Source organism: Mucilaginibacter flavidus (assembly GCF_024055575.1).
Classification (GTDB): Bacteria; Bacteroidota; Bacteroidia; order Sphingobacteriales; family Sphingobacteriaceae; genus Mucilaginibacter; species Mucilaginibacter flavidus.
In genome coordinates this window covers 1-57671 of record NZ_JAMXOE010000018.1, presented here as the reverse complement: position 1 = coordinate 57671, position 57671 = coordinate 1, and the positions used below count along the sequence as shown (strand labels likewise).

General features: G+C 43.4%; 43 protein-coding genes (1 of these 43 running past the window's edge). 11 read left to right on the top strand and 32 right to left on the bottom strand.

Going from position 1 to position 57671, the window contains the following annotated elements; genetic code table 11:
* From NAF19_RS22050 to NAF19_RS21955, 20 genes are all read right to left on the bottom strand, one after another.
* A protein-coding gene (locus NAF19_RS22050) for a phytoene desaturase family protein (RefSeq protein WP_370362910.1) crosses the window boundary here: on the bottom strand, window positions 1-681 show its beginning. Its footprint begins 747 nt before the window's first position; 681 of the gene's 1428 nt are visible here — the first part of the coding sequence; the start codon lies at window positions 679-681; the stop codon falls past the left edge of the window.
* Entirely contained in the window at window positions 681-1469 is a 789-nt protein-coding gene (locus NAF19_RS22045; protein WP_252792508.1) for an NIPSNAP family protein, read from the bottom strand. The genes NAF19_RS22050 and NAF19_RS22045 overlap by 1 nt, the downstream gene beginning before the upstream one ends.
* A 281-nt stretch (window positions 1470-1750) precedes the next feature.
* The gene (locus NAF19_RS22040) at window positions 1751-4207 is read right to left on the bottom strand and encodes a glutaminase family protein (protein WP_252792507.1); all 2457 of its coding nucleotides are present in this window, start codon (window positions 4205-4207) and stop codon (window positions 1751-1753) included.
* A 120-nt stretch (window positions 4208-4327) separates the two neighbouring features.
* Complete coding sequence (locus NAF19_RS22035) at window positions 4328-5092, bottom strand: 3-keto-disaccharide hydrolase (RefSeq protein ID WP_252792506.1); 765 nt, start codon at window positions 5090-5092, stop codon at window positions 4328-4330.
* A gap of 141 nt (window positions 5093-5233) precedes the next feature.
* Window positions 5234-6109 (bottom strand): sugar phosphate isomerase/epimerase family protein, encoded by an 876-nt coding sequence (locus tag NAF19_RS22030; RefSeq protein WP_252792505.1) that lies wholly within the window; start codon window positions 6107-6109, stop codon window positions 5234-5236.
* Between the two features lie 67 nt (window positions 6110-6176).
* Window positions 6177-7067 (bottom strand): hydroxypyruvate isomerase family protein, encoded by an 891-nt coding sequence (locus tag NAF19_RS22025; RefSeq protein WP_252792504.1) that lies wholly within the window; start codon window positions 7065-7067, stop codon window positions 6177-6179.
* Window positions 7068-7080: 13 nt separating this feature from the next.
* Window positions 7081-8331, bottom strand: coding sequence for a nucleoside permease (locus tag NAF19_RS22020; protein WP_252792503.1), 1251 nt, complete (start codon window positions 8329-8331; stop codon window positions 7081-7083).
* Window positions 8332-8367: 36 nt separating this feature from the next.
* The gene (locus NAF19_RS22015; protein ID WP_252792502.1) at window positions 8368-8802 is read right to left on the bottom strand and encodes a c-type cytochrome; all 435 of its coding nucleotides are present in this window, start codon (window positions 8800-8802) and stop codon (window positions 8368-8370) included.
* Between the two features lie 65 nt (window positions 8803-8867).
* On the bottom strand, window positions 8868-10100 hold the full coding sequence (locus NAF19_RS22010; protein ID WP_252792501.1) for an MFS transporter: 1233 nt from the start codon (window positions 10098-10100) through the stop codon (window positions 8868-8870).
* A 52-nt stretch (window positions 10101-10152) separates the two neighbouring features.
* Window positions 10153-11205 carry a sugar phosphate isomerase/epimerase family protein gene (locus tag NAF19_RS22005; RefSeq protein WP_252792500.1) on the bottom strand — a complete coding sequence of 351 codons (1053 nt, stop codon included), beginning with the start codon at window positions 11203-11205 and terminating at the stop codon, window positions 10153-10155.
* Window positions 11206-11380: 175 nt separating this feature from the next.
* Window positions 11381-12550 carry a Gfo/Idh/MocA family protein gene (locus NAF19_RS22000; RefSeq protein WP_252792499.1) on the bottom strand — a complete coding sequence of 390 codons (1170 nt, stop codon included), beginning with the start codon at window positions 12548-12550 and terminating at the stop codon, window positions 11381-11383.
* 175 nt (window positions 12551-12725) lie between these two features.
* Entirely contained in the window at window positions 12726-13346 is a 621-nt protein-coding gene (locus tag NAF19_RS21995; protein WP_252792498.1) for a gluconate 2-dehydrogenase subunit 3 family protein, read from the bottom strand.
* A 102-nt stretch (window positions 13347-13448) separates the two neighbouring features.
* Window positions 13449-14876, bottom strand: coding sequence for a Gfo/Idh/MocA family protein (locus NAF19_RS21990; protein ID WP_252792497.1), 1428 nt, complete (start codon window positions 14874-14876; stop codon window positions 13449-13451).
* Between the two features lie 32 nt (window positions 14877-14908).
* Window positions 14909-16588 (bottom strand): GMC oxidoreductase, encoded by a 1680-nt coding sequence (locus tag NAF19_RS21985; protein ID WP_252792496.1) that lies wholly within the window; start codon window positions 16586-16588, stop codon window positions 14909-14911.
* A 194-nt stretch (window positions 16589-16782) separates the two neighbouring features.
* On the bottom strand, window positions 16783-18498 hold the full coding sequence (locus NAF19_RS21980) for a GMC oxidoreductase (protein ID WP_252792495.1): 1716 nt from the start codon (window positions 18496-18498) through the stop codon (window positions 16783-16785).
* Window position 18499: 1 nt separating this feature from the next.
* Window positions 18500-19072, bottom strand: a complete 573-nt coding sequence (locus NAF19_RS21975) for a gluconate 2-dehydrogenase subunit 3 family protein (protein WP_252792494.1) — start codon at window positions 19070-19072, stop codon at window positions 18500-18502.
* Window positions 19073-19319: 247 nt separating this feature from the next.
* A complete protein-coding gene (locus NAF19_RS21970) occupies window positions 19320-20243 on the bottom strand; it encodes a sugar phosphate isomerase/epimerase family protein (protein ID WP_252792493.1) in 924 nt (307 codons plus the stop codon).
* A gap of 9 nt (window positions 20244-20252) precedes the next feature.
* The gene (locus NAF19_RS21965; protein WP_252792492.1) at window positions 20253-21788 is read right to left on the bottom strand and encodes a TolB family protein; all 1536 of its coding nucleotides are present in this window, start codon (window positions 21786-21788) and stop codon (window positions 20253-20255) included.
* 375 nt (window positions 21789-22163) lie between these two features.
* A complete protein-coding gene (locus NAF19_RS21960; RefSeq protein ID WP_252792491.1) occupies window positions 22164-23234 on the bottom strand; it encodes a fatty acid desaturase in 1071 nt (356 codons plus the stop codon).
* Window positions 23235-23474: 240 nt separating this feature from the next.
* Window positions 23475-25391, bottom strand: coding sequence for a tetratricopeptide repeat-containing sensor histidine kinase (locus NAF19_RS21955; RefSeq protein ID WP_252792490.1), 1917 nt, complete (start codon window positions 25389-25391; stop codon window positions 23475-23477).
* A gap of 266 nt (window positions 25392-25657) precedes the next feature.
* Between NAF19_RS21955 and NAF19_RS21950 the strand changes: the two genes are divergently transcribed.
* From NAF19_RS21950 to NAF19_RS21925, 6 genes are all read left to right on the top strand, one after another.
* Window positions 25658-28483 carry a TonB-dependent receptor gene (locus NAF19_RS21950; protein ID WP_252792489.1) on the top strand — a complete coding sequence of 942 codons (2826 nt, stop codon included), beginning with the start codon at window positions 25658-25660 and terminating at the stop codon, window positions 28481-28483.
* Window positions 28484-28554: 71 nt separating this feature from the next.
* Entirely contained in the window at window positions 28555-29247 is a 693-nt protein-coding gene (locus NAF19_RS21945) for a toxin-antitoxin system YwqK family antitoxin (RefSeq protein WP_252792488.1), read from the top strand.
* 248 nt (window positions 29248-29495) lie between these two features.
* The gene (locus tag NAF19_RS21940) at window positions 29496-30236 is read left to right on the top strand and encodes a toxin-antitoxin system YwqK family antitoxin (RefSeq protein ID WP_252792487.1); all 741 of its coding nucleotides are present in this window, start codon (window positions 29496-29498) and stop codon (window positions 30234-30236) included.
* Window positions 30237-30348: 112 nt separating this feature from the next.
* Window positions 30349-31869, top strand: a complete 1521-nt coding sequence (locus NAF19_RS21935) for a sensor histidine kinase (RefSeq protein WP_252792486.1) — start codon at window positions 30349-30351, stop codon at window positions 31867-31869.
* Between the two features lie 4 nt (window positions 31870-31873).
* Window positions 31874-33373, top strand: a complete 1500-nt coding sequence (locus NAF19_RS21930) for a TlpA family protein disulfide reductase (RefSeq protein WP_252792485.1) — start codon at window positions 31874-31876, stop codon at window positions 33371-33373.
* Window positions 33373-34053, top strand: a complete 681-nt coding sequence (locus NAF19_RS21925; RefSeq protein ID WP_252792484.1) for a LytR/AlgR family response regulator transcription factor — start codon at window positions 33373-33375, stop codon at window positions 34051-34053. The genes NAF19_RS21930 and NAF19_RS21925 overlap by 1 nt, the downstream gene beginning before the upstream one ends.
* A 112-nt stretch (window positions 34054-34165) precedes the next feature.
* On the opposite strand, the gene uxuA is transcribed toward NAF19_RS21925, so the two are convergent.
* Entirely contained in the window at window positions 34166-35353 is a 1188-nt protein-coding gene (gene uxuA, locus NAF19_RS21920; RefSeq protein ID WP_252792483.1) for a mannonate dehydratase, read from the bottom strand.
* A gap of 114 nt (window positions 35354-35467) precedes the next feature.
* Between uxuA and NAF19_RS21915 the strand changes: the two genes are divergently transcribed.
* Complete coding sequence (locus NAF19_RS21915; protein ID WP_252792482.1) at window positions 35468-36052, top strand: Crp/Fnr family transcriptional regulator; 585 nt, start codon at window positions 35468-35470, stop codon at window positions 36050-36052.
* Window positions 36053-36118: 66 nt separating this feature from the next.
* The gene (locus tag NAF19_RS21910; protein ID WP_252792481.1) at window positions 36119-36763 is read left to right on the top strand and encodes a hypothetical protein; all 645 of its coding nucleotides are present in this window, start codon (window positions 36119-36121) and stop codon (window positions 36761-36763) included.
* 75 nt (window positions 36764-36838) lie between these two features.
* On the opposite strand, the gene NAF19_RS21905 is transcribed toward NAF19_RS21910, so the two are convergent.
* From NAF19_RS21905 to NAF19_RS21890, 4 genes are all read right to left on the bottom strand, one after another.
* Window positions 36839-38551 carry a sodium:solute symporter family transporter gene (locus NAF19_RS21905; RefSeq protein ID WP_252792480.1) on the bottom strand — a complete coding sequence of 571 codons (1713 nt, stop codon included), beginning with the start codon at window positions 38549-38551 and terminating at the stop codon, window positions 36839-36841.
* A gap of 301 nt (window positions 38552-38852) precedes the next feature.
* On the bottom strand, window positions 38853-40538 hold the full coding sequence (locus tag NAF19_RS21900; RefSeq protein ID WP_370362911.1) for a sodium:solute symporter family transporter: 1686 nt from the start codon (window positions 40536-40538) through the stop codon (window positions 38853-38855).
* Between the two features lie 50 nt (window positions 40539-40588).
* Entirely contained in the window at window positions 40589-41917 is a 1329-nt protein-coding gene (xylA, locus tag NAF19_RS21895; RefSeq protein ID WP_252792478.1) for a xylose isomerase, read from the bottom strand.
* Between the two features lie 60 nt (window positions 41918-41977).
* Window positions 41978-43456 carry a xylulokinase gene (locus tag NAF19_RS21890; RefSeq protein WP_252792477.1) on the bottom strand — a complete coding sequence of 493 codons (1479 nt, stop codon included), beginning with the start codon at window positions 43454-43456 and terminating at the stop codon, window positions 41978-41980.
* A gap of 119 nt (window positions 43457-43575) precedes the next feature.
* Between NAF19_RS21890 and NAF19_RS21885 the strand changes: the two genes are divergently transcribed.
* On the top strand, window positions 43576-44607 hold the full coding sequence (locus NAF19_RS21885) for a LacI family DNA-binding transcriptional regulator (RefSeq protein ID WP_252792476.1): 1032 nt from the start codon (window positions 43576-43578) through the stop codon (window positions 44605-44607).
* A gap of 59 nt (window positions 44608-44666) precedes the next feature.
* Here NAF19_RS21885 and NAF19_RS21880 read toward each other — a convergent pair whose 3' ends face one another.
* The 3 genes from NAF19_RS21880 to NAF19_RS21870 all read right to left on the bottom strand — a co-directional run bounded on the left by NAF19_RS21880 (window position 44667) and on the right by NAF19_RS21870 (window position 47637).
* The gene (locus NAF19_RS21880; RefSeq protein ID WP_252792475.1) at window positions 44667-45164 is read right to left on the bottom strand and encodes an FKBP-type peptidyl-prolyl cis-trans isomerase; all 498 of its coding nucleotides are present in this window, start codon (window positions 45162-45164) and stop codon (window positions 44667-44669) included.
* Window positions 45165-45287: 123 nt separating this feature from the next.
* The gene (locus NAF19_RS21875; RefSeq protein WP_252792474.1) at window positions 45288-47294 is read right to left on the bottom strand and encodes a thioredoxin domain-containing protein; all 2007 of its coding nucleotides are present in this window, start codon (window positions 47292-47294) and stop codon (window positions 45288-45290) included.
* A gap of 178 nt (window positions 47295-47472) precedes the next feature.
* A complete protein-coding gene (locus tag NAF19_RS21870; RefSeq protein ID WP_252792473.1) occupies window positions 47473-47637 on the bottom strand; it encodes a DUF2683 family protein in 165 nt (54 codons plus the stop codon).
* A gap of 208 nt (window positions 47638-47845) precedes the next feature.
* On the opposite strand from NAF19_RS21870, the gene NAF19_RS21865 reads away from it, so the two are divergent.
* Window positions 47846-49813 carry a M1 family metallopeptidase gene (locus tag NAF19_RS21865; protein WP_252792472.1) on the top strand — a complete coding sequence of 656 codons (1968 nt, stop codon included), beginning with the start codon at window positions 47846-47848 and terminating at the stop codon, window positions 49811-49813.
* Window positions 49814-50729: 916 nt separating this feature from the next.
* Here NAF19_RS21865 and NAF19_RS21860 read toward each other — a convergent pair.
* From NAF19_RS21860 to NAF19_RS21850, 3 genes are all read right to left on the bottom strand, one after another.
* A complete protein-coding gene (locus tag NAF19_RS21860; protein WP_252792471.1) occupies window positions 50730-51407 on the bottom strand; it encodes a hypothetical protein in 678 nt (225 codons plus the stop codon).
* 558 nt (window positions 51408-51965) lie between these two features.
* Window positions 51966-52712 carry an RloB family protein gene (locus NAF19_RS21855; protein ID WP_252792470.1) on the bottom strand — a complete coding sequence of 249 codons (747 nt, stop codon included), beginning with the start codon at window positions 52710-52712 and terminating at the stop codon, window positions 51966-51968.
* On the bottom strand, window positions 52705-54045 hold the full coding sequence (locus NAF19_RS21850; RefSeq protein WP_252792469.1) for an AAA family ATPase: 1341 nt from the start codon (window positions 54043-54045) through the stop codon (window positions 52705-52707). Before NAF19_RS21850 ends, NAF19_RS21855 begins: the two co-directional genes overlap by 8 nt.
* A 474-nt stretch (window positions 54046-54519) precedes the next feature.
* On the opposite strand from NAF19_RS21850, the gene NAF19_RS21845 reads away from it, so the two are divergent.
* Window positions 54520-56115, top strand: coding sequence for a P-loop NTPase fold protein (locus tag NAF19_RS21845; protein ID WP_252792468.1), 1596 nt, complete (start codon window positions 54520-54522; stop codon window positions 56113-56115).
* A gap of 199 nt (window positions 56116-56314) precedes the next feature.
* Here NAF19_RS21845 and NAF19_RS21840 read toward each other — a convergent pair whose 3' ends face one another.
* Window positions 56315-57337, bottom strand: coding sequence for an LLM class flavin-dependent oxidoreductase (locus tag NAF19_RS21840; RefSeq protein WP_252792467.1), 1023 nt, complete (start codon window positions 57335-57337; stop codon window positions 56315-56317).
* Between the last annotated feature and the right edge of the window lie 334 nt (window positions 57338-57671).

Genomic DNA, 57671 nt, shown 5'->3' with positions numbered 1-57671 from the left:
CTCCAACGCATTGGCGATCTGGTTGGAGCCGCCTTTAGGAATTGGCCAGCCTTTTAAATGCCCGTTAGCCATCAGCACCAGTGCAACGGCCGAAGTAGCTAAATTGGATAAAGGCTGTATAGAATGCGCCGCCATACCGGCAAATAGCGCCCTTGCCTGCGTTGTTTTAAAACGGTTAACCAAATGCGATGCCGAAGTTAAAGCCGGCAGGCCAAATCTTGCCATCAACAAAGGGTGCTTCGGAAAATGCAACGGTCCTAATACGTCAGGCGCAATTAAGGGCCAATCCGTGACTACAGGTTTTATTAATTTGAGATATGCTTCCTCGTCTGCACCGAGCCCTGCAGCAGTTTCCTCAGTAGTGCCTTTTAATATCGCCGCTGTACCATCATCTAAGGGATGCGCACAATCTATTTCCGGATAAATATATTCGAGCCCGTGCAAGCTCAAAGGCAATGTTCCGAAAAAAGGTGATGCAGCAGCCAGCGGGTGCACTGCCGAACAGATGTCGTGTTTAAAGCCAGGCAGCGTAAGTTCGGCAGTACGAAGGCCGCCACCGATTGTTGGCTTACCTTCAAGCAATAGGACCGATAGGCCTTTTTGCTGCATAAAAATAGCAGCAGCAAGGCCGTTGGGCCCCGAACCAACTACGACCACATCGTAATCGCGTTTTTCCAGCATCAAAAATCCGAATAGTCTGTTGGGTGCAAAAATATAGCATCAATGTGAGATACATTGTTTTGATATTCCGGCTTTGCTGAAAGTGTTTTCCAGTACGGGTCATTACCGAAAGCCTTCCAAAGCCTGTCGTGGTCGGCCATGCTGTTAAAGGTAATCATGTACATCAAGTTCGGCATGTGGGCGCCGGCCAGAACTTCGGAATAAAACACAGCGTTAAAGCCGAGCCTTTTAAACAACGCCACTTCGTCGCCATCATTAAACATCTTTACTTTGTTGATGTTCTGCTTTTCAGTAGCACTTTCATAGCTGCGCAATTCATAAATCCTGTCGGCTTTTTTTGCGGTTAGCTGGGGCACATCAGCATATAACATTTTCGGAAAAGCACCCAATAGAATTGTTTCCAGGCGCGTGAAAGGTGCATCGTTGTAAACTGCATCGATAAAATCTTTCCCGTCGGCCAGATATTGCTGATCGGCGGCTAAAGCCAAATCAACTTTCTTTATTTGGTCGAACGTTTTGTAGGGAATAAAAATATAAATGCGTTTGCCAAGCGTATCGCCGGCAACAGGCTTAAATACACCTACGTTTTTAATACCAGCACGGTGCATGGCCGGCAAATAGGCGTTTTGCAGGTAATTATCCGTGCGGGTTTGCTGTGCATCCGTTTTAAAGTGATAAATTTTTAGTTGGTAATAGTAGCCTTCGGCGGCTTTTACCAGGTTGCCCGCGCAAATCAATATCAAAAAAAGAAAGGTGAAACGGGCAAGGAAAATGTAATTGGGACGCATAAAATTCAGTTTTTAAAATAAAGGTGAATTTACCGCTTTAAGGCAGATTAAATGAAGTGTATCGAAAAAATCTTTAGTTATGTTTCCAGGGAATAAACTTTCGGTTGTTATACGGCACGCAGGTACATTCCAATTACTCCCCGTACATCCAAATCGCTTAGTACAATGCAAACAAAAGGGATAACAAACTATTAATTTGTTATCCCTTTTAAAAAAATGCGCGGCGAAGTTATTGCATTATCACTTTCGGGGCCGCAAAACATAGCGCCCCTGTGATGAAATTATTTCACCCATTTTGTTTCCAAAAGCTTCATAAAATAGCCGCCCACAACACTACGCGCCTGGAAGCCCACCATTTTGCCGTTGGTGGTTTCGTGCCAATCGCTCAAAGGGACGCGAGTTGGTGTTTCAGTTGCGTATTTGTAAACAGGGTCAATTAATGCCTTAAAGTCCTTTTGGTTGTCGGCTAAAGCCGCAGTCCATAGTATCCAGTCGGATTTTGTATAGGTTTTACGGCTATCAAGCGGCAGGCCAAATTCGTTTTGTTTGGTTAAGTAATAGTCAATTTCATTTTTGTAAACTGCAGGCGGGAATAAGTTCAAGCCCAGCACTTTATCCCATACCAGGTTATATTTCTGGCTCCAGGTATCTTTCTTTTCAAACACCAGCGAGTAATGGTCGCCGGCATCCGCAAGTTTTTGCCAGCGGTTAGCCATATCAACAGCAATCGCTTTATATTTTTGTGCGATTGCTTTTTGTCCGAGTTTATCAGCTAAATCAGCATAGGCTCCAAGCGCAACTATCGCCTTAACAGATAAGTTTGCGTTGCGGGCCAGGTGGCCGGCAAAATCGTCGGTGCAAAGCTGGTTGCCCGGATCGAAGCCATTTTCGCTTAAATAATTGGCCCAGGTACTTAAGGTTTTCCAGTGCTTTTTCGCATACGAAGGATTACCATCAGCCTTTGCAATAGCGGCCGTCAGGATTATCATATTACCCGATTCTTCAACCGGCATATTTTCGCCATAAGTCTGGCCATTTGCAAGTGGGTAGGTGCCTAAATCGTGCGCTGCAAAATCGTGCCCCCAGGCTTTGCTTTCGCAATAAAAAAAGATGCCATTTAACATACCTTCCAGCAACCGCGGATTGTAAATTAAATATAAAGGCGCTGAGGGGTAAGTAACATCAACCGTGTTGATAGAACCATTGCTAAAGTTTTCTTTTGATAAGAACAATATGGTCCCCTGCGGACTTTTAAGCAATTGATGTGCGGCAATACTTTGACGGTAGCCCATCACGCATAAATCTGCATAGTTTTTACCGCCCGATTTCATTGCCGCACTGTACATGCTATGGTTAAAGGCGTCGCATTTTTGCATAACTGAAGTATACTCAGTAGCAGCTGTGTTTAACTCCGTTTCAATAGTTGCCCCGGTGGTTTTCCACCATGGCTTTAAGTTTTGTTTGAAGTATTGAACAGAGTAAAGGTCATCATAACCTAACTCGATAAACTTATCTTTTGCGGTTGCACCAATGCTGCCAAAATCAAGTACAGTGTTTAAGGATAATTGACGGCCTTTTGTAACGACAGCATTTGTCCCCTTAGCCAAAAACGAATTTACTGCTTCGCTTTGCTGGGTTATGTACTGAACCGCGCCGGTTGGGTTTGGAACAGCCACGTACATGTAACCCCAATCAATGCGAAGGTCATCCCCCTTTTTCTGCAAAACGGGCTGGGCAACAGTCCCGGCTTTTAAAATGGACAAAGTTTTTGTAAGATACTTTTGCGCGGTTACCTCCTGCGAAGGGGTATTAACCGCCACAGCTGTTGAAGCGCCGAAAAACACTTTTACGCTATGGTTTTTACCGTCGTTTGATTTTACCTTATAACTTACGTACGATACCGGCCTCGAGAAAATCGCCAAATCGTTCATTAACAGTGGGGAAGTGAAGGTAACCTTAATATCTACACCCACGCACTCAAAATCATAGATAGTTTGTGTGGCATTCATGGTTACTGCCTTTTGTTTCGCCAGCAAAACTCCGGTTGGCTTGGTTTTCACTTCGTTTAACAGGCCGGCATCAAGCCATGCACCACCTGCAGTATTGGTGCAATGCATAGCTAATACATTTTGCCCTTTAACAAGTTTATCCTTAAATTTTTCTTTCAGCGGGATCAACTTAAAATCACTTGTCCACCCAACTACGCTGTATATTTTTTCACCGTTCAAATAAACATCTACATTGTCATCATGGTACAGTTTCAAAATCAACCTGTCAATATTCAGGTCGTTTACAACAAAAGTGCGCCTAACCCAAATATCTTTACTTGTCCAAACAGTTTTAGCTTGTTTTTTATCATCAGTAAAAGGCGCCCCGCCAGTTTGCCATTTACTGTCGTCAAATTTCGTGTCCGACCAGTTTTTTCCGGGGGCAATCAGGGTGTATTGGCAATTGTAGCCGTGTTCGTCTGAGGCAGGCAACACCGTTGTATAGGCAGGTACATCTTTGCCTAAAAAACGATAAACAGTATTGTCAACCTTAATCATCCCCATCAACGACTGGTCTTTACCCGTCCAATGTCTTGTGGGATGCGCGTTCAGGCTGTCCGTCATCGACCATATACTGAAATAGGTATTGTGTGTAATTAAAGGATAAGCCGGGGCTTTTGTAACCTGGGCATTAACTAAATTACAGGCAAAAGCCAGCATCAATAATGCTATCAAATATTTTTTATTCATAATGCGTAGAAAATAGATTCAAGAAACAAGAGCCAAGAATCAAGACAGAAACGAAGATAGCAAATTCCCGCTAACCTCCTTTCTTGACTCCTGGCTCTTGACTCCCGGTTCTCTAAAAAATTATAGTTCTCTTACCCAAATATTGCGGAAGCTAAGGGGTTCGCTTTTGTCGCCGTGGGCTTGCAGCTTTATAGGGGCCGCGCCATGTTTTTTGTACTCGGGTTTGCCAATGTATAAGGTCGGGCCCCATAGTTCAAAATTATTTTCAACCAATACGCCGTTGTATATAACAGTAACGTGCGCTTTGGTTTTTACAGTGCCATCCTCATTAAATGTGGGCGCGTTCCAGATTACATCATAAGTTTGCCATTCCCCATTTTTACGTGCCGGGTTTGCCAGCGGAACAGCCTGCTTGTAGATACTGCCCGCCATACCGTTCGTGTAGGTTTTGTTATTGTATGAGTCTAAAACCTGTAGTTCATATCCTGCATCGCCGTCGCCAATCGAGGCTAAAAATACACCGCTGTTACCGCGTGCCTGCCCGGTACCTTCAAGGGTTGTAGGTTCGCGCCATTCTATATGCAGCTGGTAGTTAGTAAATGCTTTTTTAGTTTCGATATTGCCGTAGTGTTTGTTCACCGTTAATATGCCATCCTTCACGTCCCATTTGGCAGGTGATTTATCATTGTTCTGTACCCACTGGTCCAGGTTTTTACCATCGAACAAAACAATGGCGTCTGATGGGGCGTCGCCTAACATTTTGCCGGGGGTTACTACCGGTGGCACCGGAGTGTAAATTTCGGTATCTTCAGGTTTTGCCTGCTGTGCGTTTGCGATAAAAAAGCTGCCGGTTAATGCAGCTGTAAGTATTATTGAGTATTTCATATTTTAGGAATTTAACGATTTAAAAATGATTACACCGATTGGTAATTTATTAAGTTGATTGAGTCAGCAGAAGTAAATTGGGGAGTTATGTACATAAAAACTTAATCAACAAAATCTAACCTAAACAACTCCATCAACTATTTACACGTGCAATACATTCTTAACATAAGCTGCACTTTCGGCAATACTAACGTAAGGGTCTATATTAGTAAAGTTTTCCTGTTCAACAATAAAGTGTTTCAAGCCCGCTTCTTTCGCATGCATCATTATTGTTTTAAAGTCGATGCTGCCTTTGCCAATTTCGGTGTTCAGGTCGGTTTGTTTTTTGTCCCGGTCCTTAATATGGCATAATGCGAACCTTCCCGGATGTTGTTTAAATAGTTTCACCGGGTCCTGTCCCGCGCGTACCACCCAGAAAATATCCATTTCCATATGTACCAGCTTTGCATCAGTCTCTTTTAAAATGGTGTCGTAAAAAGTTGTACCGTCTACCGGTTTCCATTCAAAATTGTGGTTGTGATAGCCCAGTTTCAAACCCGCTTTGCCGCAAATTTCGGCTGCCTTGTTCATCTTTTCGGCTATCTTTTTAAATGAATCGGCACTTTTCAATGCTTCGCCATTAACTGATGGGATCACTATGTAACTCATGCCGGTAGCATTAGCAGCAGCGATATTATTTTCAAGCTCAGTGGTTTTACCTTGCAGTAAAAATTCGTCCATACCGAAGTGACCACTTGGCGTTTTGAGGCCATTGGCTTTCAATACGTCGCTGAATGCTTTAGCATCCAAACCCCAAAAGCCGCCCTGTTTTGAATATCCAAACGTTTCTACTTCCCGATATCCTGCAGCTGCGATCTTCGCAATCACACCTTTGGGGTCCTTCGGTAATTGGTCGCGCAAGCTGTACATCTGCAAGCCAACTATACGGTCTTTATTTGCCAATAATAAATTCGGCGCTATCATTAGCCCAGCTGACAACATGCCTGCCTGAGTTAAAAATTTTCTTCTTGTAGTCATAGGTTCTTTTGTTGTATAGAGTGCATTAGTTGTATTTAGTTTAATTGGCTAATTCACAGTTTCTCCACTAAACGTCGCAAATCTGAATGGCTTTCCTTAACGATGCTATTTTATCCGGGTTCTTTGGCACAAACTCCTGTCCTACATATCCTTTAAAGCCTGTGGCAACAATGGCGCGCATTACTGCCGGGTAATAAAGCTCCTGGGTGTCGTCAATTTCGTGGCGACCGGGTATACCTCCTGTGTGGAAGTGAGCTATGTATTTGTGATGATCCGTTATGTTGCGGATGATATCACCCTCGTCAATCTGCATGTGGTAAATATCATACAGCAGCTTGAAATTATCAGAGCCTATTCTTTTGCAAAGTTCGGCACCCCACGATGATTTGTTGCACTGGTAGTCTTTATGATCTATTTTACCGTTCAGCAACTCCATACATAGCACCACTTTGTGTTTTTCAGCAAGCGGAAGTAATTTTTTTAGCCCGGCTTCGCAATTTTTCCATCCTGTTTCATCATCCTTACCACGACGGCTACCGCTGAAGCATATCAAGTTGGTGTAACCATTTTTGGCGACAAGCGGAATCATATCGGTGTATTGTTTTATCAATCTTTCATGAAACTCGGTATCACCGAAACCATCAGTCAGGTTAATTTCAGCACCGTTGCACATAGGCGAATACATGCCGTGCTTTTGCAGCGTAGGCCAGTCTTTGGGGCCGCAAAGGTCAATACCGGTTATTCCAATTTCTTTGGAAGTAACGCAAAGTTGATCGAGCGTTAGCTCGCTATAACACCAAGGCGACACTGAATGGTTGATGTTACCCTTCAGCTTAAATGCTGCCTGTTGCTCTTTTTCTTCTGTTGTGAATGATGATAGCATACCTGTTGCGGTGATAGCTGCGGTACCGGCAACGATATTTTTTATTGCCGACCTTCTGTTTTGATTAAATGCCATAAATTGGTTTGGTTTATATTTCTGTTTGTGCAGAAGGCTCTTCAATATCGAGGCCCGGTTTTAATTGAATTTGATTCTTATCTTTAAAAAATAAAAGGAAAATCACCATTACAGCGGCCGCAATGCCACCCGGAATTAACCAGATTGTTTGCCAGTTATGCGATGTTGCTGATGTTTTCCAATGGTCAACAATAGGGCCCGACAGGTAGAAACCTATCAGCATACCCACTCCATAAGTGGCTAGTGTAATAAAGCCCTGTGCGGCGCTTTTAAAGCGATCTCCTGCAAGATTGTCGGTATAAATCTGACCCGTTACAAAGAAAAAATCGTAACAAACACCGTGTATTACTATACCTGCTACCAGCATCCAATAACCATTACCCGCATCGCCGTAAGCGAAAAGCACATATCGAAGTGCCCAGGCAAGCATGCCCATCGCCAGCATTTTCTTAACACCAAGGCGAACGAAGAAGAAAGGCATTGCCACCATAAAGGCAAATTCGGAAACCTGTCCAAGCGATTGTACACCTGCTGCCCGCTTCATCCCTACCTCGTTGAGGAAAGGATTGGTAAAATTGTAATAAAAAGCAAGCGGAATACAGATAGCAACTGATGCGAGGAAAAACACCAGGTATGAACGATTTTTAAGCATTCCAATCGAGTCGAGACCAATAATATCTCCGAATGTAGTTTTCTGGCCTTTTTTTGCGGGTGGCGTTTCGGGCAGGGTAAAACTTAAAAAGCCGAGTATTACCGATGCAATAGCGGCCATTTTAAAGGTTAATACCAGTGTACCGCTCTGCTCCCAGCCTAACCATCCTATAATTACGCCCGCAACTATCCAACCAAGTGTGCCGAATACACGGATCCACGGAAACTCTTTGCTGGGGTTAAGCATTTGCTTAAACGAAACTGAATTTACCAACGCCAGCGTAGGCATGTAAATCACCATATAGGCTAAAATTCCAGGATAGAACGCATCGAACTTTTGTACGGTGGTTACATAAAACAATAGTGCCGCGCCCAGGAGATGTAGTACTCCCAATATTTTTTGTGCTGAAAAATATCTGTCGGCAATAAGGCCTATTATAAATGGCGCTATAATTGCGCCAAGTGCTTGCGTTGCATAAGCTCCCGCATTTTGCGTTCCCGTTGCATTTAAGTTTTTTATTAAATAAGTTCCCATCGTTACAAACCATGCTCCCCAAATAAAAAATTCGAGGAACATCATTGCCGATAGCTTAACCCTGACGGTTGCGGTCATGTTTGGTAGTTTAGTTGGCGTTAAAATTAACGGCGCTTATTTTTTAAGCGATAAAATGTATTTCACCATTTCTTTCGCGTCATCAACCTTTAAAGTTGGGTGCGCCGCCATAGGGATATTGCCCCAATGACCGCTGCCGCCTCTGATTACTTTGTTTGCCAATGTATCGATATTAGCTGCGGTTGGTGGATATTTGGCAGCTATATCTTTTAGCGCCGGGCCAACAACCTTCACGTCGGCTTTGTGACAGGTGTTGCAATCTAAGCCGGCCATTAGTTTAGCGCCGGGAGCTAATTCGCCCGAAGTACCGCTGCTGCCTGTTTTATTGGCGCTGGTATCGGCATTTGGTTCCTGGGTTTTAGCTGTTTGATCGGCCGCTTTAGCTGTGTCGGCACTGCCTCCTGATTTTGAACTGCCGCCACACGCTGATATTACTGCGCAAATAAATAGTACTGCAAAAACTTTTTTCATTGTTGATGTATTTGTTAATTGATTTTTGGGATTTATTGAATTACAATTATAATATTTTATTGTTTCTAAACCGCAGCTGTTTTTAACGGAGCGGTTTTATTTTTTGAGCGCATATAAATTACAAGGCCGCCAAAGGCTACTATCAACACGAGCGGAATAATAAGTGTTGTATGCAATATCTGCTGACCGGCAGTAGCATTACTGCCGCCCGCTTGCTTTACGATCTCGTCATAATGTCTGCCCATAAATATAGTGTATACAGATACTGCGAACATACCTGCACCGCCCATTAAGTTAAGGCCGACCGCACCAGTATTCGGAAGATTGGTATTTACAAAGCCAAGCATAGTAGGCCAGAAAAAACATACCCCCATCCCGAAGACTATGGCGGCAAAAAATAGCATATTACCGCTTACCGTACCTAACATGTATATACCAATAGCAGCAAGTATTGTAGAAATTAACAACAATACCTGTGGTGAAACCATTTTTAAAACCGGCTTTGCAAAACCACGGCCAAGCACCATAACCCCCGTTTCAAGCGTTAACAGCAATATGCCATTGTCTGTTACGTTTTTGAGAAGCACATCTATCCATTGACCGGTAAACAATTCGGTAATTGCTGTGCCGAACATACAGATGAACATAAATAAGAAGAGTGGATTTAACAGTGCCCTGTACATTCCACCGGTACTAACGCCTGATGAAACGCGCTCTGTAACAGGAAAATCCAGTTTAGAAAAAAGGAATCCATAGATCAGTGTAGGTATCAGCATAACACCTACTTCTATTTGCCATACCAATTGTCCAGCCAAATGACCGCTCAAAATTTTGTCGAACAGCGACACGATAAGTGTACCTATTACAATTCCACCGGGAAACCATAAATGGAAATGGTTAAGTTTAGTTGTTTTGTTGTCAGTATAAAGGGACGTTACTAAAGGATTACATGCCGCTTCGACCGTACCGTTTGCTAAACCGATAAGGAAAGTTGAGATATACAACGTCCAAAATCCCTGTGCAAAAATTGTTAATAAGATACCGACCAGGTGAAAAAGAAAGGCAATAGACAACAAACGTTTCATGCCTATTATATCAACAACTATACCGCCTACTACAACTGCTATCGGGAAGCCATAAAACGCTGTAGCGGTAATTGATGCTAAAGCAGCTTTATCCAGGTGAAATTCTGTTCCAAATTTGTTTAACAGGCCTGCCCTGATACCAAATGAAAGTGATGTAACCAACAGCGACAAGCAGCTTGCCCTGAATAGTTGAGTACGGTTAATGGATTGCATTTTAATAATTTTAGGTTTATTTGTTAGTTTAAATTAATTGGTTCTTCTCTTGTTAAATGCCCAGCGTTTTGCGGTTAAATGCGTCATCAGAGCCTGATGCTGCAAAATCGTCGAACGCCTTTTCGGTAACGCGTATAATGTGATTTTTTATAAACTCAGCGCCTTCGCGTGCACCATCTTCAGGATGCTTAAGGGCGCATTCCCATTCCAATACCGCCCAGCCGCTGTAGTCATATTGTGTAAGTTTACTAAAAATTCCTTTAAAATCAACCTGTCCGTCGCCTAAAGAGCGGAAACGGCCTGCGCGGTCAACCCAATTCTGGTAACCGCCATAAACGCCCTGTCTTCCGGTTGGGTTAAATTCAGCGTCCTTAACATGGAACATTTTTATCCTTTCGTGGTAGAGATCAATGTATTCCAAATAATCAAGACACTGCAAAACGAAGTGCGATGGATCGTAAAGCAGGCAGGCACGTTTGTGATTGTCTACTTTATCCAAGAACATTTCGTAGGTAATACCGTCATGTAAATCCTCTCCCGGGTGAATTTCATAGCATAAGTCGATGCCACAATCTTCATAAACATCCAGTATCGGTTTCCAGCGTTTTGCCAGTTCTTCAAATGCGGTTTCAACAATCCCGGCAGGTCTTTGAGGCCACGGATAAACCATCGGCCAAAGCAGTGCACCGCTGAAAGTAACCGAGGCATTTAAACCTAAGTTTTGCGAAGCCTTTGCTGCGTATTTTAACTGCTGTACAGCCCACTCTTGCCTTGCTTTTGGGTTATTGCGTAAATTCTCCGGTGCAAAACCGTCAAAAAGCTGGTCATAAACCGGGTTAACAGCAACCAACTGGCCTTGGAGGTGAGTTGACAGTTCAGTAATCTCCAGTCCGTACGATTTAATCTCGCCTTTTAAATCCTCCGCATAAGTTTTGCTTTCGGCAGCTTTTTGCAGGTCGATAAAACGCGGATCGAGCGTGGGTAATTGCAGTCCTTTGTAGCCAAGGTCGGCTGCCCATTTGCAGATTCCATCAAGACTATTAAATGGCGCCGTGTCGCCTATAAACTGGGCTATAAATATTGCAGGTCCTTTAATTGTTTTCATTTAGTAGTGTGGTTCATTAGTTCACTGGTTCATTAGTTCATCAGGAGGAAGTGTTCACTGGTTCATTAGTTCATTGGGGCGGAGTGGCGAGATTTCTGGCGACATTCCCATATTCAAATCTTCAAATCAACCCATCTTCAAATCATCCGCATATCCTCACATCAAGTCTCCCACATTAAATCACATAGTCCGTCCACTTCTCATTGCTATTGTTCGACGCCACTACGTTTTCAATAAACGCCATGCCGCGGATACCATCTTCAATACCTGGAAAGTCGAGCCATTCGGCTTTTGGTTCTTCGTTGTTTATTTTTGCTGCTAACGACAGTGCGAAGTTGCGGTACAGGTTACCAAAGGCTTCCAAATACCCTTCGGGGTGACCACCTGGTGTGCGGGTGTTGTGCACTGCAAAACTCGATTCCCTGTCGCCGTAGTTACCGCCTGCACGTACAGTTTGCGCAGGTTTATCGCCCCATTTTACAATAAGGGTGTTTGGTTCCTGCTGGGCCCATTCAAGGCTCCCATGTTCGCCATAAACGCGAATTTTCAGCGCATTTTCCTCACCAACAGCAATTTGCGATGCAGTGAGCACGCCGGTAGCGTTATCTTCAAAACGTAATAACACAGCGCCATCATCGTCAAGCATGCGGCCTTCAACCACCACGTTTAATGAGGCATTCAGTTGCGTTATTTTTAAACCGGAAATATATTCGGCCAGGTGAGCAGCATGTGTACCAATGTCACCCATACAGCCGCTTTTACCCGATTTTTTAGGATCGGTGCGCCAGGCGGCCTGTGCGTTACCTTCACGCTCAGAAAGTTTGCTTAACCAGCCCTGTATGTATTCTACATAAATTTTTCTCACTTTACCCAACGAGCCGCCTTTAATTACTTGCTTAGCCTCTTTAACCATTGGGTAGCCAGAATAGGTATGGGTTAATAGCAACATCAGCCCTGTTTCTTCAAGCTTTTCCCTTAGTTGTTTTGCTTCATCAAGCGTGAAAGTTATGGGCTTTTCAATAACCACGTTGAAACCGTGGTCGAGCGCCATCATGGCGGGCCCAAAGTGGGCAAAGTTCGGCGTAACTATCGTTACAAAATCCATTCTTTTATCTTCTGGCATTTTGCTTTCTGCCAAAATCATTTCTTCGTAGTTGGTATAAATGCGGTCTTCGGGTAAAAACAGCATGTGCCCGCTTTCAATAGCGGTTTCTTTGTGGATGCTGAGCGCGCCGCATACCAGTTCAATTAAGCCATCCATATTAGCGGCAATCCGGTGAATAGCGCCTATAAATGCGTCTTTACCCCCGCCTATCATCCCCATGCGGAGTTTTCTGTGAGCCATGTTTTGTAATTAGTGATTGAGTGAATTAGTGATTTATTTTAATTAGCGAATTAGTGATTGAGTGAATTAGTGATTTATTTTAAATGTCAAATTAGTGATTGATTCGATAAATAAAATATTCATTTAATTATTAAATCAATCACTAATTCGCTAATTCACCCATTCACTAATTATCCTAGGTCGCCCACGCTTTATCGCCTTTTTTGTAAGGTACGTTACCATCGTAATGGCCCGGTATTGCAATATAGCGTAGCGCTTTTGTTGCACCAATTTCTGATGTAAAGTAGCCCAGTAAAGTAAGCTGCTTCATCATGGTGAAATAGTGGTTTGGTACTTCAGGCGCTTTGTAGTCTTTTTCGCCTTTATGCTTGGCAGCGTCTGCCTCGGCGTCTTTATTCTTTTTGGTTCCGTATTCTTTTTGCTCTTTGTCCAGGTCGATAAGCAAATCGGTACGCTGCTGTGCAGTCAGCGACATAAACTTGTTACTGAATTTCTTATTTGCAGCATCGTCAAGCTTGCCAATGCCTTCCATAAATACCTTCTGGTCTTCTGGTGTATAGCAATCCTGTACCATTACAGCCATAAAATGGCCTACATTGGCGGCTTTGGCTCCCGGCGAGCTAGTTGTTGGTAAAATGGTATCCGCTACCTCGTTTAAAAAAGCAACAGTATCTGCAACAAACAAGTCCTCTACCTTAGCGGTACCCGATTTACAGCCCGAAATAAAGAATTCGGCACCTATAACGGCACCGCCCATCAGCAGGGCAACTCTTCCTATGGCGTCTCTTCTATTCATATTAATTGGTGAATTTAATTAGTGATTGAATGAATGTTTAATTGAGAGTTAGCAAATTAGTGATTTTTTCAATTCAATCACTAATTCACTAATTCAAACTTATTATAAAGTCCATCCCTCGCGGTACTGGCGTTTTACATATTGGTTAGCCAAATCAAAATTAGTAACCCTTTGGTTCTGGTTGTCCCACAGGTATTTTATCGCTCCGCCTCTTAGCGAATGACCGCGAACAGCAAGATTTGCCATCAACAGCGCTTCGGTAAGCGGGCCGGCTTTGTCAAACGACGAGCTTAGCTCGGTTTTTCCGTATCCTGCGATACAACCTTCCACCCACTGTGCATAATGGCCTTCAGCGCCGCCTGGAACACGTGCCCATTTTTGTGGAGCTTTTGCATCCTTGGTCAACGACTTTGGCAATAATGTAGCCGCATCTGAATAGGTGCTGCAGAACATTTTCCCTTTGGTACCCACGAATAAACAGCCGTTACCTTGTTCGCCGCCCCAATCTTCGTTCGGCGCCAGCTCATCCGGTCTTTCCGGCTGTATACCTCCATCCATCCAGTGCAGTGTAACGTTGCCCAGAGTTTTAGCTGTTTTAGGGAAAGTTAGTGTGATGTGGCTCGACGGAGGGCAGCTTTCTGGGAATCTTCCCGCTTTAAACTGATCAACATAAACGCCGCCTACGCTGGCCTGTACATCAGTGGCATAGCGAATATCCAATACCCTGAAGGGGGCCTCAACAAGGTGACAGCCCATATCGCCCAGGGCGCCTGTTCCGTAATCCCACCAGCCGCGCCAGTTAAATGGTACCAGTTTATCAACGTAATCTTTTTTAGGCGCAGTACCTAACCATAAATCCCAATCCAATTCCTTAGGTATTTCAGGCTGAGGTGCAGGCCATGCAATACCCTGCGGCCAAACGGGGCGGTTTGTCCAGCAATAAACGGTGTGCACATCGCCAAGCAGGCCGGCGTCATACCATTCCGACATTAAACGTGTTCCATCATTGGATGAGCCCTGGTTACCCATCTGTGTAACTACCTTATATTTTGCTGCGGCTTCGGTAAGTAAACGGGCCTCATACAAATCATGGGTCATGGGCTTTTGCACATATACACCTTTGCCCAGTTGCATACCATGATAAGCTATTATAGCGTGGTTGTGGTCGGGAGTTGATACCGACATCGCATCGAAGTGCTTGTGTTCTTTATCAAGCATCTCGCGCCAATCCTTATAGTATTTTGCTTTAGGGAAGTTTGCCCGTGTTTTAGCCGACCTTCTATCATCCACGTCACACAAAAACGCTATTTCGGCTTTACCGCTTTTAGCGAAATTGGCGATATCGCTCTCACCTTTCCCACCGGCACCTACGCCGGCTACCAGCAGTTTGTCGCTCGGTGCTAAAAAGCCTTTGCCGCCAAGCACATGCCGCGGCACTATCATAAAGCTTGCAGCAGCTATTGTACCGGTTTTCAGGAATTCTCTCCTTGACTTGTTGTTCGCCTGATCGGTCTGTTTTTCTTCAGCCATTTTGTTTAGTTGTTATGTTTTAAATTAGGTTGTTATACGTTGCCTTTCTTTAGTTCTTCCACAGCATGAGCCGCAGCGCGGGCGGTTAACGCCATGTAAGTAAGCGAAGGGTTCTGGCAGGCACTTGAAGCCATTGCAGCACCATCAGTTACAAACACGTTTTTAGCATCCCATACCTGGTTCCACTCGTTCAGTACAGATGATTTAGGATCGCGACCCATGCGGGCGGTACCCATTTCGTGTATGCCACGGCCCAAAACACCGTCGGTGCTGAAACTGTGAACATTTTTTACGCCCGCAGCTTCAAGCATTTCTTTTGCATCATTAGCCATATCAATGCGCATCTTCTTTTCGTTGTCCTTAACCTCAACATCGAAAGATAAGATGTTTAGCCCCCACTTGTCCTTACGGGTTTTATCAAGGGTGATTTTATTTTCGTGGTACGGCAGTGTTTCTCCAAATCCACCCATGCCCATGCTCCATACTCCCGGTTCGGTTAATGCATCCTTAAATGCACCCCCGATATTTAGTTCGGCAATATCGCGGCTCCAATTCTCACGGCCTGCTGACCCCTGGTATCCAAAGCCACGGATATAGTCGCGTTTTTCGCCGTTCAGGTTACGGTAGCGTGGTATATAAATACCATTTGCCCTGCGGCCAAAGTAATATTTATCTTCATAGCCTTCAACGGTACCGCCTGCACCTACACCTAAGTGGTGGTCCATTACGTTGTGGCCCAGTTCGCCGCTGCTGCTGCCTAAACCACCTGGCCAGATGTCAGTGGCCGAGTTCATCAATATCCATGCGCTGTTTAAGGCTGATGCATTCAGGAAGATGATTTTTGCATAGTATTCGTAAGTCTTGTTTGTTTCAGCATCTAAAACCTCAACTCCCTTGGCTTTTTTGGTATCCTTATCATACAAAATTTTGGTAACGATAGACCACGGCCTAACGGTTAGGTTCTTGGTAGCCATTGCCGCCGGCAGTGTTGACGATTGTGTGCTGAAGTAAGCGCCGAACGGGCAGCCCAACCAGCATTTGTTACGATATTGGCAATTGGTACGCGCCTGCAATGGCTGGGTAATATTTGCCGTACGGCCGATGATCATTGCGCGCTGGTTTTTATAGTACTCCATCAGGCGCTTTGATAAATCTTTCTCTACAACGTTCATTTCCATCGGTGGCATAAAGTCACCATCGGGAAGAATGGCTAAATGATCTTTATTGCCAGATATACCCGCAAATTTTTCAACATAGCTATACCATGGCGCCAAATCTTTGTAACGGATTGGCCAATCGGTGCCGATGCCGTCTTTTAAGTTTGCTTCAAAATCAATGTCGGCCCAGCGGTATGACTGCCTGCCCCACATCAGTGAGCGGCCGCCTACGTGGTATCCTCTAAACCAATCGAAACGCTTTACTTCGGTATAAGGGCTGTCTTTATCACTTGCCCAGTAATCAAGGTTGGTTTCGTTTAATGGGTAGTCGCGCTTAAGCACCGGATAGTCCTTTATCATTTCTTGTGTACGCCCGCCACGGTGAGGGAATTCCCATGGGTCCTTTGTAGCGTTCACGTAATCTTTAATGTGCTCAATGTTACGGCCACGCTCAAGCATAATGGTTTTCAGGCCTTTTTCGGTAAGTTCCTTTGCAGCCCATCCGCCCGAGATTCCTGAACCGATGACAATGGCGTCATAAGTATTTTCAGACATGTTATATTGAATAAAAGGTTAAATAAATTTCTGTTAAATTGGTTAATCGCTAAATGTATGAACAATAAATTATCGAACAAATATTCCATTGTGTTTTTTTAACACAATAATAGGCCAATCGTATCAAAAAAGCCAATTTTGGGTTAATTTGTATAAATATTTTCGACGCTGAAATATGTAAAAACTGCATTTGCTTAGCTTAAATTGCCTTTCTTCAATTCATCAACTGCATGGTTGGCCGCGCGGGCGGTTATGGCCATGTACGTGAGCGATGGGTTTTGGCATGAAGTTGAGGTCATGCAGGCGCCATCAGTAACAAAAACATTTTTACAGGCGTGCACTTGGTTCCACTCATTAAGTATGGATGTTTTTGGGTCTTTACCCATGCGCGCCCCACCCATTTCGTGAATATCCAGTCCTGGTGCCCGATGGTCGGTTGAAGGGTGGATATTTTTAAAGCCTGCCGAGGTAAACATCTCTGTTAGCTGTTCAATAAAATCCTTTTTCATCTTCTCATCGTTATCATCATAATCAACCGAAACATTTAATAACGGAACACCCCAGTCATCTTTCAATTTAGCGTCGAGGCTAACATGGTTAGTGTCCTTCGGTATGGTTTCACCCATAAATTGTGCGCCAACATACCAGGGACCAAGATCGCCTTTCACCAAGCCCTCTTTCAGGCTTGCACCAACGCCTTCATATTTATGCTGCTGGTACCTGTAGCCGCCAAATGTGCAGGCGTAGCCACGAAGAAAATCGGTTTCCTGCTTATAAACATTCCGAAAACGCGGTATATACCCGCTGGTTGGTGAGCGGCCATCAACTGTCCATTCTTTTAGTCCGTCGTACTCGGCACCGATGTTAGCAGAATAATTGTGAAATGCCACAAATTTACCCAGCACACCACTATCGTTACCAAGCCCGTTTGGAAAACGGCTTGAGGTAGAGTTTAACAGCACAAGGTTGGTATTTAAGGCCGCAGCATTTACAAATATTATTTTTGCGTGATACTCTATAGCTTCTTTTGTATTGGAATCGATGACGCGCACGCCGGTCGCTTTGCCCTTTTGCTCGTCGTAGATGATGGATTGCACAACCGAATGGGGCCTTAACATCATATTGCCCGATTTTTCGGCCCATGGAATGGTAGACGCATTGCTGCTGAAATAACCGCCGAAGGGGCAGCCGCGCTGGCAAAGGTCGCGGTTTTGGCATTGCGTGCGCCCTTGGTCAACGTGTATTTGGTTGGGCTTTGACAAGTGCGCACAGCGGGCGCTTATCACGTGCCTGTTTTTATAATGAGTTTTAAGGTGGTCGCTAAAATACTGCTCCACATCGTTTAAAGGGAAACCGGGCAAAAATTCGCCATCAGGTAGTTCGGCTAAGCCATCTTTGTTGCCCGCGATGCCTGCAAATTTCTCTACGTGGCTATACCACGGCGCAATATCTTTGTAACGGATGGGCCAATCGACAGCATAGCCATCACGGGCGGGCCCCTCAAAATCGAAATCGCTCCATCGTTGGGTTTGCCTCGCCCATAATAATGATTTCCCCCCAACCTGGTAGCCGCGTATCCAGTCGAATGGTTTTTGCTGCACGTAGGGGTGTTCCTTATCTTTTACAAAAAAGTGCTGCGAATCTTCACCGAAAGCATAACAACGGCCAACTATAGGATTTGCTTCCATAACGGCCGATGGTAGCTGCCCGCGGTGCTCAAACTCCCAGGGCATTTTATTGGTGGTTGGATAATCTTTTATATGTTTTACATCACGGCCCCGTTCAAGCACCAGCGTTTTAAGGCCGTTACCGGTTAATTCCTTGGCTGCCCATCCCCCGCTTATACCCGAACCAATGACAATGGCATCAAAAGTGCGCTCTTTAACGCTGTCGATATTTAAATTAGCCATTTTATGCTGTCTTCAGTTTTAGTTTGCTAATCGGGTAATGGACTACATACCGACCGGGAACCAACTCATACACAATTTCTTTAGTCATAAAATATTGGGAGTTTGTATAGCCAAACACTGTTTGCCCTTTAACGCCCCAATAAAAATTGGTGATTGGGTCGGGCGGTGTATTTTTTTGAGGTTTGTTTTTTGTTACCGGTGGCTTTTCAATGGCCATCAAAATAGTTTCGCGGGTTTTCGTGTCTAAATCGCCAAATTCCTTTCCGTGCTCTTTCTTAATTTTTGCAGTGAACGCTTTCATTCCGGCGACAAATACCTCCTGGCCTTTTTTGTCGTAGCAGTCGTCAATCATTAATAAAACAAACGCAGGCAGGTTTAAATCTTTTGCGCCGGGTGTGGTTGTTTTTGGAATAATGGTTTCGGCCACATCGGCTATCAGCCGCTGTCCATCCTCATCAATATTTACGTGTTTCAGCTGAACATACGACGAACCATCTTTACCAACGCACGATGGCAAAAGCACCGCGCCGCTAATTACAAGGGCAAGATTTTTTATTACAGTACGCCTGTTCATTTAAGCTAAATTTGGGTGGGGCAAAAAATCATGTATAATTAACATTTAATAATATAAAATGCAAAATAACTTTGGTTTTTATTTAACCGGTTTTTAAGTATTGGTTAAATAAGAACGTTGCATTTATTATAATCTTATAGCTAAGATATAGATATGCAGCATTTTGCGTCTACATAGCACCAGACAGTAAAACATTTATTACTTAGATACGCCCGGGGCTCCGGGGCGTATCTCAATTTCAAAATGGCTAATAACCCCATTTAGTCATTACATGTACATCTGTTATTATACATTCAACCGGGTCTTTGCCCTGGTACGACTCCTGCTCGATGATAAATTGCGAAGTACCGCCTTTTTTGCGGGCCGTTTTTAGTATCTCTTTCATAGGCATTATTCCCTCCCCTATTATGGTGCTTTCATAACCATGGCCCATTTCGCCTTTCTCAGCAACCTTAATTTCGTCCTTCACGTGCATCAGCTCAAAACGGCCCGGGTATTTATCTAAAAGTGCCAGCGGTTCACCACCGGGAACGCCTGCCATATTGCCTGTGTCCAATTGCTGCGCAACCAGCTCGGGGTCGGTGTTTTTTAGTATAAAGTCGAACAAGTTACTGTCGCCCACCTTGGTGCTGAACTCAAAGTCGTGGTTGTGGTAGCCAAATTTCATTCCATGCGCCTTACATAGTTCGCCGCATTTGTTAAACTGCTCCATAAATTTTTTCAACCCATCCATGTCTGTCCGCAGGCTTTCATCAAGCCATGGGCTTATCACATAACGCTGTCCAACTTCTGCAGCATCTTCAATGGTATATTTCCATTTATCAGTAAAGTCGTTTTTGCTGCTGTCCCAATCCTTGGCAGTCATCACTGTGTGTCCGCTCGGCATCTGCATGGAAAGGTCAGTCAATATCTTCTTAAATTCTTTAGCGGTATAGCCGTAAAATTTACGACTGATGTAGTTGGCATGCTCTACGTGCTTTATATCACCTGCTGCAAGTTTTTTAAGGGTGCCCATCGGGTCTTTACCCATGGCATCGCGTACGCTATAAAGCTGTATGCCTAACCTGGTTAATTTTTTCTCCCCGGCCAGTAAGGAATTGGGCAGTAAGGCGGCACCGGCAACAACCAGCGCGCTGTTTTTTATAAATGTTCTGCGTGATGAATCCATCATTATTAGAGTTTAGTTAGTTGCGGTTGGAAATACTGGAAACAATAAATTGGTGTTACTTACAAAAGCCAGGTGTTTGCTGTCAGGCGACCAGGATGGGGTGTTGATGGTACCCTGCCCGCCATAAAGATAGGCAATAACTTTTGACGGGCCACCTTCAACGGGCATCACCCTTAAGTAAACGTGTTTATAAAAAGGATGGTCGCCTGGCGCTACTTCGCTTTTCAGGAAGGTGATATACTCAATCCATTTGCCGTCCGGCGAAATATGCGGAAACCAGTTATTGTAGTCGTCATTGGTTAACTGGGTTTGTTCGCTGCCATCAGCTTTCATACGCCAAACCTGCATAAGCCCGCTTCGAACAGAGTTGAAATAGATGTACTTGCCATCGGGCGAGTATTCAGGACCATCGTCAAGACCGGGAGTATTGGTTAGCTTTTCTTCGGGCCCGCCGGCAACAGGAATGCGGTAAACGTCATATTCTTTATTACGCGCCCCGCAAAATACCAGGTATTTACCATCCGGCGACCAGCCATGCATGTACGACGGGCCGATTTCAGTCATTCTTTTCGGTTCACCACCGGTGGTTGGCACAATCCAGCCAATTGAATTGCCGGTTTGGTCGGCACTGCTAATGGTTAGCCACTTGCCATCGAACGATAGCACGTGGTCGTTATTGTTATTTTTTGCAGAGCCTGTATTAAATACTGTGGGGGTATTTGTTTTTAAATCAAACTTGTACAGTAATCCGTCGCTGTTGTAAAGCAGGTTTTTACCATCAAGCATCCAGTTTGGAGCTTGTAACGATTTTGGCGACTGGTAAACGATCGTGCTATTTTGTGTAGCCAGATCGAGTATTTCAATGTTGCTGCCTAAATATTGCTTGTAAGGCACCAGGGTGGCCGGTGCAGGTATAACAATCCTTGTATTATTAAACACAGCCTTTTCGGTAACATTAGCATTGTGCGAGCATATAAATATACCCACATACACATCATCGCCCAAATCAACATCGCTTACCTCATCTTCCGTAAACAAATCGCCTTTGCGGGCAACCGACATAATGTATTTATTACCATGCCTTTCTAACTGGATAACATCCGCGTGGGTAACTGTTGATTTTTTCTCCTCTGTAATGCCGCCATCTGTTTTGCGGAACTGCAGCGAGGTGAGCCCGTCGCCATGCACAACTGCATTTATTTGCTTCGAGGTTGAATCGAGCGAGGTGCGTACCATAAAGCCAATTTTGCGATGATCCTCAACGCCTTTACCAATAAAGGCAGCATTGGTGCGCAGGATAAAATCGCCTTTCATTTTTTTCCATACAAAATGGAAGCCGTCAGCTTTGGCCCAAATATTGGTGCCGGAGCCCGAAAGATTATATTCCTGTGTTTTGGGATTAAAGCTACCAGTACCTTTATGTTTTACCACCCCAACATCGCCCTGCTCATCAAAAATACCGATGAATCCGCTTTGGGCACGGGCAAACGGTTCGATAGCAACCAGCAAAGCCAGCACCAGGAGTAAAGAAAATATCTTTTGCTTCATTTTAATTTAGGGTTTAACGATGAGAAAATTGGTTTACTAAGTTAAAAAACCATTTGCAAATGGTATAATACTTTTTTAACAATAGTGTATTTTTTACAAGATCAAATAATATTGTTACAGTTAACTGTATTACGCAACACAAGCCTGCGAACTGTGCTGGTGAATTGCGCGCCTTCTGGGGCTTTGGAGATTGTTCTTCAATTTAAGAAACTATGTTTTTTAAAGCACTGGAACACTAACCTGGCAAATAAGTAAACAAAACACCCAGCCCCAAAGGGGCGGCCACCGTCAGCGCAGGTCGCAGGCCTCCGTTAAACAACAAAACCCCGATATCCGGGGCTTTACTGTTTTATTTAGATATATTTTGCTTACCTGTTACTCGGTCACCAATTCAGGCTTTTTAATTTTAACAAGGTCTTTATCAACTGCTGCGGGTGCTTTGCAGTATTCAAGGTAAAAATCTTTTTTCGAGTCACGGTACCAGCTAACAGCACCTATCATACTCATAAATTTAATATAACACCATGCCAAATCAAGCTGGTAAGGTTTAAAGCCAGAACGTGCGCTTTTAGGGTACAGATGATGATTGTTATGCCACTCACCTGCAACATAACCTGGCCATAACTGGTTGATCGACATATCCTCGCGGTTATAGTCAACCCCATCGCGGCGTTTGTCCTGCCCTTTACCGTGTCCTTCGTAATTAAAAGTACGTACGCCTACTGCCCAAAAGCCTGCTGCGCCGAAAACGGCACATGCCAAACCCATACCGCCAATCAGGTAAAAGGCGGCAAACCAAAAACTCCAGTTTAATATTATACCAATAATAGTACGAACCGGCGGCGCCAATGTACCCCATTTTTTATACTGCGTGTAAGAATTACAGGTTACGCCAGTATGTTTCATTAAATTAACACATTTTGCGTAGTCTTTTTCGCTCATACTTCGATTTATGGGCTGATGGTTTACATCGGCCAGGAAGCAGTAAAGGAAACCGCCTTGGGCGTTATAAGGATCGCCTGGCTGATCAGATAATGCGTGGTGCACATGGTGCGACACTGCATAAATTTCTTCCGGGATTATCTTCAGTGTGAGGTTCTGGGTAAAAAACCGCCAGAAATTATTTTTAAATTCATAAGCGCCATGGGTACAATACCGGTGGTGCCAAATGGTGCCATGGGTCCCCATAATTATCATGCTGTAAACAAAAGCAACTATAAGGCCTGTTATTGAAAAATATTTAAATAAAAACAGGAAAAGAAAAGGTGCAAGAATCACAATAAGCATCCAGCTTAAAAATGAAAGCCAGTTTTTTTTGTTTTTAAAAACATTAAGCCTCGAGAAAAATTCTTTGATAATTTGGCTCTGGGTTGGTTTTGCTAAGTCGCCAAGACTGTCCTTCCACCCATACGCGGGCGGTTCAAGCACGGTGTTTAAAAATGCCATTATTTAATGGAGAGAGGGTTTATTCAAGTTTATTTATACAGTAATAACACCGTAAAGTAGGTATTATTTCATTACCACAGCCAATTAAAACACAACCGTGCTGAGTAAAGGCGCGCAAAAGCTGTATCTTTTGTAATAATAATGTCTATAAATGTGGCTTTGGGGGCAGCAGGGGCAGATTTAAGAAATTCTCGCGACAAGAAAATAATTGTCAGAATGACTGAAATTATTTATCCACAATTATGCATATGCTCCTACCAGCGGCAGGCTGAAGTAAAAACAGCTTCCTTTACCAACTGTTGATGTTACCAATAACTTACCCCCGTTTAACTCGACCAATTCCTTACATAACAGTAAGCCAATACCCGTTCCACTCTCGCCGGACGTACCGGAATGCGAGAAATGGGTGTTTATAGAAAACAGCTTTTCTATCTCATCCCTGTTCATGCCTTTACCTGTATCCGATACACTAACTATTAACGAATTGTAGTCGACCTTTGTGGCAAGGGTAACGCTGCCATTGCTGTCGGTAAACTTAATTGCGTTGCTAACCAGGTTGCGTAAAACTACTTTTATATGATTTTCGTCGGCCTGAACGGATTGCCCTGCAAAAGCACCATTAATAAACCCGATGCCTTTTTGCTGCAGGTGATGCACAAAGGTTTGTTCCATTTCAACGCCGAGTAAAAATATATCTACATTAGTTGAATTAACTGTTTTACCCTTTATATGGCTACCGGCCCACTCCGTTAAATTCGACAGGGTAAGCTCGGCACCTTTTATTATGGGGCCAATTTCGTGCATCAGATCAGTCACCTCATTTGCGGTAAGATAGCCGTCGTTAAACATTTCTATAATATTACTCATGTTGGCTACAGGTGTGCGCAAATCGTGCCCTATAACTGCCAGCAATTTATCCTTTAACCCGTTTACCGACTGTAAGTTGGAAGTTTGAACCTCAATCACCTGCTTTTGCTCTAATAATGCTTTATGTTGGTTTTCGAGCTTTTGGCTTAGCATTTTCTTTTGCTTGTACAAATACCACGTGATAAAAAGTACCGATATTAAAATGACCAGCGAGATTGAAAGAATTAGAATCAGCTTTGTTTGCGCTTTAATCTTCGCCTTATTTTCGGCGTCAGTAATTTCCATCAGCTTAATATCGTTGAGCTTTGCATTTAAGGTGTGATAATTTTGTATAAGCTGGATGGTTTTTAATTTTGATGATTTAGTGACGCTGTCGCGTATTTGTGCATACACTTTTTGATAACCGAGGGCTTGCTTTAAATCATTTTTTTTCTCAAAGCTATTTGCAATTAACTTGTAACCTTCGGCTTGCGCATCAATTAGCCCAATACTATCAGCAAGACTGATACCTTTTTTGGCGTAGCTAATAGCGTTGTCGTATTTCCCGACTTCATCATTAATAGCAGCATATTCAATTAAAGTTTTGGCCCTTAAACGTTTGTTTACCGTTTGCATGCTCATTTTAAATGCAATATCGTCATGGTACAGCGCATTACGATAATCTTTCATGCTTTTATAAATCCCACCTAAACGCGCATACAAAACAGCAATATTGCCGGTTTCGTTTATTCTTTTGTTCAGCGTTAAGGCGTATTCGGCATCGGCAATGGCTTTATGATAGTTTTTAAGTGCACAATAAACATATGACTTCTCGCTAAAAACTTCTGCAAGACGTCCAATATCATTGCCTGCGTACCCTAATGATTTGTCCAGGTTAATCAACGCCTGGCTGTAGTTACCCAAATCGGCATAAGTGCGCCCAAGGGCATTGTAAGCATCCGACAGGTAAAGCGACTTGTTCGCCGGCAAATTAGTTATAGCTGAATTTAAGTAGAATAAGCTGATGGTATAATATGATTGCGACCAATAAACGAGGCCGATATTATAAAAACTTCGCCCCTTGCCAATAGTATACCCATATTTTTGCGATAGCAACAGCGCATTTTCTGCTAGTTTACGGGCAGAGTCGGGTGAATTAAGATAGACGTTGTAAGCAGCGTTGTTTAACCTGTCGATTTCGGCGTAAGTTGTCCGGATATTACCAATAGGAGATTGACTATGCACAACCGTTTGGGTTGCAAATAGCTTCGATACAAGTAGAAATGGCAAGATCAGTATAAAACCTCTCATGGGCATTATTACGAGGTTAGGTGAATAAAGGTTGTAGTGGAAAAGTCGGAACTCGAAAAAGTCCGGAAAGAAGAAAGTTTGTAAGGCCATTTATAATTCAAATCGGTTCAATCACTTAAAATCAGTGTAATCCCACAAATAATCGCAACAATTACATGACAATCAGCCTCTAGTGCAACATTATTATGACAGGGAATAAATAATTAAACCTTAGATATATATTCACAGTCGTTAGCTATTAATGATGCGTTTGATTTGAAATGAACATGAAAATCCCCCTGCTTTCGTTTCTTTTTTTGTGGCTGTTCTTTACTGCAGCCCTTGCGCAGCAAACATCTAAGCCACCGTCGCGCGAGGTATTTGGTACCGTTGTTGACAGCACAGGTGTAGTACCTGCAGTTAATGTTAAAATTTCGTCGGCAACCGATAGTGTTACGGTTACCACCAATTTAAAAGGCATTTTTGACTTCCCAATTGTTACCTCAAAAAGCTTTAAAATAACAGTTAACGGCATTGGATACGAAACCTTTACCCGCCGCTATGTGATGGAAGATGGCACCAAGCCCATCAAACTCGACCCTATTAAGCTAAGGGCTCAAACCAATATGCTAAAGACGGTAACCATAAACGGGGTTATTCCAATCACCATAAAAGAAGACACTATTGAATATAAGGCAAGCGCCTATAAAGTGCGCGAGGGTTCGCCGGTTGAGGATTTGTTAAAAAAGTTGCCGGGCGTAAGTGTTGACGCCAATGGCAATGTTACTGCACATGGAAAGCAGGTGTCGAAAGTAAGGGTTGACGGAAAAGACTACTTTACCGGAGATGTACAAACAGCGACGCAAAACCTGCCTGCCGATATTGTGGAAAGCATACAAGTAATTGATGACTATGGCGACCAGGCCAACCTTACCGGCATAAAAACCGGCGACCCCGATAAAATTCTAAACATCACCATACAAAAAGGAAAAAAGAAAGGCCAGTTTGGGCAGGGTACCATTGGCGCCGGTAACGACGACCGCTACCAGGCCAAGTTATCGGCCAACGCATTTAATAACGATCAACAGGTTTCGCTACTGGGTACGGTTAATAATAACAATACTAATGCTTTTAACCTGGCCCAGGCGGGTGGAAGCGGCGGGCGTTCGGGCCGGAGCCGCGGTGGAGGCGGTGGCAGCAGTGATGGCGGTGTGAGCACTGCGAATGGTATAACCGACAACAAATCGTTAGGGTTAAACTACCGCGATGCCTGGGGCAAAAAAATCACCATTTACGGCAGCTACAGCTTTGCAGATAAGGATACCAAATCAACAAGTACATCATTGCAACAGGATGTTTTTCAATCCGGCTCGCTGATAAATAATGACAATACTGTAGACGAAAACCACAGTATAAACCACCGGTTTGATTTTAACATGGAGTATAAAATAGATACTGCAAACTATTTAAAAATAAACCCCAATTTTTCCTACGGCTCATCGCACGATAACAATACAGATATATTCAGCAACATGCGCAATGGGGCTACTACTACAGGCAATGAATTTTCATTAACCAATTCGATGGCGCCAAACGGCGGGGCTACTGTACTTTATAACCACAAATTTTCGAAAAAAGGGCGTAACTTAAGCATTAGTGGTAGCTACAGTTATTCCAAACGCGACCAGGATTTTAATGATAAATACACCACCGTACAGGACAGTATTGTGAACCCGCTTTATCAGCAAATAAATACAAACAGCAGTTCGAACAGGTTTAACGTTCATTTCTCATACATCGAGCCGGTTGGCAAATCAACCTACCTGGAAGCTAGTTACAATTATAGCCGGACAAATACCGACAATAACCGTTTCAATTACCGCATTGACCCTTTAACAGGTACGCAAACTTATGTCGATTCATTGAGCACGCTTTATAACTACCAGTTTGTTTCAAACCGCATTGGCCTTAATTTCAGGGGCGTGAAGGCCAAATATAATTACACCATCGGCCTTTCGGCACAACCTAATACCCTTACCGGCGAATCGCACAATTTCCAGACAACTACTAATACTTTTAATTTGGTACCCACTGCCCGGTTGGTATATAATTTTCAGAAGAACCATTCACTAACCATCAACTACAGCGGCAATGCCAGCCAGCCAAGTTTTGCCCAGCTGCAAGTACAACCCGATTATTCAAACCCGCAAAATGTGGTTTATGGTAATCCTGATTTAAAGCCATCGTTCAGCAACAGCATCAACCTTCGCTATAATCAATTTGATATCGCCAGTGGCAATTCGCTATTTACCAACCTATCGTTTAATACTATTGAGGACCAGATTGTAGCCAATACCGCACCGGTAACTACAACCAATGCAGCGGGCGGTTCTACCGGCTCACTGGCAACAAGCACCCGGCAGCAAACCCATTATTTAAATACTAATGGCTATTACTCCATGAATGGCAATTATGCCTTTTCGAAGCCGTTTGATAACCGCAAGTTTACACTAACACTGAATGGCGGGGCATCATACAATAACAACGTATCGTACATTGAAGACCAACGCAACCTTGGCAAAAATTGGGTTTTAAACCAGGGCGCAAAACTGCGGGTTGATATTGATAGCGTAATGGACACCGAAGTGAGCGGAAATTACAGTATTAACACTACCAAATACAGCCTGCCATCATCAATAAATACCAATGCCAAGACATGGACAATTGGACTTGATGGCCGCAGCTACTTTTTTTACAACTGGATTTTGGGATACAACCTGGTACAAACCATAAATGAAGGTTTCAGCAGCACGGTTAAAGCCAACCCTACCCTGCTAAGCTCGTACATTGAATGCCAGTTTTTAAAGAAAAATATTGCGTCGCTTCGTTTCCAGGCATTTGACTTATTTAATCAAAATACCGGCGTTACCCGTACCGTAAGCGGCAACCAAATTATAGATACCCGCACCAACAGGTTGGGCCGTTATTTTATGCTGACATTTACCTTAAGGCTGCAAAAATTTGCTGGCTCTGCGCCGCCAAAAGGCGGGCGTGGCGGTGGCCGCAGAGGTGGAGGCTTTGGCGGCGGAGGTGGCGGTCGCAGAGGTGGTTGATAACCGTCCTATTTTATTTTTTGAATTTGCCCGTACAAGCTTTATATTAGTCGAAAACCAATATAAAGCTTGTGAAAATTTGCCTATCCCTGTTTTTTGGCCTGTTTTATATAACAAATTGCCTTGGGCAGGATACCGTTAACCATAGAAACTGGCTTACCAATACAGTTTTAGAAAGGTACAAAACGCTTAAGCCTGACGAAAACACCCGCGTCGGCCCTTATAAAGCTTACTACAAACGCAGGACTTTGATTGCCGAAGGCAGGTATGATAAAGGCGTGAAGGTTGGCATGTGGACTTTTTATGATGATGAAGGCAAACTAAGTGAGAAATACGACTTTGACAAAACCGAATATATTTACGAAGCCCCCCTGGATACAGATACCGATATCCACTTTGCTTTTGATGCCGAAATAAAAGCCAGCGACAGGGTTACCCGTCCTTTGAAAATTGGTGGGATGTATTATGGCTTAATCCCCTACATTAACGTTTTCCGGCTGCCTTTTGAAACCGAAGGAATTAATATGGATTATTTTGATGCCATTGTTGAGTTGCTGATAAGCCCCGGAGGCAGGCTGGCCGATCATAAGGTTCGATTACTTTCAAAAGCCTATAAGTACGATCAGACCTTTAACTTTGACGTTGGCCTTTTTGGCGAAGAGGATAAACAATTCACACCGGCATCGGTAAACAGGCAACCTGTGTTGTCCAGAATATTTATTAGGTGTTCTATTAATAATGATGGGAGTTTGGACTTTTATTAAGTGCTCATAGTTAATGGTTCATAGTTCATGGTAGCTACGGTTACCGATAGACTATCTACTATACCCGCCCTATTGTCTTTGTCCGCCTTGCCAACCACTTTAGTAGTGCTTTCGGTGGTATATGAGAACGCTGGCCTACCGGATAAAGTTCCCCGATATATTTTTGAAATAGCCCGTACAAGCTTTATATTAGTAGAAACCAATTATTTGTGAAATTTCGCCTGCTTTTATTTTTAGGGACATTTTATATGTACGTATGTTTTGGGCAGGATACCGCCAACCACAAAAACTGGCTTACGAACCTGGTGCTTGAAAGATACAAAACCCTTAAACCGGATGAAAACATCCGCGTCGGCCCGTACAAAGCGTATTTCAGGCGCAAAACGCTGATAGCCGAAGGTAGGTATGACAGAGGCGTAAAGGTCGGCGTATGGAATTTTTATAACGAACAAGGTAAGCTAAACCAAAAGTTTGACTTTGATAAAACCGAATACATTTATGAAGCCCCTTTAGATAGCAATACCGACATTCAGTTTGGCTTTGATGCTGAAATAAAACCGGGCGACAGGGTTACCCGCCCTTTGAAAATTGGCGGGATGTATTATGGCTTAATCCCCTATATTAACATTTTCCACCTGCCTTTTAAAATCGACGAGTATGGTATAGATAATTTTCATGCTGTTATAGAACTGCTGATAAGCCCCCACGGCAGGCTGGCCGATTATAAAGTACGGGTGCAATCGGCCACCTATAGGTATGATCAAACCTTTAACTTTGATGTAAACATGTTTGGCGAAGAAGATAAACAGTTTTCGCCTGCCACTGTAAACCGGCAGCCTGTACTTGTCCGTTTATTTATCAGGTGCGCAATCAATGCCGACGGAAGTTTAGACTTTTTCAATTCTAATTCATGGCTGATAATTAATGGAGCATGGATGAAGAGAATTATGTACCAACAACCAGGAGTCAGTATTCCCCAGGAACCTTAACAGCCATGAGCTGCGGACTACGGACTTCTTAAAATTCATAAATTCGTCACATATTTTCCAGCCTTAGTCACATTTTATTTCGGATGAGGGTTAATCATGGTAAGCTTGTATCATGAAACTCAAAAACATAGAAATTGCCATTGCAACCATTATACTGCTGTTAGCCGTTTATAGTTTACTGGGCTCTGTTAACGGATATTTAGCCGGGCGTTATTCCGACTCGGCTTATGGAAGGGAGTTATTTAAAGCTAAAGGACTAACCTTCAACTTCTTTATCAATTATTTTTTTCCAATCCTGATAAAATATCTTGCTATTTATGCCGCCTTCATCTGGATTTCCTGCTCACTTCCGGATAAATTTATAACACAGCAAAAATGGCAAAAAGCAATTTTATCAATTATAGCCGGCATACTTGTAATGTGGCTGCTGTTTGTTTTGAGCGATTGTTTGGACAGGCCGTATGATGACTATATTTTACCGGAATCATTATTCCGTGAGTTTGGAGTAGCCACAGGTATGAGCGGACTGATGCTTTTGTATGAGATTTTTAAACAACTGACAGTATGGTTATTAAAACGGGATGAGGCAAAAAATTCGTGGAAAAACAATTCACTTATAACAAATGTGATATGGTTTGTTTTAATATGGGGTGTTACCCTATTTGGGATTATATTATTACAGCCATATTGGGGTGTTGGGTTATTTATAGCGCTTATAGCTCCTTGTGCTTTTATAACCTATCTTGTGTGTTTGTATGTTTTAATTCCACGGTATTACCAGTCTGAAAAAGGTGTATTTTGGTTGCTTTTGACGGTAATTACATTGGGCATAAACATCCCTTTTAATGGCTTTTACTCGGGAAAAGCATCATATGGCAGACTAGATTTCCTAATCCTGTTTCTCTTCATCTGGTTTTTACAAGTTGCCATACTTGTTCCGCTGAGCTTGTACCTTTATAAAATAAAAAAGGAGCGTTCAGCCGAACTTACTACCTTAAAAACTGAGCTAGGTACTTCAAATGCAGGGTTGCAGTTTCTGCGCTCACAGATCAATCCGCATTTTTTGTTTAATGCCCTGAATACGCTTTACGGCACAGCCTTAATCGAGAATGCCGAAAAAACAGGCGAAGGCATCCAAAAGCTGGGCGACATGATGCGCTTTATGCTGCACGAAAATCACCAGGATAAAATTGCACTAAGCCGTGAACTTGATTACCTGCATAACTATGTCGACCTGCAAAATCTGCGTATTGCTTCGTCGCCCAATATTAGCATCGAAATGCAAATTGAAGACATCATCGGCTACTACGAGATAGCGCCCATGTTGCTCATCCCGTTTATTGAAAACGCTTACAAGCACGGTATCAGCTTAAAAGAAAAATCGTGGATAAAAGTAACCCTGTACAAAAAAGATGAGGTTTTACACCTTGACGTTTATAACAGCATCCATCCTCAAAAAGAAAACGACCCCGAACGCTACCATTCCGGAACCGGACTGGAAAATGTAAAGCAGCGGCTTGCTTTGCTTTATCCTAATAAACACGAACTTGTTATCCGGCAAAATGCACAGGAGTTTTTTGTTCACTTATCAATTGCACTTTCTTCACAACATCAACCTAAAAACAACGCTTAACATTATGAAAAAAATAGCATTGAGTTTGTCGCTTATATCAATAGCGGCCCTGAACGGCTTTGCCCAGTTTAAATTAAGCGGCCGCATAAAAAACTATAGAGGCACTGATTCCGTTGTGCTGAATATCCCCTTTGTTTATGGCAATTACACCGAAAACAACGTCAAAATACCGGTGGAAAGTTCGGGCGTGTTCAACTTCACGGTGCCGGTAAAATCGCAAAAGTTTGTTAATTTCTCTTATAAAAACTTAAGCGAAACGCTATTATTGAGACCCGGCAAATCGTTGTCGCTGGTGCTTGATACCACAGGTAAAGTGCTCACAATTACAGGTACTGCAGCTAACGAGAACAGGGTTTTTAACAACGCAAATCTGAATGAAATCCCATTCTTTTTAAAATATGACAACCAGCAAAACCCTTATGCAAAAATGCATTTTGATGAATTGCAGGAAAAACTGGTGAAACCGTGGTTTAGCCAGCGGGATGAGAAGATAGCGAATGTAATAGCGTCGAAGCTGACTGCTGGTGATAAAAAGCTCATCGTGTCCGAAATTAATTACCAGGCCCTTGTACAGTTAAACTATTTTGCCTACGGCGTTATTTATGCCGATAAAAAACTGGTCAACAAGTTTATTTCTACCAACTATGGGAGTATAGGCACCGACCCAGCAGTTTCAAGCCCAGGCCTATTTTATTCTTATTTCGCTGATGGCTATATCAATTATATAAACGGGAAAATATTTGCCGAATATGGCCCTGCTGATGAACGCAGCAAAGCACCTTTTTTAAGCGTTTATCACATCAGCCTGGATAGTGCAATGGCGTTGGGTAAGCGTTATGGCAACAGCTACGTGCATTGGTTTTTATTTAAACAATACTTTAAAAAAAAAGTTGCCGAACAATACCTGGCCCAAACCATTTGGCGCGAATGTCGCGAAAACGACATCAGCCAAATAAAACCCCTGATGACGGAATTTGAAACCAATTTCCCAAAAAGTATTTATATAAACGTGCTGAGGGCAAAAGTGAGGAAGATTGAATTATTTAATAAGCAAAATGAAAGCCTGAAAAATATCAACGTGTTTGATGGCTATGAGAAGGTAAACTCTATTTATGAAGTGGTTAATGCCTTTAAAGGAAAAGTAATATATTTAGATCTTTGGGGAACGTGGTGTGGCCCCTGTAAAAAGAAACTGCTCTACGGACCGGAATTAAAGCAACACTTTAAGGACAAGGACGTTGTGTTTGTTTATTTAGATATGGACGAGGATGACAAGGATGCCGACTGGAAAAAGTTCATCCGTTTAAATGGTGTAACAGGCATCCATTTGCGCAAAAGCAGGGCGGATATCGGGAAATTTTGGGATGAATTGCTGTCGGCTGGGCACGAACGCCTTTATCCCTCTTATTTTATTTTCGATAAAACAGGTAAACTGGTTCAGGCCGACACCAAACGCCCAAGTGACGGCACCGCACTTTATACTGAATTAGAAAAATATCTTTAATGATAAAAGCCATAGCAATTGATGATGAGCCACTGGCGCTCGAAGTGATAAAGTCGCTGGCGGCAAAGGTGCCGTTTATGCAGGTAGTGGCATATTTTACGGATGCTTTTGAGGCCATTGATTTTTTAGCGAGGGAACATGTTGATTTGATGTTTTTGGATATCAAAATGCCCGACATATCGGGAATTGAGCTGATGGAGAGCCTGCAACAAAAGCCGCTGGTAATTTTCACCACCGCTTATGCCGAACATGCTGTTGCCAGCTATGATCTAAACGCCATCGACTACTTGCTGAAACCTTTTGCATTTACCCGCTTTTTAAAGGCCTGCCACAAGGCAAATGAACAATTATCTCTGAAACAAAAGGCAACGCCGGCCGATAGCATTTTCATTAAAGCCGGCTACGAACAGATTAAAATAGCTTTTGCCGATTTGCTATACCTGGAAGGAGCAGGTAACTATATGAGTTTTATTATGCTTGATGGCCGCCGGATAATGTCGCGGCTTACCGTTACCGAGGTAGTTTCGTTATTACCGGCTGATACTTTTGTGAGGGTGCACCGCTCGTATATTGTTAATAAAACAAAAGTCGACAAGATTGAAAGACATCAGATGCATATTGGGAAAGTTTTAATACCTGTGGGGAGTTCGTTTGATGCCGGGCAGCTGCTCCAGCCCTAAATAATCGTCCCGTTGGCTGTGTCCCCACAGCCAATCGTTATAAAAGCGGCAAGTTGCGGGGCAACCTATCAGCGGGAGACGCGAAGCATCGCGTCTCTACATTAATTCATTCTTAAAGGCTTCTTTTTATCCCCATTTCCAATCCCCTCAATTCTGCCAATCCCTTTAACCTACCAATTGCAGAGTAGCCTGGGAAGGTATTATACCTGAAATCGTCCAGTAATTTATGTCCGTGGTCGGGGCGCATGGGGATGGCTACGTCGTCCCTGCCTGTGTCGGCACGACGCTTTTGTTCGAGTATTATATTTTTCATCACGGCGTACATATCGCTGCTACCACCCAGGTGGTTGGCTTCATGAAAGCTGCCACCAGCTTCGCGCTGCACATTGCGCAGGTGCAAAAAATGAAAGTGTTGACCCAGCCTGTTTACAATTCCCGGCAAATCATTATCTTCCCTTGCCCCTAACGAGCCAGTGCAAAATGTTAACCCGTTGCTGGTTGACGGTGCCGCATTCACCACAAATTCCAAATCTTGTTCGGTTGATATTATCCTTGGCAGTCCGAATATCGGGAACGGCGGATCGTCAGGATGTATACACATTTTAATTCCCAATTTTTCGGCTTCGGGTATTATTGCCCGTAAAAAATAGGCCAGGTTTTGCTTCAGTGCAGCGGCATCAATATCCTTATACCGTTCAAGGTGCTCCCTGAATTGGTCTATCGTTAAAACATCATGAGTCCCGGGCAAACCGGCCATTACATTTTTAGTCAAAGTTTTTTTGGCGTCGCCATCAAGGCTATCTAAATATAGTTTAGCTTCATTTTGCTGGTCGAAATTAAATTCATCGAAAGCTCCCGGCCGTTCCAAAATATACAAATCGAAAGCGGCGAGTGCCGGGGCGAAAAAACGCAGGGCCGACGCACCATTTGGCAAACGGTAATCAATATCGGTGCGGGTCCAGTCAAGCACAGGCATAAAATTGTAGCAAACGGTTTTTATATTTGCTTTGTACAGGTTTGTAAGGGTTTCAATGTACTTTTTAATATAAGCATCGCGTTCCTTCGCCCCTGTTCTTATGCTTTCATGAATGTTCACACTCTCCACAACGGACCATGTGAGCCCCGAAGCCTGGATAATATTTTTGCGAGTTTCTATCTCGTCCAAACTCCACACCTCGCCGGTTGGTATGTGGTGCAGTGCATTAACTACGCCGGTGGCGCCCGTTTGGGTAATTGTAGCTAAAGTAACCGGATCCGCAGGGCCATACCAGCGAAAAGTTTGTTCTAAATTGCTGAACATAGTAGTGATGTATTTTTTGCGATAAAAATAGGATTATCTTCCTTTTGGGTTAGCTATTTATCCAATTTTCGTAAAATAAAATTTACTTTAGCAGCAACCGTCAGCTCAATTATAATGATACAAACCGAATCGAATACCCGGACAGTCATCGCCGAAGCATTGCGACGTATTCATCCATTTTCGGCCGGGCATAGCGAATTGATTATCAATTCAACAAAAATAAGGGCGCTAAAGAAAAACGAAACCCTTTTGGTCTCCGGGCAGGTTTGCGTTTTTATAGCGATTGTTGTAACTGGCAGCCTGCGCTTATATCACCTTACTGACGAGAAAGATTTAACCTTGAATTTTTTTACCGAAATGGACTTTGCGGCCGATAATGAAAGTTTTATAGGTCAAAAACCGTCGACAAATGTAATTGAGGCCCTCGAAGATTCACTGGTAGCGATACTTAACATCCACCAATTGCATAACTTAATCCAGCGCGACCCATCCTTTTTTGCGCTTGGCAGGGCAATGGAAAACTGGACAAAATCCACAGCGTTCACATCGCATATCAACACACCGCAACTGCGCTACGAAAAACTAATTGAGCTTAAGCCCGATTGGGTACTTCGTTTTTCGCAAATACACCTTGCTTCATACCTCGGCATGGCGCCCGAAACCTTTAGCCGCATGAAACGGAAAAGTTTGTTTTCTTGACCGTGGTCAAGTGCCTTTTTGTTTGCACCGGCCTACCTTCATGGCCAACAAAAAACAAAAAAGCACATGAAAAATCAAACCTATTACTACAGCGGCACGGCGCTTATTACCGGCGCAGCAATAATGACCATTACGATGGTAATGCACCCAACAGGGGGAAGTCTTGAACATCTCAGGCACATTTCAACTATGATTATTGTTACGCACGCTCTTGCCATTCTTTCTATCCCATTGACCTTGTTTGGCTTTTGGGGATTGACTAAAAAGTTATCTGCGGATAGCCCCTGGTCGATGGGGGCTTTTATTACAATGTGTGTCGGGTTATTTGCCGTTTTATTAGCGGCGGCAGTTAACGGCCTGGCGCTGCCACTTTTTATAAAGCATTACCAGGAGACCACGCCCGAAATGACCAATTCATTAACGTTGCTGTTAACCTATAACAGTGCACTTAACCACGCGTTCGACTATATTTTTATTGGCGGGATATGTATTGCCATTTCATTATGGTCGGTGGTTATTATTAAAAACGGCGATTTTCCAAAGTGGGTTGGCTATTTTGGTTTGTTCACTTGCATTCTGGTTCTCGCCGGGTTTATCGCAGGGTTCATTTTTGTGGATTTAACGGGCTTCAGGGTATTTATTGCAGGGCTTGTGGTGTGGATGGTGATTGTAGGAGTGTTATTGAAACGGGTGGAACAGCGGGCTATTTAACCACCTGGAATTAAAAAACGGCAAAAATAAAGCGATGAGCATTACGCCCATCGCTTTTTTCAAAACATTAAATTTTTACCAGAATCTCACGTAGAGCAATGATATAACAAGCAATGTAATTACAATCATTGCTAACACGCCCGGCGATACTTTAAACATCGATTTATCAAGCACAAAAGATTTAGGATTAACTTTCGGTCCGCCGAGGCTGATTAAAATCATTACTATCATCGTAAACATAAATGCCAGCCCCATACAAATGTGGAACGGAATTTCGTAAACACCGGCCGCGTTTTTGTAGGCGGTGTATAAAAATGTTTCGTGACCGAACCAGGCTGGAGCCAATTCATTAAATAAAATCGACAGCGCAAAGCCTGTGATAACACCAACCACAGCAGCCGCACCGGTAGTACGCTTCCAAAACATACCTAAAATAAACATGGCAAATACACCCGGACTAATAAAACCGGTATACTTTTGGATAAAGGTAAAACCGCCTGCTCCGCCAATACCCAATGTATCGCTCCAGGTAAAAATTATAGAGATGATAAGGGCAACAAGGATAGTTATACGGCCAATGATAACCATGTTTTTTTCTCCCGCATCTTTTTTGATATACTTTTTATATACATCTAAAGTAAAAATGGTCGAAATACTATTGGCTTTACCTGCCAGCGATGCTACTATTGCCGCAGTTAATGCGGCAAGCGACAAACCAATCAAGCCGTTTGGCAGATAGCCTAATATAGCCGAATAAGCATTGTCAGATACTGGCAGGCCATTTTTGCTGCCTACAAGCATTTCCGCCTGAACCAGGCCTTTTTGATGCAATACATATGCTGCAATGCCCGGAAGCATCACGATTAGTGGCATCAACAGTTTTAAAAATCCAGCGAATAATATTCCCTTACGCGCTGTTTGTAAATCGGCGCCGAGTGCACGTTGGGTGATGTATTGATTACAGCCCCAATAGTTAAGATTGATGATCCAGATACCGGCAACGTACGAGAGCAGGCCTGGAATGGTTAAATAATTATCAACCTCGTGTTGCCCCGTTGCAGCTGTAGGTTTGGTAAATATCATGTGGAAATGGTCGGGTGCGCTTTTGATTAGCTGATTGAAGCCCGCTAACGCATCTTCGCCAAAGCCAAAAGCTTTACTCACCACTGTTAGTGCAATATAGGTGGTGGCCAAACCACCAATAATAAGCACGCTTACCTGTATAACATCTGTAAAACCGATAACTTTCATACCGCCAAGGGTGATAAATACTGCGAACAGTGAAAGCAGGATAATGATGAGGTGAAATTGGTCAACACTACCACCCAGCAGGTTGTTAATAGCTAAAGCTCCCAAATACAAAATTGAGGTCAGGTTAACAAACACGTATAGGAACAACCAAAAGATGGCCATTATGAGCGCCACCGTTTCATTATACCTTGTTTTCAAAAACTGCGGCATGGTAAATATCTTATTTTTAAGATACACCGGGATAAACCATACGGCAACAATAATCAAAGCAATCGCTGCAATCCATTCGTATGCAGCTACGGCGATACCTATACTATAGCCCTGACCGCTCATGCCTATAAATTGTTCGGCGGAAATATTTGAGGCTATGAGCGAAGCGCCGATTGCCCACCAGGTTAGGGAGCCTTCGGCTAAAAAGAAATCATGGGTAGCAGAAACTGCTTTCTTTTTTTTGCGATAAATGTAGATGCCATATCCCGACACCACAATAAAGTAGAAGATAAAAATTAAATAATCAATCTGCGTAAACTTGCTCATATTATTGGTTTAATTGGTTGCTTTTTTTGTGTTACCTGGTAAGGTATTCCCAGCTGTTTACCGGGTTACAAGTTAATAGTTTTAAATTAGTTTTCACTCCCCGTTGACCGTGTTCCCACAGGCAAGCATTTATAATAGAAAACGACCTGGCTACCGAAGTTTATGGGAGCCCGCTTTGGTAATTCACAAAACACGCGCTATCCTTGCCTTCTCCGTGCCTCTGAGGTTATAAAAACTGATAGTTCAAAAAAATAGCGATGAGCACCATACTCATCGCTATTTTTATAAAGTTGTTTGCCTTCTACCAGAAAAATGTGTACAAAAATGTAAGGATAACAGCAACAACTATTGCGCCGATTGCGAAGCTCCTGTTTGTTTTGAACATATTCACGTCTACTTCCAGGCCGTTTGTCCGCAGGCCCTTCGCATTTTCAATCATTGATATAATATACATACCTACCATACATATCACAAAAACGAAGCCCATCCTATCCATAAAAGGAATTTCGTAAACGCCGTCGCCATTCAGTTTTGAAAAGCCAAATGGCTGCAAGAAGGAAAGATTAGTCCAGTAAGGCAGGAACTTAAACACTATAGCGAACGCTAAGCCGCCTATGGTTGCAAATAATGCCGCGTTTGAAGTTGCTTTTTTCCAGAAGAAACCTAAAATAAACATGGCAAATATACCCGGCGAAACAAAGCCTGTGTATTCCTGTATATACTGGAAGCCTTGTTTTCCTTCGCCCATCAACATGTCTCCAATTACAAACGATAGCAAAACGCCTAATACCATTGACACTACTACAGCTATTTTACCTACGTTAACCATGTTTTTCTCCGAGGCATTTTTATTTATTGCCTTTTTATAGATGTCCAACGTAAATATAGTAGCGATACTATTGGCTTTGCCGGCTAAAGACGCCACAATAGCCGCCGTTAGCGCCGCAAATGAGAGCCCTTTCATGTAGTTCGGCAATAAATTAAGTATCGATGGATAAGCTTTGTTAACATCTAAAACACCTTTTGAACTTAACATTTCCTGGTGAAACATCCCTTTCTGATAAAGCACATAAGCTGCTATACCCGGCAGTACCACAATCACAGGCATCAACAACTTTAGGAAAGCTGCAAAAAGAATACCTGCCCGGGCTGTTTTCAAGTCGGCACCAAGCGCCCGCTGGGTAATATATTGGTTACAACCCCAGTAATTTAAGTTAGTAATCCACATACCACCTATAAGTACCGAAAGGCCCGGCAAATCGAGGTAATTTGCATTGTTCTTATGGAATATCATCTGGAAGTGGTCGGCGGCATCTGCACGCAGCAATTTAAACCCATTCCAAAGGCCGGTTGTGCCGGATTTTTCGCTTATCAGGTGAAGCGCTATATAAGTAGCTGCCAGCCCCCCTAATACAAGGAAAAACACTTGTATAACGTCGGTATAGCCGATAACCTTCATGCCGCCCAGGGTGATAATGATTGAAAAAACGGCTAGTAAAGTAATAACCAGTTTCAAATCTAATCCTGAAATGCCTGCTATTGCCACCCCGCCCAAATAAATTATCGACATAAGGTTAACAACGATATACAGCATTAACCAGAATATAGCCATGATCATGGCCACTGTACCGTTATACCGCTGGTGTAGAAACTGCGGCATGGTGGCTATTTTATTTTTAAGGTAAACCGGTATAAAGAATACAGCCACGATAACCAATGTAGCAGCGGCCATCCACTCGTAAGTACTAATGGCCAGCCCCATCTTAAAACCTGAACCACTCATCCCCACCATTTGTTCGGCCGAGATATTAGAAGCAATTAACGAGGCGCCTATTGCCCACCAGGTTAAAGAACCTTCGGCCAAAAAATAACCTTTAGAGGTACCATCACTTTTGTTTTTACGCTTGTATACCCAAAAGCCGTAGAGGGATACTATTACAAAATAGACAAGGAATACAGCATAATCGCCATAAGAAAGGGTTTTCAGGTTCATTAGTTATTGTATTTGGTTTTTAATGTTGGTTTGACAATTATAAACTATATATATCGATTTATCAAATTTTCGATATATTCTTGTTTGCCGCTTGTTGTTTTAGGGTCGCCGTTTTCAACAGCATAGGCGCGTAAGTCTTCCAATGATAACTTTCCTTCTTCAAATTCTTTGCCTTTGCCAGTATCAAAAGATGCATAACGATCTTTTCTCAGTTTAAGATAATCTGATTTTTGGAGAATATTATCGGCAGTAATTAATGCCCTGGCAAAAACATCCATGCCACCAACGTGGGCATAAAATAAGTCAGCCGGGTCGGTTGAGTTACGGCGTATTTTTGCGTCGAAGTTTATGCCGCCACCCTGGAAACCACCTGCTTCAAGTATAATCATCATTATTTCAGTAACCTCGTTGATGTCGTTCGGGAACTGGTCGGTATCCCAGCCGTTCTGGCTGTCGCCGCGGTTGGCATCAATCGAGCCAAGCAAACCTGAATCGGCAGCTACCTGCAATTCATGCTGGAAAGTATGACCGGCCAATGTAGCGTGGTTAACTTCAAGGTTCAGTTTAAAATCGTTCAGCAAATCGTATTTCTGTAAAAAACCAAAAACGGTTGCTGCGTCATAGTCATACTGGTGCTTGGTTGGCTCACATGGTTTTGGCTCGATAAAGAATGTGCCTTTAAAGCCTTGTTTGCGGGCATAATCTTTTGCCGTATGTAAAAATTTAGCGAGGTGTTCCTGCTCGCGTTTCATGTCGGTGTTCAATAAGGTCATATAGCCTTCACGCCCACCCCAGAACACATAATTTTCGCCGCCGAGTGCTATGGTAGCGTCAAGTGCAGCTTTTACCTGTGCAGCAGCGTGGCTCAGTACATGGAAATCGGGATTGGTGGCGGCGCCATTCATATACCTGCGGTTACTGAACAGGTTTGAAGTGCCCCAAAGCAACTTTACACCACTGGCGGCTTGTTTCTGTTTGGCATAATCAACCATGGCCTGCAGGCGTCGGTCGTTTTCGTTTACATCGTTGCCGTAGTCAACCACGTCAACATCATGAAAACAGTAGTAGTTCATGCCCATTTTGGTGATAAACTCAAACGCGGCATCCATTTTATCTTTCGCGCGTTCAACTGCATCGCTTTTTACGCCCCAGGGGAACAGGTGGGTAGGTTCGCCAAACGGGTCGGCGCCATTGCCGCAGAACGAATGCCAGTACGCACACGCAAATCGCAGATGGTCTTTCATTGGTTTGCCGGCAACTACTTTATTTTCGTCGTACCAACGGAAAGCAAGCGGGTTATCTGACTGCAGCCCTTCAAATTTTATTTGACCTATTTCTTTAAAAAATTCTTTTTCGCCTAAGATTATGCTCATGATTATTGTTTTTTTTGATTACACCGATTGGAGAATGATTTCACCGATTAATTTTAATATTTAGTTTGTTAATTGTTTTTCAATTAATGCTTTCCATTGCTGGTAGGCGGGTTCGAGTTGTTTGCCGGCCGGCTCAACCATTTGTATCGCATGCATATGTTCAAACGCCTGTGCCGGCGACGAGAATATTTGCGCACCTATGCCCGCACCCAGGGCTGCCCCTACGCTGCCATCATTTTTATAGAGCTCGACGGGCACGCCAGTTATGTTTACAAAGCTTTCGGTAAACAGGTCACTTAAAAACAGGTTGTTTTTGCCGGCGCGGATAACAGTAGGGTTCATGCCGTTTTCGCGCATAATATCAAGTCCGTAGCGGAAAGAAAATGCTATTCCTTCCTGCACCGACCGAATTACATGCGCCTGGGTATGGATATTCAAATCGATATTATGAAAATGAGCACCCACCATTTTGTTGTTCAGCATACGCTCGGCCCCGTTCCCAAAGGGTAAAACGGAAAGTCCATCACTCCCGGCCGGTGCTTCGGTTGCTTTAGCATTCATCTGCAGGTAGCTTTCTGTTGCTCCAAAAGTTTGTTTCAGCCAGCGGTACATGCTGCCAACGCCGTTGATACATAACAGTACGCCCAGGCGCTGTTGTTGCGTGGTATAGTTTACGTGAGCAAATGTGTTAACACGCGATTGCTTGTCATACCCCAACTGGTCGGTAACGCCGTATATTACACCCGAGGTGCCTGCTGTCGCAGCGACTTCGCCCGGATTTAATACATTTAGTGAAAGCGCGTTATTAGGCTGGTCGCCGGCTTTATAGGTAACTGGTATACCCGGTTTTAAGTTTAATTTTTGTGCAACGGATGGCTGCAGATTTCCATGCGGAGAAAATACTTCCCTTACTTCGGGGAATAGGGCTTCATCAAACCCATAATAGTTGATGATATCTTTCGAGAGGCTATTCGTTTTAAAATCAAAAAAAACGCCTTCGGAAAGTGCGGATATGGAAGTAGTAACCTCGCCCGTGAGCCTCATGGCAATAAAATCGCCCGGCAGCATGGCTTTATCTATTTTGCCGTAAACCTCCGGCTCATTGGCTTTTACCCAGGCTAGTTTTGATGCGGTAAAATTACCTGGGGAATTAAGCAAATGCGACAGGCATTGCTCCTGCCCTATAGCGTCAAACGCTTTATCGCCAATTTCAACTGCTCGGCTGTCGCACCAAATGATGCTATTGCGCAGCACATTCTGTTCCTTATCAACCAAAACCAAACCATGCATTTGGTAGGCTATGCCTATAGCAGCAATGTCAGCAGAATTATAAGCAACAGCTTTATTACAAAGCTGTATGGCATGCTGTGTGTGCTCCCACCAGGTATCGGGCGACTGCTCTGCCCATCCGGGTTTCAGCGCTATAATAGGCGATTCTTCATCGGGGTATTGAACCGATGCCATCACTTTTTGCGATGCGGCATCGACAACTGAAACTTTTATGGAAGACGTACCTATATCAATACCTAATAATAACATGTGCACAACAAGTAGCCCGGCGAGCGGTGGTTTATAAATTATTTACAGCGACGAATTTAAATTAATTTTTCAATATGCAATCGATTGCAGAAAAATATTTCTGCATATTTACAAAAGTTATGAAGCAGAAGAAACGGGTAACCATTTATGACATAGCTCAAAAGCTTAATGTAACAGCGTCTACGGTCTCCAGAGCGCTTAGCAATAACGGTTATGTAAATGAAGCCACAAGGCTGCTGGTACAAAAAACAGCAGCCGAATTAAACTATAAACGCAATACGCTTGCCTCGAATTTACGGAAGGGCGAAAGCAAAACCATTGGCGTGGTGGTGCCTCGTATTAACCAAAACTTTTTTGCCAATGTAATCGCCGGCATTGAGGATTCGACTTATCAGAAAGGTTATAACCTGGTTATCTGCCAGTCGGACGAGCAATATAAAAAGGAAGTAAAATGTGTTAATACACTAATTAACCAGCATGTTGACTGCATTGTGATTTCGGTTTCTGTAGACAGCCTTAATTACGACCATTTACAAAATGTAATAGACCAGGGCATTCAGCTGATACAGTTTGACCGCGTGGCGGATGAACTGCAGACCTTAAAAGTTATAAATGATAATGAGCAGGCGTCGTTTGAGGCGGTGTGCCATATGCTTGAGCAGGGTTATAAAAAAATAGCTTTACTGGAGGGCCCCCAAAATTTGAACATCTTCCGGCAGCGAAAAAACGGGTATTTAAGGGCCTTGAAAAAATTCGGCGTGCCAGTAAATAGCGCCTACGTGGTAGAAAACGCATGGACCAAAGAATTAGGCGCTGCGGCTACAAAAAAACTCTTAAACCTGCCGGATGCACCCGATGCCATATTTGCATCGACGTCTGATTTTTCTGCCCTCGGCGTATTGGAAGTAGCTAACGGGATGCAAATAAAAGTACCCTCGCAGTTGGGCATTTGCGGTTATTCGAATGAGGCATTTACAGAAATAACAAGCCCGTCAATCACTACAATCGACCAGTTTAGTATGGATATGGGCAGGGCCGTAGCAAATTTATATTTCGATGAGCTTGGTAATACCAATACCAGCGAAATACCCAAAACTATAGATATTAAACCAGCGCTGATTATAAGGGGTTCGACGAGTAGAAAGTCCTGAATCTTAAGCCGTAAGTCAAAACGACTACTGACTTAAGACTCAAGACTTCAGACTAAATATTAGTGTGCGTGATGACCATCGGCACCGTGTGCGTGGCCATGAGATAGTTCTTCTGGAGTTGCAGGGCGAACGTTAAGGATGTTGCCTTTAAAATGCAGCTCCTGCCCCGCCATCGGGTGGTTAAGGTCTACAATTACCGAATCTTCAGCAACTGATACCACCATTCCCTGGAAACGGTTACCATTATTGTCCTGTAAAGGAAGTACGGTACCAATTTCAGGCGTGCCGCTTTCTTTAAACATATCCAGCGGCAAATTTGCAACGGCTTCTTCGTCATATACGCCATAAGCGTCTTCGGCCGATAAACGAAAATCATAAGTATCACCTGTTGAAAGGGCGCTTAAGTTTTCCTCAAATCTTGGCAGCATTTGTCCTGCACCATATAAAAAAGTTAGCGGCTGTTCTTCGGTTGCGCTTTCCTGCAATACTTCCGAGCCATCCTGGTCAACATACAAATCGTAAGTTAATGACACTACGTGTTGGGGGTTAATCTTCATTGTAAATGTGTTTTTGACCGGGATTCAGCAGATTTAACGGATTAAATTCGGATACTTCCGGCTTATTATGATGTTATTTTATTGATTACTTATTTTCTGTGTTTTTAACCAACGCGGCGATTACTAAAACCTGTTAATCCCTGTCAGCGCGTCATTTGTATTAGTTGCAGGCAATCCGCATGTTTTATCTTTACAAATAAATATTTGTGTACCAGCGCCAAACTTATCCTGCAGCAAAGGTAAACTTCCTTTTTTACCACCCAACATAATTTTGTTAGGGATATAATTATTTTCAATTTCTTTTCTCAGGCGCTCAAAATCATCGCCAGCTATGGCAATTTCGTAGGTACCGAACACTTCCTCAATCAGTAGCATTATCCAGTTTGAATAGCTGGAGCCGTATCGCGCCAAATTCGGCACCAGGTTTCGCAGCAATTGTGCCGAAATTTCCTGGTAATTTTCATTATCAAATAACAAGCCAAGTTTCTTCAAATTACGCGCCATTACCGAGTTGGAGGCCGGTATAACCCCATCCATAATTTCCGATTTGCGGGCTATCAACTGCTCGTCATCAGCAGCGGTGAAATAAAATATTCCTTTTTCCGCATCGTAATAATGAGTGATAGCTTTATCCGTAAGGCTTTTTGCATGGCTTAGCCATTGCTCGTCAAAAGTTACTTCATACAAGGCTATAAAGGCATCTATGATATTGGCATAATCGTCGAGAAAAGCAACCTGGTTTATATCACCTGTCTTAAATATTCTTGTTAGTCGCCCATCTTTGGTTATTAAGTTATCCAGGATAAAACCGGCATTATTAAGCGCGATATTAAGGTATTCCGGCTTATCAAAGGCCCGGTAAGCATCGCAAAGGCCTTTTAACATCAGCCCGTTCCATGATGCCAGTATTTTATTATCGAGCCCCGGCCTTATGCGGTAGCTGCGGGCGTTAAATACTTTTTGTTTGTATGATTGTATTTTAGCGAGCAGTTCATCAACCTGTAGGCCTAGCTTTTCAGCCAATTTGGCATCGCTTTCTTTTCGGAACAGGACATTGGAGTTTTCTTCTTCCCAGTTGCCATCGTCGGTTATGTTATAGTAAATGCAAAACAGTTCCGCATCCGCGCTCAATATATCCTCAATCTCGGTCTTTGTAAAAATATAGAATTTGCCCTCCTTGCCTTCACTATCTGCATCAAGCGCAGAATAAAAACCATAATCGGGCGACATCAATTCACGCTGGCAAAATTCAATTATCTCATTAGTAATTTGCGGATAAAGTTCATCCGGCTGCCAGGTATAGGCCTCGGCGTATATGCTGATCAGCTGCGCATTATCATACAGCATTTTTTCAAAATGCGGCACGTGCCAGTGGTCGTCAACCGAGTAACGCGCAAAACCGCCGCCCACATGATCATATATCCCCCCGAAGGCCATTTTGTGAAGAGTTAATTTTACCGCTTCTGCAACACTTTCGTCCTGCATTAAATGGGCGTAACGCATCAGGCACTGCCAGTTATTCGGCATCGGAAATTTTGGCGAAGAGCCGAGACCTCCTTCGGTTTTATCGAAGTATTTTTTCCAGCTGTTGATAATCAACTCTAAATCGCCTTTGGAATATTCTGGCTGCTCTGCTACAAAGGGAACCGATTCATATTGCTGTATTCCTTCGGTTAACCGGGTGGCATATTCTTCAGCCTCTGCGGGTTTGGTTTTGTAGAAATCGGCCAGGTTAAACAACAGGCTTGTCCATTCGTTTTTACGAAAATAGGTACCACCGTAAATTGGCCGCTGATCGGGCAGGCAAATGCAGTTGAGCGGCCATCCTCCCCTCCCGCTCATCAATTGTATAGCGCTCATGTACACCTGGTCAACATCGGGGCGTTCTTCCCTATCTACCTTAATGCAAATAAAGTATTCATTCATCACTGCGGCCACGCTTTCATCCTCAAAGCTTTCGTGCTCCATTACATGGCACCAGTGGCAGGCCGAGTAACCGATGCTCACCAATATCAGCTTGTTTTCGGCTTTGGCTTTTTGCAGGGCTTCGGGTCCCCAGGGGTACCAGTTAACCGGATTGTTGGCATGCTGCAGCAGGTATGGCGATGTGGAGTTAGCAAGATGGTTCATAGCAGATTATTAGCCGGCAAAGTTGCGAATATTAAATGCACATAATTAAATATCAATTGGATTTGATAAAAGTTTTACAAAAATGGAGAAGTCTTGTTTCGAGGCAGCGGGGCCGAATTTAACAACGGAGTGCGCAGAAGAGGCACGGAGAGCGCAGAGACCTATCGAGGTACTCTTATTATTTCCACATATTTTCCACGTCAATCCTGTGCCCCTTTTCACCATCTTCTTTTGCTTTCTCTCCTGCTAATACTTTTGCGACAAATTCAGAATTGTAAGGGCTATTACGCGCGGTGGATAATTCTGCCTTTGTTTTATTATCACGCTTATTATCTTTCTTCATGAAATTTATATCCTATCACAAATATACAAGAATCAAAACTCCGTGCCCTCCGTGCCTTCTCCGTATCTCTGTGGTTAAAAATTCACGCAAATATCTCAAAGCAGGTATCCAGCCCCCAACACCGGCATTGGTGTTATTCGCACATCCCTCCTTTGCCAATTTCATAATTTAATTCGCTAATTTGCGCCGAAAATTATTAAATATTAAAATGCGTTATTTAAAACTTAACTATTTGCTAAGCGGACTGGGCCTTTTGCTTATGGCTGCTTCAGCATCGGCGCAAACCGATACCCCTAAATACAACCACCTCGACGCCTTCGGGCCAATTACCTGGCCGGTTACCGGCGATGGCACCCGCTCGGCAAGTGGCAAGCCCGGTCAGCATTACTGGCAAAACCGCGCCGACTACCTGATAAAGGCATCATTAAACGAAACTCCGCAGGATACCACCATAACCGGCGAGGTCACCATCAGCTACACTAACAACAGCCCGGATGAATTGGACCACCTTTGGTTTCAACTCGACCAAAACCTTTTCAAACCCGATTCGCGCGGCGGCGCAACCACCCCAATAGGCGGCGACCGTTTTGACGTACGCGGCTTTAGCAAGGGCGGTTACCATATCGAGTCGGTAGCCGTTACCTATAAAGGCGACACCTATGCCACCACCCCGGTTATCACAGATGCCCGCATGCAGATAAGATTGAACAAACCCATGGCTGCAAAAGGCGAAAAGATACAGGTAAAAATAAACTACAGCTTCGCTATCCCTTTTTATGGCGCCGACCGCATGGGCCGCAAAAAGTTTAAAGCGGGCTATGTCTACGAAATTGCCGAATGGTACCCGCGCATGTGCGTTTATGACGATGTGGAAGGCTGGAACACCCTGCCTTACATGGGCCTTGGCGAGTTCTATTGCGAATACGGCGACTTTGATTACTACATAACCGCACCCGCAAATATGACAGTTGTAGGCTCGGGCGATCTGCAAAATGTATCGCAGGTGCTGAGCGATGTACAGCAAAAACGGTACGACGAGATGCGCAAGAGCGATAAAACCGTTGCCATTATTACCCCTGACGAAGTTGGACAGGCAGCTACCCATCCTTTCAAAGGCAACCTGACCTGGCACTATAAAATGGAAAACACCCGCGATATTGCCTGGGGTGCATCAACCGCATTTATATGGGATGGCGCTAAGGTTAACCTGCCGTCGGGGCGTAAATGTATTGCCATGAGCGCTTACCCGGCCGAAAGTTCGGGCAGTAACTCTTGGGGCCGTTCTACAGAGTATTTGAAAGCCAGTATGGAGATATACTCGGCTAAGTATTTTGAATACCCATGGAACTCCGCAGTAAACGTATCGGGTGTGGCATTGGGTATGGAATATCCCGGCGCTATTTTCTGCTTGAGCAATCTTAAAAACGGTAACCTTTTTGGTGATGTAACGCACGAGATCGGCCACAACTGGTTCCCGATGATCGTTGGCTCGAACGAGCGTAAATACATGTGGATGGATGAAGGTTTTAACACTTTCATCAACGAATACTCGACCGAGAAATTTAATAACGGCGAATATTTTAACAGCAAAGGCCGCCCTGCCAACGGCATTGTAAAATTTATGACAACAGCAAAAGACCCGTTAATGGTTGCGCCCGAAGCTATGGGGCTTAACGATTATGGTCAGTACTATAACAAAACCGCTGTAGGGCTTGATATTTTGCGCAACGTAGTGCTCGGCGCCGACCGTTTTGACTACGCCTTTAACCAGTACATTAAGCACTGGGCATTTAAACACCCGCTGCCTTACGACTTTTTCCGCGCCATGAACGATGCCTCGGGCGAGGATTTGAACTGGTTTTTTAGACCATGGTTTTTCACCACCGACAAGGTTGACCAGGCTGTTGAAAGCGTAAAATACATAAAAGACAACCCTGCCAATGGCGCACTGATTACTTTGGTAAACAAAGAAAAACTGGCGATGCCTGTCGACTTAAAGGTTACCCAAACCAATGGCAAAACCGAAATTTTGCACCTGCCGGTAAACGTTTGGCAGCGCGAAGGCACATGGACGTTTATCTACCCGTCAACTGCAACCATACAGTCGCTGGAAATCGATCCTGACCACCAGTTGCCTGATGTGGAGCGGAGGAACAATGTTTGGCCGGCTAAGTAAAGTCTGAAGTCGAAAGTCCGAAGTCTTTAGTAAGAGAAAAAGACCTGCTTTGTTGAAAGGCAGGTCTTTTTTTTAGATTTTGCGGCTGGGCTCAAGCGTTCCATTTTTACACGCGGAACACCTGGGAATACTGTGGAACATACTGATTATCAGCGTTATTTAGTTTCTAACTTTCATAATATATTGACAATCAGTATATTAATCGGGGGTTAACAAACGGGGTTAACAGTATAGTCCGCCATCATGGTAAATTTATGGTTTCCAATACATTATAAAATAAAAGGCATTTACACCTGTAAACCCCCACTCAAATTTACAGGGACAACTATGTACAGCGGGGCACGAGTCCACCTCTTTTGCCGGCCCGGATACGCGCCAGAACTGAAATAGCTTACGGCAGCGTGGGGAAATCGCTTTTAAACAGGGGGCTCCGCTGGAGCCTTTTTATACCTTACATTTTGGCTATAAACAGGTAGCTCCGCAGGAGCTGTGAATAATTGCGGCCCGACTCCAGAGGAGTCCCCTGTTTATAGAATTAATGTTCTGGATATTTAGGCTCCAGCGGAGCCTCCTAATAGCCTTTATATTTTAAAAGCGATTTCTCCGCTGCCGCAAGCGTCCTCGCTTGTGGCCCGCTGACAGGTAACTAAGCGACAGGGAGCAAACTATCCCTTCAAATTAATCTTAAAAGTACAAACTTTGGTATTACAAAACAGCCCGCTTTACAATCAAAGCGGGCTACCTAAATGTTGTTAAGAACTCTGGCTACCTATCGGCGGACCACAAGCGAGGACGCTTGCGGTAGCGTTAAAATCACTTGCGGCCGCGTAGCAATAGAAAAGCGCTGCCCCGTTGCCGATGCGCGAGCATTGTCAAATGTTAGGGCATCTCTTTTGCTAGAGCAATGCTACTTATATTATTTGGTTTTGATACCCTTGAAATTGTCCAGCGGGTTTTTATCCAGTAGCGTGGTGTCGAACGTTATGTTGTAATCGTAATTATCTTTAAAGGAATTGTAGATATTGGTAATGAACTTATCTGTTTCCTCCGCTGAAGTTGTTGCTGCCATATTGAGAAAACTAAGGATGTCGAACTGGATACGTTGATAGATTTTTACGCCGTCCATATTCTTTTGCAGGTTTAAACGGTTATTGAGCACATTCGGCAAAAAATAATAGTACGAGGCAAACAGCGTAGTTAAAAGCACCACCGTTTTTATGTTTTCCGATGAATCCTTCCACCCCGATATCGCCAAAACGAACAAAGCTACCGCCAGTAACCCGGTGTAAACAATGGAGCAAATGGTAAAAACATAATAATTTTGATAGTACGAAACTGCCAGGCTGCGGTAATAGGTTTTTAATTTGTGCGCAATTTTGTACTGTTTAATAATGATACCGATTTTTTCATTTGCAACAACACCATCATTCAGCAGTGTTTCCTGTATCTCATCTGCCTCGTTAATCGGTAGTAAAATATTGGGCGCTGCTTTCCTGATAAACTTGAACGAAAGCATGTGAATAATTGCTGCAAAGGCAATGTAAAATACTGCCATTACAATTTGCGGCAAATACTGGATAAGGGCTTCGGACATATTTCAATATCGTTTTCTCAAATTTAAAATTTTTATTGAACCCTGGCTATTAAAGGGTTTAAATAAAAAACTAGATGAGGAAGGCGGGAGCATACGGCTATGTAGCAAGCGGGCTACCAATACGCGGGGCACTGCTCCCGCAAGCGTTTTTCCTTTTCCGCTGCCGCCCCGATTCATCGGGGTGGCCCGCTGGCAGGTAACTAAGCGACAGGTAACAAACTATCCCTTCAAATTAATCTTAAAAGTACAAACTTTTGTATTACAAAACAGCCCGCTTTACAATCAAAGCGGGCTACCTAAATGTTGTTGAGAACGCTGGCTACCTATCAGCGGACCACCCCGATGAATCGGGGCGGTAGCGTTAAAATCACTTGCGGCAGCGTAGGCTTGTGGCGAAAAAAAAACGATTGCGGCGCAGTGTGGGTGTTACCTAAACGCGTGGGCACGAGAACTCCACCTCTTTTGGCCATGGCTGTATTCCCAGAAGGGAGACAAAGTCTCCAGGCATAGTCGTCCGTAGTTTGGAAACTACGGACAGCTAGGCTATTTTTTGCCTGCTCATTTATTCCTTTTCGCTAAGTAGGCTTTAGCGCGTTCAGATGCCCGTATCCTTGCATCCTCAACAGCTATGAGTTTAGGCAACTTCAGGTTAAGAAAATCGTCAAAGTCATTTTCTCCAACAAATGACATCACACTTTTAGCCAGTTCATACATTTTGGTTTCTTTGAATCCAGGCATAAAGTGTCCAGGATGTGTATCTGCATTTTCCGCATTTTTGATAGCCTCCTTAAGGAGTGGCACGTACTTCAGTGCATGATACCCGCCTTTATCAAAAGTGGAGATCTCATGTTTGAAGTCATTGCAGCTAACGGATGCCGATGCTGCGATATCTGCTTTCATATGGAAATATAGCCAAACTTCGAAACACGGGTTACTGATCGCAACATGCCAGTTAGGTTGTTGTTCGCAATATTCCTGAATCCCCCGGAGTTGCTCGTCAGACCAACGGTCTTTATCAAGCACAAACCAAAGTTCGTCTTCAGGAGCCAGCCCTTCTTTTTCGATATAGCGCATCGCACGGTCAAGCACCCAACGCGGAGCTGATTTATGGGTATACAACACAGCCATTTCTTCATCTGTAACAACGTCCTCGATAACATCGACTGCCAGCCTTGGAGATAAATACCGAAACACACCAAAATACTGGGGCTCACGTTTTCCGCCTTCACAGGCAATTGCAAAAAGTTTATAATCGCGTACTAGTTCTTCAGGTACCTCGCGATCGTATCCTCTTTTTTTACGCATAAACCTCCTTCCAGTTCAGATCCCGCAAATTGGCGAGGAAAGGAATCGCTCCAAACCGTCCCTTTAGATAGCCTTTCTGGATATTAAGGTCATATCGTGGTTTAAATACAAGCAACGAATATGCGTTTGAACTGCCAGTTTTCTTGTCTTTTTCAATAAACCATATCTCATCCTGGCGAAATATCTCAAGATCGAGCAAATTGGATTCATGGGTCGTGAAAATAAATTGACCCTGAGTTTTCGTATCTTTCATAATCTTCGTTATCAAAGCTTTAAGCAATACTGGGTGCAGGCTTTGATCGATCTCGTCCACGATGATTACGGCCTGACTATTAAGTATGCTGCTGAATGCCGGGATGAAATCCAACAGGCGTTGTGTACCGTCAGATTCTTCTTCGAGATCGAAATTCACTGATTTACCATCAGGACTGTCGTGGCGCGAAACTACTTTCCGGGCAATGAACTTATCATTTTCCGGTGACACGAGTACTGGACCGACTGAAGATTGAATCAGTGCCACTGACTTTCCGTCCTGTAAGCTTTCCATCAGTTCTTCTTTGTCATCATCCTCCATAGGTGATATGAATTTTTCAAAATCGATCTCTTCTGTGTCCAATTCCCTCACACCAGTATCAAAAGTCTGAAGCAGATCATTTGAAAAGGCTTTAAAACTTTTAGAAGTAGCCAGGCGATGAACCAGGTGCATGAATTTACTGCCCGGGAAAATAATAGATAAATTACCGTTCCATTCTTTCAGTACCTTGATCTCTTTGATCTTTAAATTGTCAGATTTACTGATCAACAATTCATGATGTTTTAGCAGGCTTTCTTCCATCAGCTCAAACAGGTATTTATCCTTTTGAGTTTTCTGATACTTATCAGCGACTTTAATCGTGGTTTTTGAATGTTTGGTCAGTTTACGCTCAAAGATAAGCTTATCTTCTTTTTCTACATCTGTCTCCACCAGCCATTCTTCCTCAATGGTCATGTTATTAAGGGCCAGTCCGTATGAATAGGTTTTTTTATCACGGAAAAATTCCACTTCGAATGTGACAGGCAAATTTTTATTCTTTGGATTGAGTTTGAACTTTTTATCATTGATCGAACGCGTCATACTTCCGCTTTCGATTAGGTTTGAAAAATATTCAATGGCCCTGACCATATTCGATTTACCAGCGCCGTTAGCCCCGTAAATCGCTGCGGCTTTCAAAACATTAATTTTGGGCAAATGATAGACATGCTCTTTATGAGTTTTGAGATTCCCGGCTATCATTTTAAATTCCTGTTCTGTATCGAAGGACAGGAAATTTGATACGATGAAACGAATTAACATAGCGCAAAGGTTTAAAGAGAAATAATTGTGATAAAATTATACATTTTATCACAATTACAAACATCGAGTCACAAATATAGTATGCTTAAGAGAAAATCTCGTTTGAAAAATGTAAAAAAACATCATAACTGTCCGCTGTCCGTAGTTTCCAAACTACGGACGACTATGCCTGGAGACTTGTCTCTCAGCTGTTTCACGTCATTATGGAACTAAAAAATATGCTAAAAGTCATCCAAAGACTACAGTTAAGGAAACCAATAAAGGTTCCAAGTAACAACACAGGCTCCATATTGGAGCCTGTGTTGTTTAGAATAATAATTCTTTATACCCTCTGGATTCTACCACCGTGGCAATAGTGGCCTACTTTCTGCCCGTCCCAGATACCCAAGCCAGATTAGAATGGTACGCATTTAAATAGTTGATATTAAAATCTATACATTTGAAGTCCAATAATATTATAAACCTTTAAATCTTATGCCAATAGCAAAAATACCCATTGTTACCACCAAAAGTTTAGATGAAAGTTTTGACGAACATATTAGGGACGATTTTAACGAACGTATTTTATTTTCCGCGCCGTTTGGTGCTGGTAAATCAACCTTCCTGAAAAACTATTTTAATCTTAACGACGATTTTATTGTGTTGAAATTATTCCCAGTAAATTACTCCATTGCTCAGAATCAGGATGTTTTTGAACTGATCAAATATGATTTACTATACGAATTGTTAAGTAAATATCCCGAAGATATCCAACTTGAGCAGGAGCAATATTCTTGGCTACTAATAAGTCAGATGTTTTTGTTGCATCGAATGAAAATAGACATGCCGCTTAAACTTATATTGAAAGCGGCAGGCGCTCTTACCGGCGCACCAATTCCTGAAAAAGAAACTATCGATGGGATTACAAATGCGATTGGAGAATTTTCAGAGTTTAAAGGCAAAATGAACAAAACGGAATTGGACCAGTTAAACCAATATATCCAATCATTTAAAAATAAAACCGGGCATGTCCATGAGTCCGACGGCATTACCGAACTAATCATTAATATGCTGGGGCGGGTAAAAACCGCCAAAATTGGTAAAGACAAAGAAAGGAAAGTCAGTACCGTGCTGCTAATAGACGACCTTGACAGACTAGACCCAGAACACGTTTTTCGGCTCTTTAATGTATTCTCCGCCCATTACGATGAGGTCACCGAGTCCAATAAATTTGGTTTTGATAAGATCGTCTTTGTTTGTGATGTCAATAATATCCAGCAAATGTTCAGTCACCGATACGGTATAAGTGTGGAGTTTAACGGCTATATTGATAAATTTTATTCATCTGAAATATTTAAGTTTGATATAACGCAATATCTAAAGGAATCATTAAAACCTCTTATTCTATCTAGGTACGATCTGCGTCGATATTTTCCGGGAGAAAACAGCTTGGATAATTCATTTGTCCAGCAATACCGTCTCGATAAATATGACGGTTTCTATGGATTAATAGCCTATGTGTTGAATAGCCTGATCGACCTTCATGAAATTCGTATTAGGAATTTTCAGCGTTTTAAGTTCTTCGCTCTTCCAAATAGCACCTTCACGTATACACACAGACAACAGCATGCAGTTTTTTACCCTTTATTGGTTTTGGTAAATAACTTGGAGCGCTTTTTTTCCAGACCAGCGGATTTAGAGAGGGCATTTAAAACGCTTTCTCAACAATATCCGAGCGATTATGGCATTGTAACGGAGGGTAAACGGGGTGAATATGACGACATGGCGAATGTACTAATACGTTATGCCTTGCCATTCTCATTAAGTCCTAACCAAATTTTGGAGGGTAATTTCGAGCGGGATAAGCAATATACCTTTCAATTTAAAAACGAACACGGGCAAGAACTATTTATTGTTTGCACCATTGGGGAGGAATTTCGTAGAGAATATAAGTGGGTCAATTTTTCACGCTGTACGCTATCAGGGGAACTGATAAACGACCAAAACCAAAATCCGGCTGTAATCAAACCCAATCCATATTGGTTTTTGTATAATGCCTATAAGAACATTAAGGCGAACAAGTTTATTTAATTTCCGCCCCCGCAGGGTCACCTGAAAGGGATCCTGCGCCGCCTGCCAGGTATGCGATAGAAATTTATCCCATGCCAAAAAATTCTGTAAACCGCAACGCAGGATCCTCTTTGAGATAATCCGCTGTTAGTTTCCAAACTACCAACGGCTATGCCCGGAGACGCTGCCTCCCCCCTACCTCAGCGTCATACAACATAATCTACTTCCAACCCAACCCCGGAGCAACATGCTCCAAAATGGCCGACAGCACATGGATATTGTAATCAACGCCCAAAGTGTTCGGGATGGTCAGCAGCAGGGTGTCCGCTTCCTGTATCGCTTCGTCTTCGGCCAGTTCTTTAATAAGTTGATCGGGTTCGGCTGCGTAGCCTCTTCCGAACACCGCCCGCTGGTCAGCTTCGATGTAACCAAAGCTGTCGGTCGCTTTTCCCTGCTGTCCAAAGTAATATCGGTCCTGGTCATTCACCAGCGCAAAAATGGAGCGGCTTACCGAAACCCTTGGTTCGCGCTGGTGCCCGGCTTTTTTCCAGGCGTCTTTATATAGCCTGATCTGTTCAGCCTGCTGGACATGGAAAGGTTTGCCGTTTTCGTCAAATTTCAGGGTCGAGCTTTGCAGGTGCATGCCATTTTCGGCCGCCCAAACCGCAGTTGCGTTAGAGGCCGCCCCCCACCAAATCCGTTCCCGCAATCCATCCGAATGCGGCTCCAGCCGTAACAGGCCCGGCGGGTTCGGAAACATTGGGTTAGGATTAGGCTCGGCAAAGCCTTCCCCGCTTAATTTATCCAAAAATTGCAAAGCTTTTTGCCGGCCCATATCGGCACTATCCCTGCCTTCCTCCGGTTCATAGCCGAAATAACGCCACCCCTCTATCACCTGCTCCGGCGACCCGCGGCTGATGCCCAATTGCAAACGCCCGCCCGATATCAGGTCGGCAGCGCCGGCATCTTCCACCATATATAGGGGGTTTTCATAACGCATATCTATAACACCGGTACCTATCTCTATCTTGCTGGTTTTTGCCCCAATAGCCGAAAGCAAAGGAAATGGCGACGCCAGCTGGCGCGCAAAATGATGCACCCGGAAATAAGCGCCGTCCAAACCAATTTCTTCAGCAGCAACAGCCAGGTCGATAGATTGCAGCAAAGTATCGCCCGCAGTACGGGTTTGATAGCTGGGATGGTCGGCCCAATGCCCGAATGATAAAAATCCTATTTTCTTCATTTTTAGCTGAATTATTTAGCAGCAAATGTAATCATACGTAGGTTTCTCACAGGTCACGGTTTAGTAATAATGAGTCCCGTCCCCGCACGGTCTGCTTCGCCGTTTTCGCCGTTGTTGGTGTTGTCACCAACAACAGGATGACTTTTATTGGACGACAATGCCGGCGGGTCGATCGTTCAGGTAATATGACTGCATACCCATTCTTGTTGGTGACAAGACCATGGGTGTTCGGAAGAAATCGATTATCCCCATAAGTGGATAATTTCGATGTGTTTTTAAGATAAATAGCCGGTTCTTTTGTTGCATGGAAGCCGCGCAGCTACTCGCATTATTA

Excerpts from the sequence above, each read along its gene's own strand:
- NAF19_RS22045 (WP_252792508.1), bottom strand. The coding sequence starts at position 1,469 with ATGCGTCCCAATTACATTTTCCTTGCCCGTTTCACCTTTCTTTTTTTG.
- NAF19_RS22040 (WP_252792507.1), bottom strand. The coding sequence starts at position 4,207 with ATGAATAAAAAATATTTGATAGCATTATTGATGCTGGCTTTTGCCTGT.
- NAF19_RS22035 (WP_252792506.1), bottom strand. The coding sequence starts at position 5,092 with ATGAAATACTCAATAATACTTACAGCTGCATTAACCGGCAGCTTTTTT.
- NAF19_RS22030 (WP_252792505.1), bottom strand. The coding sequence starts at position 6,109 with ATGACTACAAGAAGAAAATTTTTAACTCAGGCAGGCATGTTGTCAGCT.
- NAF19_RS22025 (WP_252792504.1), bottom strand. The coding sequence starts at position 7,067 with ATGGCATTTAATCAAAACAGAAGGTCGGCAATAAAAAATATCGTTGCC.
- NAF19_RS22020 (WP_252792503.1), bottom strand. The coding sequence starts at position 8,331 with ATGACCGCAACCGTCAGGGTTAAGCTATCGGCAATGATGTTCCTCGAA.
- NAF19_RS22015 (WP_252792502.1), bottom strand. The coding sequence starts at position 8,802 with ATGAAAAAAGTTTTTGCAGTACTATTTATTTGCGCAGTAATATCAGCG.
- NAF19_RS22010 (WP_252792501.1), bottom strand. The coding sequence starts at position 10,100 with ATGCAATCCATTAACCGTACTCAACTATTCAGGGCAAGCTGCTTGTCG.
- NAF19_RS22005 (WP_252792500.1), bottom strand. The coding sequence starts at position 11,205 with ATGAAAACAATTAAAGGACCTGCAATATTTATAGCCCAGTTTATAGGC.
- NAF19_RS22000 (WP_252792499.1), bottom strand. The coding sequence starts at position 12,550 with ATGGCTCACAGAAAACTCCGCATGGGGATGATAGGCGGGGGTAAAGAC.
- NAF19_RS21995 (WP_252792498.1), bottom strand. The coding sequence starts at position 13,346 with ATGAATAGAAGAGACGCCATAGGAAGAGTTGCCCTGCTGATGGGCGGT.
- NAF19_RS21990 (WP_252792497.1), bottom strand. The coding sequence starts at position 14,876 with ATGGCTGAAGAAAAACAGACCGATCAGGCGAACAACAAGTCAAGGAGA.
- NAF19_RS21985 (WP_252792496.1), bottom strand. The coding sequence starts at position 16,588 with ATGTCTGAAAATACTTATGACGCCATTGTCATCGGTTCAGGAATCTCG.
- NAF19_RS21980 (WP_252792495.1), bottom strand. The coding sequence starts at position 18,498 with ATGGCTAATTTAAATATCGACAGCGTTAAAGAGCGCACTTTTGATGCC.
- NAF19_RS21975 (WP_252792494.1), bottom strand. The coding sequence starts at position 19,072 with ATGAACAGGCGTACTGTAATAAAAAATCTTGCCCTTGTAATTAGCGGC.
- NAF19_RS21970 (WP_252792493.1), bottom strand. The coding sequence starts at position 20,243 with ATGATGGATTCATCACGCAGAACATTTATAAAAAACAGCGCGCTGGTT.
- NAF19_RS21965 (WP_252792492.1), bottom strand. The coding sequence starts at position 21,788 with ATGAAGCAAAAGATATTTTCTTTACTCCTGGTGCTGGCTTTGCTGGTT.
- NAF19_RS21960 (WP_252792491.1), bottom strand. The coding sequence starts at position 23,234 with ATGGCATTTTTAAACACCGTGCTTGAACCGCCCGCGTATGGGTGGAAG.
- NAF19_RS21955 (WP_252792490.1), bottom strand. The coding sequence starts at position 25,391 with ATGAGAGGTTTTATACTGATCTTGCCATTTCTACTTGTATCGAAGCTA.
- NAF19_RS21950 (WP_252792489.1), top strand. The coding sequence starts at position 25,658 with ATGAAAATCCCCCTGCTTTCGTTTCTTTTTTTGTGGCTGTTCTTTACT.
- NAF19_RS21940 (WP_252792487.1), top strand. The coding sequence starts at position 29,496 with ATGTACGTATGTTTTGGGCAGGATACCGCCAACCACAAAAACTGGCTT.
- NAF19_RS21935 (WP_252792486.1), top strand. The coding sequence starts at position 30,349 with ATGAAACTCAAAAACATAGAAATTGCCATTGCAACCATTATACTGCTG.
- NAF19_RS21930 (WP_252792485.1), top strand. The coding sequence starts at position 31,874 with ATGAAAAAAATAGCATTGAGTTTGTCGCTTATATCAATAGCGGCCCTG.
- NAF19_RS21925 (WP_252792484.1), top strand. The coding sequence starts at position 33,373 with ATGATAAAAGCCATAGCAATTGATGATGAGCCACTGGCGCTCGAAGTG.
- uxuA (WP_252792483.1), bottom strand. The coding sequence starts at position 35,353 with ATGTTCAGCAATTTAGAACAAACTTTTCGCTGGTATGGCCCTGCGGAT.
- NAF19_RS21915 (WP_252792482.1), top strand. The coding sequence starts at position 35,468 with ATGATACAAACCGAATCGAATACCCGGACAGTCATCGCCGAAGCATTG.
- NAF19_RS21910 (WP_252792481.1), top strand. The coding sequence starts at position 36,119 with ATGAAAAATCAAACCTATTACTACAGCGGCACGGCGCTTATTACCGGC.
- NAF19_RS21905 (WP_252792480.1), bottom strand. The coding sequence starts at position 38,551 with ATGAGCAAGTTTACGCAGATTGATTATTTAATTTTTATCTTCTACTTT.
- xylA (WP_252792478.1), bottom strand. The coding sequence starts at position 41,917 with ATGAGCATAATCTTAGGCGAAAAAGAATTTTTTAAAGAAATAGGTCAA.
- NAF19_RS21890 (WP_252792477.1), bottom strand. The coding sequence starts at position 43,456 with ATGTTATTATTAGGTATTGATATAGGTACGTCTTCCATAAAAGTTTCA.
- NAF19_RS21885 (WP_252792476.1), top strand. The coding sequence starts at position 43,576 with ATGAAGCAGAAGAAACGGGTAACCATTTATGACATAGCTCAAAAGCTT.
- NAF19_RS21880 (WP_252792475.1), bottom strand. The coding sequence starts at position 45,164 with ATGAAGATTAACCCCCAACACGTAGTGTCATTAACTTACGATTTGTAT.
- NAF19_RS21875 (WP_252792474.1), bottom strand. The coding sequence starts at position 47,294 with ATGAACCATCTTGCTAACTCCACATCGCCATACCTGCTGCAGCATGCC.
- NAF19_RS21870 (WP_252792473.1), bottom strand. The coding sequence starts at position 47,637 with ATGAAGAAAGATAATAAGCGTGATAATAAAACAAAGGCAGAATTATCC.
- NAF19_RS21865 (WP_252792472.1), top strand. The coding sequence starts at position 47,846 with ATGCGTTATTTAAAACTTAACTATTTGCTAAGCGGACTGGGCCTTTTG.
- NAF19_RS21860 (WP_252792471.1), bottom strand. The coding sequence starts at position 51,407 with ATGTCCGAAGCCCTTATCCAGTATTTGCCGCAAATTGTAATGGCAGTA.
- NAF19_RS21855 (WP_252792470.1), bottom strand. The coding sequence starts at position 52,712 with ATGCGTAAAAAAAGAGGATACGATCGCGAGGTACCTGAAGAACTAGTA.
- NAF19_RS21850 (WP_252792469.1), bottom strand. The coding sequence starts at position 54,045 with ATGTTAATTCGTTTCATCGTATCAAATTTCCTGTCCTTCGATACAGAA.
- NAF19_RS21845 (WP_252792468.1), top strand. The coding sequence starts at position 54,520 with ATGCCAATAGCAAAAATACCCATTGTTACCACCAAAAGTTTAGATGAA.
- NAF19_RS21840 (WP_252792467.1), bottom strand. The coding sequence starts at position 57,337 with ATGAAGAAAATAGGATTTTTATCATTCGGGCATTGGGCCGACCATCCC.